Below are 57,378 nucleotides of genomic sequence, written 5' to 3' on the forward strand. Positions count from 1 at the left end.
GTATGGTTCGCTGATGTCGACCCCGATCCTGAACGCGCCGCAGGCTGGTATTCTCGGCATGCACAAGATCCAGGAGCGGCCGGTGGTCGTCGGCGGCAAGATCGAAATCCGCCCGATGATGTATCTCGCGCTGTCCTATGATCACCGTGTGATCGACGGCAAGGAAGCGGTCACTTTCCTCGTTCGCGTCAAGGAAAGCTTGGAAGATCCGGCGCGACTGGTGCTGGATCTCTGATCAGAATGGCGGCGCCTTCTGCGCCGCCATCGTTTTCATTTCTCTCAACGCCAATAAAAAACTTCAGCGGAGATTCGAATGGATAGCGTTGCCGTCGTGACAGGAGGCAGCCGCGGCATTGGTCGCGCCGCGGCCATTGGTGCCGCCAAGCTCGGCCACAAGGTGGTTGTTGGTTACGCCAGCAACGAGCAGGCAGCCCGCGAAGTTGTCTCTCTGATCGAAGCCAGCAACGGCAAAGCCATCGCTGTGAAGTGCGATGTCGGCATCGAGGCCGACATTGTCAACTTGTTCAAGAAAGCGGACGAGTACGGCAAGCTCGGCGCGCTCGTCAATAATGCGGGCGTCGTGGACAAAACCGCGCGCGTCGATGAGATGTCCGCGGAGCGTCTTGCGCGGATGATGAACATCAACATCGTCGGCAGCATTCTGTGCGCGCGTGAAGCGGTGAAGCGCATGTCGACCAAGCATGGCGGCGCGGGCGGCGTGATCGTCAACCTGTCATCAGTGGCTGCGACACTCGGCTCGCCGGGGCTGTATGTTGATTACGCGGCCTCCAAGGGCGCAATCGACACGTTCACTGTTGGCCTCGCCCGCGAGGTGAGCGATGAGGGCATTCGCGTCAATGCGATCCGCCCGGGTCTGATCGATACCGATATTCATGCCAGCGGCGGCGAGCCTGGCCGCGCACAGAAGCTTGCCCACACCGTGCCCATGAAGCGCGTCGGCACAGCGGATGAAGTCGCGAATGCTGTCGTCTGGCTGATGTCCGACGAAGCGTCATATGTCACCGGTACAATTTTCGATGTCTCCGGCGGACGGTAATTCCGTTACGCCTCTTTGAATGCAGGATAGTTACAATGGCCTCTTATGATCTCGTCATTATCGGCACTGGCCCCGGTGGTTATGTCTGCGCGATCCGCGCAGCACAGCTCGGCATGAAGGTCGCGGTTGTCGAGAAGTGGCCGACCTTCGGAGGCACATGCCTGAACGTCGGATGCATTCCGTCGAAGGCGCTGCTGCAGGCGTCGGAGCGCTATGAGGAAGTGTCTCATATGCTCCCGAAGATGGGCATCGAAGTCGGCAAGCCGAAGCTCGATCTCTCGACGATGATGAAGTTCAAGACGGATGGCGTCGATGGCAACGTCAAGGGTGTCGGCTTCCTGTTCAAGAAAAACAAGATCGAGCCATATCAAGGCACGGGCCGCATCGTGTCTGCCGGCAAGGTCGAAGTGAAGGGCGCTGACGGCAAGACCGAAATTCTCGAAACCAAGAACATTGTGATCGCCACCGGCTCCGACGTCGCCAAGCTCAAGGACGTCGACATCGACGAGAAGCGCATCGTGTCGTCCACCGGCGCGCTTGTGCTCGACAAGGTGCCGGAAAAGATGCTGGTCATCGGCGCAGGCGTCATCGGCCTTGAGCTTGGCTCGGTGTGGCGGCGCCTGGGATCGGAAGTGGTTGTTGTCGAATTCCTCGACCGCATCCTTCCCGGCATGGACGGCGAAGTCGCGAAGTCCTTCCAGCGCATCCTCGAGAAGCAGGGCATGACCTTCAAGCTCGGCACCAAGGTGACCGGCGTCGACAGCTCCGGCAAGCGGCTGAAGGCACAGATCGAAGCTGCCGCAGGTGGCAGCGCGGAAACCATTGAGGCGGACGTCGTGCTGGTTGCGATCGGGCGCGTGCCTTACACCGAGGGCCTTGGTCTGAAGGAAGCAGGCGTTGAGCTCGATCAGCGCGGCCGCGTGCAGACCAATGGGCATTTTGCGACCAATGTGAAGGGCATCTATGCCATCGGGGACGCTATTGCGGGACCGATGCTGGCGCACAAGGCTGAAGACGAAGGCATAGCGATTGCCGAAATCCTTGCAGGCCAGTCCGGTCACACCAATTACGATGTGATTCCGAGCGTGGTGTACACCTCGCCGGAAGTGGCCTCGGTCGGAAAGACCGAGGAAGAGTTGAAGCAGGCTGGCGTGGCCTACACGGTCGGCAAGTTTCCGTTCACGGCGAATGCCCGCACCAAGGTCAATCAGACCACCGATGGTTTTGTGAAGATCCTCGCGGATGCGAAAACCGATCGCGTCCTCGGCGCGCACATTTTGGGCGCGGAAGCCGGCGAAATGATCCACGAATGTGCGGTTCTCATGGAATTCGGCGGTTCGGCCGAAGATCTCGCACGCACCTGTCACGCTCATCCGACCCGGTCCGAGGCCGTCAAGGAAGCCGCGCTTGCAGTCGGAAAACGCGCCATCCATATGTAGCGTGATCCGCGCTAGTGTCCCGAATCCAAAGTCCGCCTCGTCGTGTAGCGCGCCCATAGCGGACTTTGGATTCGAGAGGACACTAGCAAAATTATGGTTGTAGTGTGGTTCAAGTTCAGAAGTTCGCTTGAAGGACTCGCGGAAAAACCGGGCGAACTTCTGAACCACCACACGAGGCCGGTCACGATTGGCAAGGGGGCGAAATGCGTCGGCTACTTCGTCCGCTCTGGATTCTCCTCGCGCTGATTTTCCTGCTCGAGGCATGGCTGTGGGATCGCGTCGAGCCAATCATCTCGCGCGTCGTCGCACTGATTCCGCTTCCCGCCTTTAAGAAATGGCTAGCCGCCCAGATCGATCATCTCTCGCCGGGTGCGACGTTGATCGTTTTTGCTGTGCCGCTGGTCGCGCTGTTTCCCTTAAGTCTGGTTGAAGCGTGGCTGCTGGCCCACAAGTACTTTGTGAGTGCCACGATTCTGATTGTCTTTCAGAAAGTCCTGGGCGTTGGTCTTATCGCGTTTGTCTTTGATCTGACGCGGGACAAGCTGTTGCGGATGGACTGGTTTCGCAGACTCTATGAAATCGTCCTGGACCTGCGCGCCCGCGCGACTGCTCTCGTTGCGCCATTCAAGGTGGCTATCAAGCAGTGGGTGGCTCGCGTTCGCGGGCGAGCATCACCAGGCTTCATTCAACGCCTGCGTCGTCGCATGCAGGCGTCACGGTCGTCGTCCTGAGTTCGGCTTACATAATATGAACGGCGTGGGGGGCGAACAGCCCGATCGCCGTGAATGCCAGCCCGGCCACCATCAGCAGACCCGAGATCCATGAAAGTGCGATCATCCCGGTGATGATGGTTGCGGACGCCAGCACGATGCCAATCTGGAAGGCGGCTGAGGCCAGTTCGTAATGGTGATAGCGGGCCATCGCGAGATCGCGGTCGTGCTCGGCATGTTTGGCGCGTTCCGCCAGCTGCTCGGAACCTTCCCCGGTTTCGGGTTCGGAGCGATAGCGCGCCGCGGTCTTCTGCCAGTCGTCAATTTGCTTCGCGAGTGCCGCTTTCTGCGCTTCGTCTCCGGAGAGGCCCAGGCTGAGTTTGGCGTGTTCGGAGGTTGCCTGAACGACCGTCCGGCGAATGCTTTTGGCCTGGAAGAAGGCCCAGAGATTGGAAGCCTCGACGTTCTTGCTGATGGACTCGGTCTGCGCGCCCTTACCGAGTGTTTCCGAGAACGCGAGGAACAGAGCCATGACGGCGATCAGCAACGCGATCTTTTTGTTGGAGCCGGATGCGTGTTCGGCGTGCTCCGCATGCTCCATGCTCTCGTGTGCGCTCATGGCAGACAATTCTCCCCATTCCAAAATTGGTGGTCACGATTGACCGAACTGCATGCCTCGCGCAAGGGGCAGCTATGTGACATTTCACGATAAAATTCTGTCACGCACGCGGGTGAGCCGTCTTGTAGACGTCAAGCAGTCGCTCGGCATCCACACCGGTGTAGATCTGTGTGGTCGACAGGGACGAGTGTCCGAGTAATTCTTGGATCGCGCGAAGGTCTCCGCCGCGTGACAGCAGATGTGTCGCGAAAGAATGCCGTAGGGCGTGTGGCGTTGCGCTATCAGGCAGTCCAAGCGCGCCGCGCAGCCGCTCCATCGTCAATTGAATGATACGCGGGCTGAGAGGTCCGCCGCGCGCGCCAACAAAAATAGGCTCGTTCGGCGCGATGGCATGCGGGCACATCGCCAGATAATCCTGCACCAGCTGCAGCACGTTCAGCAGAACTGGCACCATGCGCGTCTTGTTTCCCTTGCCGGTCACAATGATGACGTCGCCCTTGCCTGGAAGCGGCACATCACGACGCTTGAGACCGAGCGCTTCGGAGATCCGCAAACCTGAACCATAAAGCAGCGCCATGACAGCAGCGTCGCGTGCCCAGATCCATGGCTCGCGGTTTTCGCCGGCGCGGATATCCGCATCGGCCATCTGGCGCGCGGATTCCATCTGGATCGGTTTCGGTAGGCTCTTGCCGATTTTGGGTGCGCGGATCGCGGACAACGCGCCGACCTTGCCCTTGCCTTCACGTTCGAGAAATTTCCCGAACGATCGAAGCCCCGCAAGCGCCCGCATCAGCGAGCGGCCGTCGATGTCATCCGCGCGGCGGGAGGACATGAAGGCCCGCACGTCCGTTGCCTCGATGGTGGCAAATTGTTTCAGCGTCACGGCGCCGCCCCAATGCTCACTGAGAAAGACCAGGCATTGGCGCAGGTCGCGCGCATAGGCCTCGAGAGTTTTGGGCGACAAGCGGCGTTCTGCGCGCAGATGCGACAGCCAGTTGGTCATCTCGGTGAGAAGGTCGGGCGTCGCGCAGGCGAGCTGCGCTGAGGTGGCTTCCGGGCCGGTTGCGTTGGCGGCTTTGGCCATATCTTATGTCCGGTGCTAGATAGGAGCTAGTTTATCGCTCCCCTTTTCTTAACATCTCACCTCATTCGGACCTTTCGCTGGCATGGCAAGACGAGTTGTCGACGTTCTCGTGCCGGTCGCCCTCAACCAGGCCTATTCCTATCGCGTTCCGGACGGCGCTGATCTCAATCCGGGTGACGTGGTCAGCGTGCCGCTGGGGCCGCGCGATGTGACGGCCGTGGTCTGGGCCGAGAATGCCAATCCCGATCCCCGGCTGCATAACCGCCTCAAGGACACCGGCGATAAGCTGGATGTTCCGTCGCTGAAGCCGGAACTGCGCAGCTTCGTGGACTGGGTCGCCAATTACACGTTGTCGGCGCGGGGCATGGTGCTTCGCATGGCGTTGCGGATGGGCGAGCATCTCGGGCCCGAGCGGGTGCGGATGGGCGTGCGGCTTGTGGGCGCTCCGCCGCAGCGCCTGACGCCTGCGCGGCGCCGGCTGATCGACATTCTCTCAGACGGACTGCTGCACGCGAAGAGTGAGGTTGCGAAGGAGGCAGGCGTCAGTGCCGGTGTCGTCGATGGCCTTGTCGATGAGGGCACGCTGACGATCGAGCCGATGCCGCGGGAACTTGCAGCACCAGCGCCCGATCCATCGTTTGCAGAGCCGGATCTATCGCCTCAACAAAGCGCTGCGGCGGATGTGCTGCGCGAGTTTGCGTCCAAGGACGAATTCAACGTCGCGCTGCTGGACGGCGTCACCGGCTCGGGCAAGACCGAGGTTTATTTCGAAGCGGTGGCGGAAATCATTCGCCGCGGCAAGCAGGCAATGATCCTGATGCCGGAGATTGCGCTCACCGGCCAGTTTCTGGAACGCTTCGCGTCGCGCTTTGGCGTGCGGCCGATCGAGTGGCATTCGGAACTGACGCCGCGCACGCGGGCGCGCAATTGGGCGGCCGTTGCGTCTGGAGAAGCGCAGGTGGTGGTTGGCGCGCGCTCGGCGCTTTTTCTTCCTTATGCCAATCTCGGTCTCATCGTCGTCGATGAAGAGCACGATCAGGCCTACAAGCAGGACGAGGGCGCGCATTATCACGCGCGTGACATGGCGGTGGTGCGCGGGCACATCGCGAAAATTCCTGTGGTGTTGTGTTCCGCGACGCCGTCAGTGGAAAGTGAAGTCAATGCGCGCAAGGGCCGCTATCGCCGCGTTGCATTGCCGTCTCGCTTCGGTGGCCAGCACATGCCCCACATCGAGGCGATTGATCTCAAGCGTGAAGGCCCTCCGCGTGGAAAGTTCATCTCACCGCGGCTGGCGGAAGAAATCAAAATCGCTATCGAGCGTAAGGAACAGGCGCTGCTGTTCCTCAATCGCCGCGGCTATGCGCCGCTGACGTTGTGTCGCGCCTGCGGGCATCGCTTCGCCTGCACGATTTGCGATGCGTGGCTGGTCGATCATCGTTTTCGCCAACGCCTCGTCTGTCATCACTGCGGCTTCTCGATGCCGCGCCCGCATCAATGTCCGCAATGCAGCGCGGAGGAATCGCTTGCGGCTATTGGCCCGGGCGTGGAACGATTGCAGGAAGAAGCGGCGGCGCTGTTTCCCGATGCACGCACCATGGTGCTATCGAGTGATGTGATCACGTCGATCGAGACCATGCGTGCGGAGTTGAATGAGATCGCGGAAGGCCGTGTCGATATCATCATCGGCACACAACTCGTGGCCAAGGGGCATAATTTCCCGCGGCTCAATCTCGTCGGAGTTGTTGATGCCGATTTGGGGCTTGGTAACGGCGATCCGCGCGCCGCGGAGCGGACATTCCAGTTGCTCAATCAGGTGATCGGGCGTGCCGGCCGTGAGCAAGGACGCGGCGTCGGCTATCTGCAAACGCATCAGCCGGAACATCCGGTGATGAAGGCCCTCGTCGCCTCGGATCGCGAGGCGTTTTACGCCAGCGAAATCGAATCACGCGAGCGTGCGCTCTATCCTCCGTTTGGCAGGCTTGCGAGCTTTATTGTCTCGGCCGGCGATCGCCCGACCGCGGAAGGTTTTGCCCGAAAGCTTGTGTCTCTGGCGCCGCTTGATGAGCGGGTACAGGTGCTCGGTCCAGCGGAAGCACCGCTTGCGGTGATCAAGGGACGATATCGGTTCCGCCTGCTGGTGAAATCAGCGCGCAATGTGGATCTTTCCGACTATGTGCGCCACTGGATCGCGGGCGCGCCCAAGCCGATGGGCAATCTGAAACTCGAGATCGACATCGATCCGCAAAGCTTTCTGTAGAGCATCGGACCGAAAAGTGCGTAGCGGTTTTCGGATAAATCCGATGCTCAGATAGATAACTCCATTCATGCGTTCTCCACGCTAGAGCGAGTGCCAATGAAAAAGGCCGGCACAACCGGTGCCGGCCTTTTCAACGCAACTCAACTCATACGCTACAAACGCTTTACGCTACTGACACTTCAGATAAGCGCGAACATCGCGTTTTCCAGACACTGCCGGGGCAGCCTCTGGCAGGATGTTGTGTGTGCTTATTGAACTTCGGCGACGACGCGGCCGACGCCACGGCCGGTAATGCCGATCGCACGGGCGGCACCCTTCGAAAGATCGAGAACGCGGCCACGAATGAAGGGGCCGCGGTCGTTGACGGTCACAACGACGCTTTGCCCGTTGTGGGTCACGCGCAGACGGGTGCCGAACGGCAGGGTCCGATGTGCAGCAGTCATGGCGTTCTGATTGAATCGCTGGCCGGAAGCAGTCTTGCTGCCGGATTCATTGCCATAATAGGAAGCCATTCCAGAAAACGAGTGGCCGGAGCTGATTGAGGCGTTGGCATCACGCCAATCTCTACGGGTGCGGGCCTCACTTGCCGAGGAAGTAAGAGCCACGGTGCTGGCAGCCAGCACAACCATCGAGGCATTCCGAATTGTCGCGCCTCGAAATGGCACGCCCTTAAGAGCGTTAATCATATAGCTAATCCCCTAATTGGTATTGCAATCCATCGCCTGGCTATATCGAGCCAGTTGTTACGACGTGCGCTGGATCATTCAATAATGAGGCATAAGCACGGCAATCAAATTCGTTCCATCGAAGGGTACAATTATGTTTAAAATGCAGCGTTAACTTCTATGTTTTCTATAATCTGTATTTATCCACGGCGAATACATCAGTATTACTTACCTATACTGTATAGTTCGCGGGAATATTGCCTACCTCAAGTAAACGTAAAGGAACGGTTATCGTTCCAGATATGCGTCTATGGAATGCCTGAATGTAGGAAGAGGGACGGTCCGTTGAGTTTCTGCAACGCTGAGGCGTGGCGTTGGGGTCGGCTTGGTCGCCCGGCGGGAGGGGCGACCACCCATGATTCGATTCCTAGGCGAGAAGGGGTTGACCCAGGTCAAGGGAGCGTGGGCGCAGGCGGCTAGCGTGGTGCGGCGAATGCGTGTTCGCTGCGACAAACCAGCGCCGCGAAAAGCGCGTCTGTAAACGTCGTCATGTTGCACCTGCGCGCGCCCTATGTTAGCAAAACCGCGATTTTGGGCTGCTGGGTAGGTCGCTCCGGCCAAAAATCGAAGTCCCGCTTGAATTCCAAGGACTTGGATCGCTTGGTGCCGTCACGGCACCGTATGCTGGCGATGGTCGTTTCCTTGGGCATTCATCAGCTAGAGAGCTTTTTTGTGGCAGCTGAAGATCCATCCGTATCAGGCGTGTCCGGTCGCTATGCGACGGCGCTGTTTGAACTGGCCCGCGACGCGAAATCCGTCGACGCCGTCAAGGCAGATCTCGACAAGTTTGACGCCATGCTGGCGGACAGCCCGGATCTTTTGAGGCTCGTTCGCAGCCCTGTTTTTACTGCCGATGCGCAAATCAAGGCGCTCTCTGCCGTGCTCGAAAAGGCCGGCATCAGCGGCATTGCCGCGAATTTCCTGAAAGTTCTGACCGCGAATCGCCGGCTCTTCGCCGTGGCGGATGTCATCAGGGCTTTCCGTGCGCTGGTCGCCAAGTTCAAGGGCGAGGCCACTGCTGAAGTTACTGTTGCTGAGCCCCTCAGCGACAAGAATCTCGACGCCCTCAAGGCCGCACTGAAATCAGTGTCGGGCAAGGACGTCGATCTCAACGTGAAGATCGATCCGTCAATCATCGGCGGGCTTGTCGTCAAGCTCGGCAGCCGCATGGTGGACAGCTCGCTCCGCACCAAACTCAATGCGATCAAGCACGCGATGAAAGAGGCAGGCTGATGGACATCCGCGCCGCGGAAATTTCCGCAATCCTCAAGGACCAGATCAAGAATTTCGGCCAGGAAGCTGAAGTCTCCGAAGTCGGTCAGGTTCTCTCGGTTGGCGACGGCATTGCCCGCGTCTACGGTCTCGACAACGTCCAGGCGGGCGAAATGGTCGAGTTCGAAAACGGTACGCGCGGCATGGCGCTGAACCTTGAAAGCGACAACGTCGGTGTCGTTATTTTCGGTGCCGACCGTGAAATTAAGGAAGGTCAGACCGTCAAGCGCACCCGCGCCATCGTCGACACGCCTGTCGGCAAGGGCCTGCTGGGCCGCGTCGTTGACGCGCTCGGCAATCCGATCGACGGCAAGGGCCCGATCCAGTCGACCGAACGCAAGCGCGTTGACGTCAAGGCGCCAGGCATCATTCCACGCAAGTCGGTGCATGAGCCGATGGCGAGCGGCCTCAAGGCCATCGACGCCCTGATCCCCGTTGGCCGCGGCCAGCGCGAGCTGATCATCGGTGACCGCCAGACCGGTAAGACCGCGATCGCTCTCGACACCATTCTCAATCAGAAGCCGTTGAACGTCGCCGGCGCGCCAGAGAGCCAGAAGCTCTATTGCGTGTACGTCGCGATCGGCCAGAAGCGTTCGACCGTTGCCCAGTTCGTGAAGGTTCTCGAAGAGCAGGGCGCGCTGGAATACTCGATCGTCGTTGCGGCAACCGCATCCGATCCGGCGCCAATGCAGTACCTCGCGCCGTTTACCGGCTGCACCATGGGTGAGTACTTCCGCGACAACGGCATGCACGCCGTTATCATTTACGACGACTTGTCCAAGCAGGCCGTCGCTTACCGTCAGATGTCGCTCCTGCTGCGCCGTCCGCCGGGCCGCGAAGCTTATCCGGGCGACGTGTTCTACCTGCACTCCCGCCTTCTCGAGCGCGCTGCGAAGCTCAATGATGAGCATGGCAATGGTTCGCTGACCGCTCTGCCGGTCATTGAAACCCAGGCCAACGACGTGTCGGCCTACATTCCAACCAACGTGATTTCGATCACCGACGGCCAGATCTTCCTGGAAACCGATCTGTTCTTCCAGGGCATCCGTCCCGCTGTGAACGTTGGTCTGTCGGTGTCGCGCGTCGGATCGTCGGCGCAGACCAAGGCGATGAAGAAGGTCGCCGGCAAGATCAAGGGCGAGCTTGCGCAGTACCGCGAAATGGCGGCGTTCGCGCAGTTCGGTTCGGACCTCGACGCGTCGACCCAGCGCCTTCTGGCACGCGGCTCGCGCCTCACTGAACTCCTGAAGCAGCCGCAGTTCTCGCCGCTGAAGATGGAAGAGCAGGTTGTCGTGATCTGGGCCGGTACCAACGGCTATCTCGACGGCATTCCTGTCAGCAAGGTTCGCGCCTTCGAGGATGGGCTGCTGTCGCTGATGCGCGGCAAGCACGTCGACATCCTCAATGCGATCCGCGACTCGCGGGACCTGTCCGACGACGTTGCCGGCAAGCTCAAGAGCGCGGTCGAAGCTTACGCCAAGACGTTTGCTTGATTTTCAATGGCCGAAGTTCGCTTCGGCTATTCAATTTGAGACGGGATGCCCGGCGCACGGCCGGGCATGACGACAGAGGGATTTGCGATCTGGCCGAGGGTCGGATCGTCAGGGTGAGATAAAGAATGGCGTCTCTCAAGGACATGCGCGTCCGCATCGCCTCCACCAAGGCGACGCAGAAGATCACCAAGGCCATGCAGATGGTGGCGGCGTCGAAGTTGCGCCGCGCCCAGACGGCGGCTGAAGCTGCACGCCCTTACGCTGAGCGTATGGATGCGGTGATCTCAAATATTGCTGGCGCAGCTAACGGTTCCGGCTCCGCGTCCGCGCTGCTTGCTGGTAACGGCAGCGATAAGGTGCATTTGCTGCTGGTTTGCACGGGCGAGCGTGGTCTCTCCGGCGCATTCAATTCCTCCATCGTACGCCTGGCGCGCGAGCGCGCATTGGCGATGATGAACCAGGGCAAAGAGGTCAAGTTCTTCTGCGTTGGCCGCAAGGGCTACGAGCAGCTGCGCCGTCAGTTTGACAAACAGATCGTCGGACACATGGAGCTCCGCTCCGTGAAGGTGCTGGGCTACAAGAACGCAGACGAGATCGCGAAGAAGGTTATCGCGATGTTCGAGGCAGGCGACTTCGACGTCTGCACGCTGTTCTACTCCCGCTTCAAGTCGGTGATCGCACAGGTCCCGACCGCGCAGCAGATCATTCCGCTGGAGCTCGAAGCGAAGGAAGACGGCAAGAGCGCCTCGAATGCCGTGTATGATTATGAGCCGGCCGAGGAGGAAATCCTCGCAGACCTGCTGCCGCGTAACCTCGCCGTACAGGTTTTCCGCGCTCTGCTTGAAAACAACGCGTCGTTCTATGGTGCGCAGATGACTGCCATGGACAACGCGACCCGTAACGCGGGCGACATGATCCGCAAGCAGACGCTGATCTACAACCGCACTCGTCAGGCGATGATTACGAAGGAACTGATCGAAATCATCTCCGGTGCCGAGGCAATCTGAGGAGAGTCACGATGGCTTATGTCACGAAGGCTACCACGTCAGGCGGACGCAACGGACGTGCGGTTCTCGAGAATGGCGGTCTCGCACTTGCCATGGCTCTGCCGAAGGATCTCGGCGGCGCCGGCGATGGCCACAATCCAGAGCAATTGTTTGCGCTCGGTTGGTCGGCCTGCTTCGGCCAGGCCATCTTGGTTCTGGCCAAGAAGCATGGGTTGGATGGCCAGGCTGCCAAGGTGACCTGCGAAGTGACGCTCAACGTCAATGACGGCGCGTTCTCGCTCGCAGCAGAATTGAAGGTCGCGCTTCCAGGTGCAGACAAGGACAAGCTGCAGGCGCTGATCGAAGATGCTCACACCATTTGCCCGTATTCGAAGGCGACCAAGGGCAACGTGCCCGTCAAATTGACCGCCGTTTAAAGTTTCAGACTTCAGGAGAGACTATCCATGGCTTCCCCCGCCAATCAGATTGGACGCATCACCCAGGTCATCGGCGCCGTCGTCGACGTGAAGTTCGACGGCTATCTGCCTGCAATTCTCAACGCCATCGAGACCAAGAACCAGGGCAACCGCCTCGTGTTCGAAGTCGCGCAGCATCTCGGTGAATCCACCGTGCGCGCTATCGCGATGGACACCACCGAAGGTCTGGTGCGCGGCCAGGAAGTCACTGACACCGGCGCCCCGATCAAGGTGCCAGTTGGTGCTGGAACGCTGGGCCGCATCATGAACGTCATCGGCGAGCCGGTGGATGAACAGGGCCCGGTCAAGGCCGAAGACACCCGCGCCATCCACCAGGAAGCGCCGCTCTACACCGATCAGTCGACTGAAGCGGAAATTCTCGTCACCGGCATCAAGGTCGTCGACTTGCTCGCGCCTTACGCCAAGGGCGGCAAGATCGGCCTGTTCGGCGGCGCCGGCGTCGGCAAGACCGTGCTCATTCAGGAACTGATCAACAACGTTGCGAAGGCGCACGGCGGCTACTCAGTGTTCGCCGGCGTGGGTGAGCGTACCCGTGAAGGCAACGACCTCTATCACGAGTTCATCGAATCCGGCGTGAACAAGAAGGGCGGCGGCGAAGGCTCCAAGTGCGCCCTCGTTTACGGCCAGATGAACGAGCCGCCGGGCGCTCGCGCTCGCGTCGGTCTGACGGGTCTGACGGTCGCTGAGCACTTCCGCGATCAGGGTCAGGACGTGCTGTTCTTCGTCGACAACATCTTCCGCTTCACGCAGGCAGGTTCGGAAGTGTCGGCGCTGCTCGGCCGTATTCCTTCGGCGGTGGGTTATCAGCCGACGCTGGCGACCGACATGGGCGCCCTGCAGGAGCGCATCACCACCACCAACAAGGGCTCGATCACCTCGGTGCAGGCGATCTACGTGCCGGCCGACGACTTGACCGACCCGGCGCCTGCAACGTCGTTCGCCCACTTGGACGCGACGACCGTGTTGAACCGCGCAATTTCGGAAAAGGGCATCTATCCGGCGGTGGACCCGCTCGACTCGACCTCGCGCATGCTGTCGCCACTGATCGTCGGCGAAGAGCACTATCAGACCGCGCGCATGGTTCAGCAGGTGCTTCAGCGCTACAAGTCGCTGCAAGACATCATCGCCATTCTCGGCATGGACGAACTGTCCGAAGAGGACAAGCTGACCGTGGCCCGCGCCCGCAAGATCGAGCGCTTCCTGTCGCAGCCGTTCCACGTCGCCGAAATCTTCACCGGTTCGCCGGGCAAGTTCGTCGACCTCGCCGACACCATCAAGGGCTTCAAGGGCCTTTGCGAAGGCAAGTACGATCACCTGCCGGAAGCTGCCTTCTACATGGTCGGCACCATTGAAGAGGCTGTCGAGAAGGGCAAGAAGCTCGCAGCAGAAGCGGCGTAAGCACGATGGCTACATTTCACTTCGATCTTGTTTCGCCGGAAAAGATCGCCTTCTCGGGTGAAGTCGAGCAGGTCGATATTCCCGGCGTTGAAGGGGATTTCGGCGTGATGGCCGGTCATTCGCCGCTGGTGGCGAGCGTCCGCCCGGGCATCATGACCGTCACCGTTGGTGGCAAGCACGAGAAGATCATTGTGCTCGGCGGCCTTGCGGAAGTCTCGGAGAAGGGCCTCACGGTTCTCGCCGATACTGCAACGTCTCTGGCGGAGCTCGATAAGTCCGCGTTCGCCAATCAGATTGCAGAGATGGAAGAGAATCTGAAGGAAGAAGAACCGGGCAACGCGCTCGACCGCGCGATCACCCGGCTCGATCACTTCAAGGCGATCCAGGCCCACATCACCTCGACGGCGATGCACTGATCCGCACATTCAATTCGATAAAAAAGCCCCGCAATGCGGGGCTTTTTTCATTGCGGGAGATTATTTAGCGGCGAATTTCCCGAATTCCTGAACCACGCGCTCGTAGACCGGCCGCTTAAAGGGCACGATTAGCTCGGGAAGGTTCTTCATGGGCTCCCAGCGCCAGTCCACGAATTCCGGCTTGTGCCCTGCTGGGGAAGCGATGTTGATTTCGTTGTCCTTGCCGGTAAAGCGAATGGCGTACCACTTCTGCTTCTGGCCGCGGAAACGGCCCTTCCAGGCGCGTCCAGCCACCGTGCGTGGAATGTCATAGGTCAGCCAGTCGGCGACCTCAGCGAGCTTCTCAACCGACCGGGCATTGGTTTCCTCAAAAAGCTCGCGCTTGGCGGCTGCCCAAGTGTCTTCACCGGCGTCCACCCCGCCCTGCGGCATTTGCCACACATGGGTCTGATCAACATGCTCCGGGCCGCCAGCGCGGCGCCCGATAAATACCAGCCCCTCCGCATTGATCAGCATCATCCCGACACAGGTCCGGTAGGGCAGATCGTCGTAACGCGCCATCCTGTAAAATCCCTGGTCGTGAGCCGACTAGTGTTCCGGTTCTGAAGTTCGTATCTCGGACTCGCAGTTAATATTGATACGAACGTCAGATCTACCGCACTAAGCCAGCGCTCCTGCGCCCGTGTGCTCCATGATGCATAATCGAACCGGAGACCGGCCCTAGTGTGGTGGTTCAGAAGTTCGCTCTGTTTTCCCGCGAGTCCTTCCAGCGAACTTCTGAACCTAAACCACCCTAGCATCATGGATTTACTAGTGTCCTCTCGAATCCAAAGTTCGCTACGGAGCGCGCTGCTCGATAAGGCGAACTTTGGATTCGGGACACTAGGTTTAGCTTGATTTTGGTTTCAGCATCACCGTTGTCAACGGCACAAGCATGATACCGCGCCCCTCGAGCTGCTTGGCCCAGTTCCCGATCCGTTCGATCGATACCGGCAAAGATGACGCCACTCCGATGGCAGAGCCGCGCTCGCGGGCCAATGTCTCGAGTTTGGTGAGGGAGCGGTCGATATCGAGGGCCGTGGGGAGCGTATCGATGCTTACGTCAGCCTTGGCGTAGGGCATGCTGACGCTGTCGGCGAGAACAACGGCAACGCTTCGTGAGACGGAGCCATCGTCGAGATAGGCCAGACCACGCTTGGCCGCATCCTGAATGATTGGCTTCATCACCGCATCGCTTGCCAGCATGCGCGATCCCATGAAATTGGCGATGCCCACATATCCCTGGAACCGGCTCATATGCCACGCCAAGCGATCGAGGTTTTGTTCAGGGCCGAGGGAGGTCAAAAGGGTCTGAGGACCGGGATCGTTATCGGGATAATCGAACGGTTCCATCGGCACCTGCAGCAGCACCTCATGCTTCTGCGCGCGGGCCCGCGTCACGAGCTTGGCGGGATCAGCGCCGTACGGCGTGAAAGCCAGGGTAACCGCGCTAGGAAGTTTGAGAATTGCTTCGGTTGTCTTGGCTGCCCCGACGCCGAGCCCCGTAATGACAATGGCGATGCTTGGCGTCTTCGCGGCCATGGCTCGCTCGGCATCGCTTCCGGCGGCATAGGCCCGAAACGGCTTAAGGTTGTCGGCGGCGATCGGAATCATGCCATAGCGCGATGTCTCAAGCAGCTTTGGATTGACGTCGGCCAACGGCGCTGACGGCTCGTCATTCTTAGCCGAACTGTCGGAGCTCCCTCCGATCAGGACGTCCTGACGATTGCCGCTGGAGCCATCGATAATCGTGATTGTCTGTTGCCCTGGCGCCTTCAAAGCTTCGCCAGCCGGAGCTTGTGTGTGAGCGGGAGCGGCGGAGGGGGGCGCAGATTTTTCGCCCGACGGCGACGGTAAATTATAGGCAACCTTGGCGACGGGCTCACCGCCCAATGGGTCGTGGTTGAAAATCGCGAACCCCAAAAACGTCGCAAGAAAAAGACCGAACAGAGCGGTCAGAGCCTGCGGCGCTGTAAAGGGAAGCTGGAATCGCCGTCTGCGCGGCCGATCCTGCCCAAGTGGGGCGCTCAGATCGTCGGTGGTCACTGCCAATCAACCTCGCGAATCAATACCGAATCCTACCACGACCGGGCCCATCGGGCGGCACGCGGGGCGAGTGAAATCGAGATCTTTGCGGAAGAGCACAAACGAAAAGGGCGGCCCGAAGGCCGCCCGAGTCCGATCGAAGAATAGAATCGTCTGTTAGTTGGCGGCCTTGTTCGTGCTCGCCTTGTCAGTCGGCGCAGGTGCCGAGGTGGTCTGCTTGATGCCGTGCAGCAAATCAGCAGCCATCTTAAGGGCTTTGTCGTCCTTGGCATCCGGCGGCACGTATGACTGCGAACCGGTTTCTTCCGCACCCTCGGCCTTGAGATGGCCGCGCAGCGAAGCCTCGCCCTTGGTATCGGTCTTCGACTTCAACTCATCAGGCACGTCCTGCAGGACTTCGATGTCCGGCGTAATGCCCTTGGCCTGAATCGACTTGCCCGACGGCGTGAAGTACCGCGCGGTGGTCAGGCGGAGCGCACCATTGCCCGAGCCGAGCGGGATAATGGTCTGCACCGATCCCTTGCCGAATGAACGCGTGCCGATCAGCGTCGCGCGCTTGTGATCCTGCAGTGCGCCGGCGACGATTTCCGAAGCCGATGCCGAGCCGCCGTTGACCAGCACGATCACCGGCTTGCCCTTGGCGAGGTCGCCAGGCTTGGCGGTGCGGCGCTGAGTTTCCTCCGCATTGCGGCCGCGGGTGGAGACGATTTCACCACGATCGAGGAACGAGTCGGAGACCGATACGGCTTCCTCGAGCAGTCCGCCCGGATTGTTGCGCAGGTCGAGGATATAGCCCTTGATCTTGTCCGGACCGATCTGCTGGGTGAGGTTGGCCATCTCGCGCTTCAGGCCTTCAGTGGTCTGCTCGTTGAAGGTCGTGATGCGGATATAGGCGATATCGTCGCCCTCAACGCGTGCGCGCACGGAGCGGACACGAATGTTGTCGCGGGTCAGCGTCACTTCGACCGGCTTGTCCTGACCCTTGCGGAGGATCTTCAGCTTGATCTTGGTGTTGACCGGGCCGCGCATTTTCTCGACGGCCTGGTTCAGTGTCAGACCCTGCACAGCCTCGTCGTCGAGGTTGGTGATGATGTCGTTGGCCATAATGCCGGCCTTCGACGCCGGCGTATCGTCGATCGGCGAAACGACCTTGATCAGGCCGTCTTCCATGGTGACTTCGATGCCGAGACCGCCGAACTCGCCGCGCGTCTGCACCTGCATGTCGCGGAAGCTCTTGGCGTCCATGTAGCTGGAGTGCGGATCCAAACCGCTCAGCATGCCGCTGATGGCGGTTTCGACCAGCTTGCTGTCATCCGGCTTCTCGACGTAGTCGCTGCGGACGCGCTCGAACACATCGCCGAACAGATTGAGCTGGCGATACGTATCGGACGATGCTGCGCGCGCTGTCGATCCGACCAAGGCCGCGCGCGGCTGCGTCAGAAAGAGCGTTGCTGCCGCGCCTGCAGCGGCGCTGAGGAGGATAAGGGAAGTCTTACGCATCATCCGCGAACCTTTTCGCCTTGTTTTACGGCCCACCATGGGCCCGAATCGATAGGAGTGCCGTCTTTCCGGAACTCAACATAGAGGACTGGCTGGCTGGGCGCCGCCGCTAGAATTGAAGCGACCTGAGACGTGCTTCCCATGGTCGCTACCGGCTCTCCTGTCAGAACAAACTGGCCGATATTGACCGAAATACGTTCCATCCCGGCGATTAATATATGATACCCGCCGCCCGCATTCAGGATCAAGAGTTGTCCATAGCTTCGGAAGGGTCCTGCATACACAACCCAGCCATCACACGGGGTTGTGACCTGGGCCCCCGGCCGCGTGGCGATGGAGATACCCTTCTCTTGACCGCCAACCCCATCGGAACCGCCGAAACTGCGGATCCTGGTGCCGTTGACCGGTGTCGGCAGTAGGCCTTTGGCCGAGGCAAATGCGATGGCCGGGCTGAGGCGGCCGGGGTCCTTGAGGGCGCCGAGATCCGGCTTGCCGTTCAAAGCGGCCGGGGTTCCCTTCAGCTCCGCGGCCGCGGCAGCCTTCGCCGCGGCTTTCACGTCCTGCTCCATCTTCGCGATCAGGTCCTGAAGGTTATCGGCCTGACGCGACAGATTGGCGGCGCGTTGTCGCTCGGCCTCCATATCCCTCTCAGCGTCGGTCTGATTTTTCTGACGTTCCTGGACCAGAGCCGCCAGCCGGGTCCGGTCGGAATTGAGTCTGTCGCGATCGGTCGCCAGCCTGTCTCGCTCCTCGGAAATGTTTTTGCGCAGGGTGACGAGCTCACCCAGGTCGCTTGCGAGCTTTGTCGCGCGGGCACGCATCTCGGGGACCACCGCGCCGAGCAGCATGGCGGTCCTCAGCGACTGGAGGGCATCCTCGGGCCTCACGATAAGCGCAGGAGGCGCCCGGCGCCCGGCGCGCTGTAGGGCCGCGAGCACCTCCGCAATTTCGTCCCGGCGCGATTCGAGCGAGGCACGAATCTGAAGTTCGCGGGCATCCAACGGCCGGAGCCGGCCTTCGGTGTCAGCGATCTGGCCTTCGATATCGCGGACGCGGCCGGCGATATCAATCAGTTGCTGGTTGAGCTTGGTGCGGTCCTGGCCAATAGCGGCGATGTCGGCCTTGAGTTTCTCTTGTTGCTCGGCCGCCCGTCTTTGCTGTTCGCGTGCAGCTTCGAGCTCTTGCGTTCGTTGCTTGATGGCGTCGGGATCAGGTGCTGCGATCTGGGTCTTGGTGGTTTGAGCGGCAGCTGTCGAAATCAGCAGACCCGTCAGGTTGACGTTGGCCGCCTGCAGGCATGACAAAACCACGGGCAACGCTGCGCCATGCATGAACCGGCGCATCGTCAGCGTGTTTGCGGTGCTTATCGCGTGGGTCACGTGCGGTTCGATGTCTGCCGACTTATGCGCGGTGATATGGGTGGCCGGACAAAATGGTCGCGGCCCGATAAATCTGTTCCAGTAACATGACACGCACCATCTGATGCGGCCACGTCGCTTTGCCGAATGCGACGCTGAGCTTGGCTTTGCGCCTCAATTCAGGCGAAAGTCCGTCCGCGCCACCTATCAAAAAAGCAACGTTTGGAACTGATTCGTCGCGCCAGCGGCCAAGATGCCGCGCGAATGTAGCGCTGTCGATACTGTCGCCGCGTTCGTCGAGGGCAATGATGGACGATTTGTCAGGAATGAGCGCTGTGATCGCCATCGCCTCTTCGGCGATTCGTGCGGCTGCATCGCGTGCGCGGCTTTCCGGAATTTCATGAATCTGGAGGCCGCGGAATCCCAGCTTCCGGCTGATGTCGTCAAAACGTTCGCGATAGCGTTCGGCGAGCTCCCGTTCGGGACCTTGCTTCAGACGGCCGATGCCAATGACGAGAAGGTGCATGCGGTTTTTTAGCATGCGTCACGGTCGGTCGGACACGTGTTTGTCGTTTACGGTAAACCCGTTTCGAACGAAGGAGAACTGAGCGCATTCGCGCGAATATCGGAAGGCTTTGCACCGTAGCGGCGGCGGAAGGTGCGATTGAAGTAGGACAAGTCGCTGAAGCCGGACTCGAAAGCAATCAAACTGATCGCACGGTCGGCATAGCGAGGGTCGGTCAGCATGCGGTGTGCGTGAGCGAGCCGGTAGTAAGTCACCAGCTCGGTGAAGGTGGTGCCGTCGGCTGCCAGCAGTTGTCGGATATACACCGGGGAAATCTGGTGCTGCCGGGCAATGGTTTCGATGGAGAAGTGGTGCTGACGGCAGTGCTCGATGATGTCAGCCTTGATCGCCCGTAGGCGTGCGGCTTTGACGCCTCGCTCGTTGGCCAGAGCAGCAGCGTCACCCGTCGCGCCAAGGACCAGCGCGACGAGGTCATGAACATGGTTGCTGACCGCATGTCGGAGCTCCGGGGTCGCCAGTGCCTGATCGTCACCCAATGCCGATGAGTAGCCTGCGAGCAGCCGCAATGCCGGATGGTTTGCAGGTATTTGACGGATCAGAGCGTCATCAAGGTCAGGGATGCGTGCGGCGAGCAGATTGCGCGTCAGCCGAAACGTGAGAAGGAAAGAGGGTATGTGGCCAATGAACGATCCGACAACGCCGTTGCTCGTCAGGGTTGCCTGGCCGTTTTCGAGCGTTATCTCGCGGCCCACCTGCCTCAGGGTGCCGGCGCCGTGGCGTGAGACGACCAGCACGGGATCGTCATTGTCGATCAGGCTCGCAGGATGATGATTGATCGTAGGAGAAATCCAACCCGTTCCAATGCCTAATCCAGGCAGGGCACGCAGGGTCATATCGACGTTGAGGGGATGCCCGGGGAGCGGATCAATATCGAGCCGCATGATCGCGCGGCCGAACGTTTCATGAAATGCCTCGCGATCGGAAAAATCCGAACTTGCGAGACGTACCGTTGTGATCTCGTCGTTTGCCACGACCTGCCCCTGCCTCGATCCATATGTGGCAGTTTGTCGCAGGTTTGCAACGGCTGGTTCAAATCGGCTGGAGCAGTGTCCTGTCCAACTTGTTCCGTCGGCCGGCCCAAGAAATTAGCAGGGACTTCTCATAGGTTGCCGCCCATGAGGGTGAGCTTTCGGGGTGAGAAATGGTCTGGCATCAATTGAGGACTGCGAGATGTTCGGCAGGATTGTTGCTCGCGGTTTCGACGGTGGGGGTGGCCCACGCTGCCGATATGCCGGTCAAGGCAAATCCGGTCTCTCGGGTTTATGACTGGTCAGGTTTTTATGTGGGCGCGAATGCCGGTTACGGCTTTGGCGCGAACCCTGTGGTGCAATCATTTGCGTCGGCCTCCGACGGCACCAACCAGCCATCCCTGAGCCCGGCTGGCTGGTTCGGCGGTGTGCAGGCAGGGTACAATTTTCAGATGTCGAATTTGGTCGTCGGCATTGAGGGGGATTTTCAGGCCGGCGCCCAGCGCGATTCAATTTGCTTTGATTTTTGTGGCGTTCTGACGTTTCAGGACAGCCAACGATTGCCATGGTTCGCCACGGTGCGAGGCCGCCTCGGTTATGCGGCTGGTCCCGTGCTCTTCTACGCGACGGGCGGTGCAGCCTTTACGAAAGTGGAGACGTCGCTTTCCGGCTTCGATGGGATGACCCCAAAAACGACATCAGGCAATTTCTCGGACAGCAAGTCCGGGTGGACCATCGGAGGTGGCGTCGAGGCTGCGCTTTGGGGCAATTGGACGGCGAAGGCCGAGTATCTCTATCTTGATTTCGGTCACGTGACTCACGCAATTCCCGACACGGGCAACGGTCAGCCGGTGACGTTTGGAAACCCAGTTCGCGACCACATCGTGCGCGCGGGTTTGAACTACAGGTTTGGCGGTGGTGGTTTCAATGGCGAGTCCCAGCTCGCTCCCGCGTGGTCAACGGCCTCGATCTATAGCTGGAGAGGCTTTTATATCGGCGGTCATGCTGGTTATGGCGTCGAGCGCTCGCCGGGCGCGTTTATTGGCGACGGCGCCACAAGTGATGAATTCTCGTCCGCGCCGAGATCTGTTCTTGGCGGTGTGCAGGGCGGGTTTAATTGGCAGAGTGAAAGATGGGTTCTTGGCGTGGAAGCCGATTATCAATTCGCCAAACAGAACGACAAGCTTTGTGTGGCTTTCTGTCTGCCGGATCAGACCGTCAATGCTGAGCATAATTTGCAGTGGTTTTCGACATTGCGCGGCAGGGTTGGTTATACGACCGGTCCAGCGTTGTTTTATGCAACCGGCGGCTTGGCAGTCACGCAGGTCAAATCCAGTCTCTCGGCCGTCGATTTCTCTCCGGTATTCGCGAACGACTACAAGGACAACCTGACAGGCTATGCGGTTGGCGGAGGGATTGAAACTGCGTTAGGCGGAAATTGGTCGGCCAAGGTCGAATATCTTTACATGGATTTCGGCTCAATCTCCCACGGCGTTGTGGTGCCAGGTCCGGATGGAGGAGAGTTCGCTTTTGCTCTCCGCGTCCGCGACAACATTGCACGTGCCGGCATCAATTACCGGTTCGACTGAGACCGCGAGACTTATCCAAGAATGGAGCCCTGGCGGACGTCGCTTGGCGTTAAACCATAGCGGCGTCGGAACGTGCGGTTGAAGTAGGATAGGTCGCTGAAGCCGACATCATAGGCGATGGCGCTGATGGCGCGCTTTGCCAGGCGCGGATCGGACAGCATCCGATGAGCCTGCATCAGACGCTGCGTCAGGATGAAGCCTGATACGGACAAGTCTTCCGCTTCAAACAGCATGTTGACGTAGCGTGGCGAAATGCCGTGGCGATTTGCCAGTACCTCGGCAGAAAGATTTTTCTGGAAGAGATTAGCCGCGATGTCGTCCTTGATAGCGCGGAGTCGCGCCATGCGCACGCCACGCTGTCGCGCGATCTGTGTGCCGTCAGCCGTTGCGCCGAGTGCCAGGCCGACGAGATCATGCATATGCAGGACGACCGCACGACGCAGTTCTGGCGTTGCCAATGCGTCAGAGTCATCCACAATCCCGGCATATCTAGCCAGCATCTGTAGCGCAGGATTGTCACGTGTAATGGGACGAAGGAGAGCTGCATCGACGTCCGGGGTCAGTGATGACAGCAATGCTCGGTTGAGCCGGAAGTTCATCAGACGAGATGGCACATTGCCGGAGAAGACTCCCACCGAGCCGTTCGATATCAGTGCCGCTTCGCCACCCCTGATGGTGACTTCGCGTCCGATCTGCTTCAGCGTGCCGCAGCCCTGTGAGGGGAAGATAAGAACGACATCATCGTTGTCGATCATTTCAGCGGTATGGGTGTTGCGTGTCGGCGAAATCGTGCCTGCGGCAAGGCCAAAGCCTGAGAAACCGCGCACCATGAAATCCAGTTCGAAAGGATGATCGGGATGTGGATCCATCTCAAGCTGCATCACTTGGCGTCCGTAAGTTTCACGGAACGCCTCCACGCGATCGCGGCCTGAGAACGCTGCACTTGTCATGTGCATCGTTATGAAGTCGTCGTTGACCATCCTCCGCTCCCGCCAGATGGCATCTTGTTACCATGCGATTGGTAGCTGTTCTATTGAGGCAGGTTCAACAACTGCCGAAATTTATGGCATATTGCTTGCCGGTCTCTCAGCGGCTTTGTTTCGATTTTCCGCTAATGCATTGTGCCGATGATCTGCAGCCCGCTCGGGACGCGGACATAAAGGGGGCCGCATCCTCTCTTTGGCGTTGGCGGCCAGCATTCCTTCTTCCGCGATGACAGCGGGTCTTCCATACAAGGTAAGGCGCAGATTGCGCAACCCGCCTTGCGTGCTGCAGCGTCCAGCACGCACACTCTCGCGGTCACCGCCGCGATCTTGTCAGCGCTCTTAGCGCGCCCGTTTTGCCGTCGGCTTGTCCGAGTCCCACATCTTTTCAAGATTGTAGAACTCACGGACTTCCGGTCTGAATACGTGAACGATCACATCGCCGGAATCGATCAGCACCCAGTCGCAGGCCGACAAGCCTTCGACGTGAGGAGCAGCGATTCCGTTTTCCTTGAGACTTTTCGCGACGTTCTCCGCGATCGCGCCGACGTGACGGTTGGCCCGCCCGGAGGTGACGATCATGTAGTCGGTGATGGAGGATTTGCCGCGGAGGTCGATGGTGACCGTCTCTTCCGCCTTCATATCTTCAAGACGGGAGAGGATCAGGTTCAGCGTCTCGTCGGCGTCAGGGCGCGCCTTCAAGGCCGCTACAGGCATCGTTTCAGTACGAGCCTTAGACAATACAGATGTGGTCAGGGACCATTCCTTTCACTGTATCGCGAGCATCGAATCTTGATGCCCGACATCATCATAAACACTTGGGGTTAACGTTTTCAATCTTCCAGGGCGGAACCTGAGTGCTTCACAAAGTTCCCTACTGAAAAACATCATGCGCTCTTCCAGCTTCCATCCGGGTTCCGGAGACGCGTGGACGAAAGATCTGATTTGAGGCCGGTCAGAAATGTCCATGCCGGCGCACGGCGAACAGCCAAGGTTCCCGCATCTCTTTCATCGACGCGGTAAGCCGCAAGCGTTTGTGCTGCCACAGAGGAGAGAGCGCGAAAGCTGTCAGGTGGGCGGTCGATCACGGCGATCGGCACCAAGTCTGCGATGCGTCGCCAGCTTTCCCAGCGATTGAACTGCGCAAGATTGTCAGCGCCCATGATCCAGACAAAACGCACGCCGGAACATCGGCGACGCAGGTATGAAATCGTGTCCATCGTATACCGCGTGCCGATGACAGCTTCGAGACAGCTCACGTCGATGCGCGGATCGTTCGCCATTTTCTCCGCGGCTGCGACGCGATCATCGAGCGTGTGAAGCGCCTGCCCTCGTTTCAGTGGATTTCCCGGTGACACCAGCCACCAGATGCGGTCGAGCTTCAGGCGCTTCAAAGCAAACAGGCTGATCGCACGATGAGCATGGTGTGGAGGATTGAAGGATCCTCCAAGCAGGCCGATGCGCATGCCGTCCGTATGAAACGGAATGTCGTGAGGCTGATGAAACTCGGTCGGCAATGTCAGGTCGTTCACGGACGCGTTTGGCCCGTGCCATGAACGCGGTATTTGAAGCTGGTCAATTGCTCAACGCCGACTGGCCCTCTCGCATGGAATTTCCCGGTCGCGATTCCGATCTCTGCGCCGAAGCCGAATTCCCCGCCGTCGGCAAATTGCGTCGAGGCGTTATGCAGAACGATGGCAGAGTCGACTTCGTTGAGGAATGTCTTCGCGGCGTTCGCGTCTTCAGTGACGATGGCGTCGGTATGATGCGAGCCATAGCGCTCGATGTGTGTAATCGCCTCGTCAAGTCCGCTGACGATCTTCGCCGAAATAATGGGGGCCTCGTACTCGGTCGCCCAGTCTTCTTCCGTCACCGGGTTCACGCGGGCATCCACCTCGCGCACATCGTCGCCGCCGCGCACTTCACAGCCGGCATCGAGCAGCATCGTCACGAGCGGCTTGAGCTGGGTTGATGCAACGGCTTTGTCGACGAGGAGAGTCTCGGCTGCTCCACAGACGCCGGGCCGGCGCATCTTGGCGTTGAGCACGATGGTCTTGGCCATATCAAGCGACGCGGCCTTGTCGATGAAGACGTGATTGACGCCTTCGAGATGTGCGAACACCGGCACGCGTGCCTCATCCTGCACGCGGGCGACAAGGTTCTTGCCGCCGCGCGGGACAATCACATCGATCGCGCCCTGAAGGCCAGCGAGCATCAATCCGACTGCTGCACGATCGCGGGTCGGTACCAGCACGATTGATTCTTCGGGAAGCCCTGCTTTGCGCAGCCCCGCCACGAGGCTCTGATGAATCGCGCTGCACGAACGGAAGCTGTCGGAGCCGCCGCGCAGGATCACCGCATTGCCAGACTTGAGACAGAGCGCGCCTGCATCGGCCGCAACATTGGGACGGCTTTCGAAGATCACGCCGATGACGCCAAGCGGGACGCGCACGCGTTCGATGGTCATGCCGTTGGGCCGTGTCCAACTCTCGGTGACCTTGCCAACGGGGTCGGCGATGTTGCGCACCACATCGATGCCGTCAGCCATAGCGTCGATGCGGGCCTCGTTGAGTGCGAGACGATCGACAAAGGCCGCACTTGAACCGGCGGCTTTTGCTTCTGCGACATCCTCGGCATTGGCGGCGAGAATGGTGGATGCATTGGCGCGGATGGCGTCAGCCATCGCAGCCAGAGCCGCATTTTTCTGCTCAGTTGGCGCAATCGCCAGCACGCGCGCGGCGCGGCAAGCACCGGCAGCGAGCTCCATCATAAGCGCATTCAGATCGGTTGTGCCCTCGAGGGCTTTGAGCGGAGCGGTCATCTGGGTCTATCTGGTGTGGAACTCACGTAAAGCTATGCCGTAGCATAGAAAATTCAGCCTCGCGAGATTTAGAGGGCATGGCAGCCCGGCGGCAAGTCGGCCAATGGCCGAGATCCGCCTATTTGGCGCTGTCCGTACTGCGAGGCCCGCCCACGACCAGGTCGTCCCGGTGGATCATCTCAGCCCGGCCGCTGACGCCCAGGATCTGGGCGGCATCCGACGACGAGCGTCCTTTGATCTTCTCGGCATCCTCGGCGTCGTAGGCAATGAGCCCGCGCCCGATTTCATGGGTATCCGGCCCCCGGACCACCACGGCATCGCCACGGGCGAACTGTCCGTCGACCCGGATGACCCCCGCCGGCAGCAGGCTTTTGCCGGCGCGCAGCGCCGTCACCGCACCTGCGTCGATGGTCAGTGTGCCCTTAGGCTCAAGCGATCCCGCGATCCAGCGCTTGCGCGCGGTCACGGGGTTGGCCGGTGTCAGGAACCACGTGCAAGGACCGCCATCGGCGATGGCTTGCAGCGGATGCTCGATCTTGCCGGATGCGATCAACATATGCGTGCCGGCGCTGGTCGCGATCTTCGCGGCTTCGATCTTGGTGCGCATGCCGCCGCGCGAGAGCTCGGATTCCGCTGCGCCCGCCATGGCTTCAATATCGGCGGTCACGGACTCAACGATAGGAATAAGTTTCGCGTTCGGGTTGGCCGCTGGCGGCGCTGTGTAGAGACCATCGATGTCGGAGAGCAGCACAAGCAGGTCCGCGCTGGACATGGTGGCGACGCGCGCGGCGAGACGATCATTGTCGCCATAGCGGATTTCGTTGGTTGCAACGGTGTCGTTCTCGTTGATCACGGGCACCGCGCGCCATTCGAGCAGTTTCGAAATGGTGGAGCGCGCGTTGAGATAACGACGCCGTTCTTCAGTGTCCTGCAGCGTGACGAGAATCTGTCCCGCGCCGATGCCGTGCGCACCGAGCACTTCCGACCAGGTGCGCGCCAGCGCAATTTGACCGACGGCGGCTGCGGCCTGACTTTCCTCGAGCTTCAACGTGCCGCTCGGCAGCTTGAGGCGGCTGCGGCCAAGAGCGATCGAGCCGGACGAGACAACAAGCACGTCCTTGCCGTCGTGATGCAGCTTCGCGATGTCAGCTGCAAGTGCTGCAAGCCAGGCTGCGCGCACTTCGCCCGCCTTCGCGTCGATCAACAGTGATGAGCCGACCTTGACGACGATGCGGCGAAATTTCTTGAGGGAGGGCTTCGACATGAGAACGCAGTGTTTGACGGGAATGAATCAGCTGGAGACGAAGAACAGATCAGGTGCCGAGTGGCGACCACGCCTTGGCTTCCGGCTCTTCTTCGCTTGCAGAGGGGGACTCGATCGCTTTTCGTGCGTTGGCGGAGACCGGCGCTTCGTCGATCACTGTGACAAGTGCGCGCAATGCCTCGGAGATGCCTTCCCGCGATACGCCAGAAATCAACAGCGGTGTCTTTTTCGCAGCTCGCTTTAGTCGAGCCTTCTGGTCCTTGAGTTGTTCAGGCGTGACCGCATCAATTTTGTTGAGCGCGACGATTTCAATCTTGTCGGCAAGATGCTCGTCATAGGCTTCAAGTTCGGCACGTACGGTCTTGTAGGCCTTGCCTGCATGCTCGGTGGTGGCATCGACAAGATGCAGCAGCACACGGCAGCGTTCGACATGGCCCAAAAATCTGTCGCCGAGTCCGACACCCTCATGGGCACCTTCGATCAATCCCGGAATATCCGCGAGTACGAATTCCCGCCCGTCGACAGCGACAACGCCAAGCTGCGGGTGCAATGTCGTGAACGGGTAATCGGCGATCTTCGGCTTTGCCGCGCTCACGACTGACAAGAAGGTGGATTTCCCGGCATTGGGCAAACCGACAAGACCGGCATCAGCGATCAGTTTGAGCCGCAGCCAGATCCAGCGCTCTTCGCCGGGTTGACCGGGATTGGCGTTGCGCGGCGCGCGATTGGTCGAGCTCTTGAAGTGAGCATTGCCAAATCCGCCGTTGCCGCCCTCAGCCAACACAAATTTCTCGCCGACTTTCGTAAAATCGTGAATGAGCGTTTCGCGATCCTCGTCGAAGATCTGCGTGCCGAGCGGCACCTTGAGCACGATGTCTTTGCCGCCAGCGCCATGGCGATCCGATCCCATGCCGTTCACGCCCTTCTGGGCCTTGAAGTGCTGTTGGTAGCGATAGTCGATCAGGGTGTTGAGACCATCCGCAACTTCGACGATCACGTCGCCGCCGCGGCCGCCATTGCCGCCACTCGGTCCACCGAACTCAATGAACTTCTCGCGGCGAAATGCCACGCAGCCGTTTCCTCCGTCGCCGGAGCGAATATAGACCTTGGCTTCATCGAGGAATTTCATGGTTCATCCGTAGCGGAGCGCGATCAGCAAAAATGCGCTTCGGGCGCCGAAAATGCGGAAACCGGCTGTGCCGTCGTTTCCATCCAGATGCATATATGCGCCATGGGCGCCGCAGCGGCAACCAATTGATGCATGCTGATAGGTTAATGGCTGCATTTGTAGCGGTTGCAGTAAACGGCTCAGCCCCGTAAACGGGATTTTCAGCCGCATTTTGGTCTGATTCATCCCCGGCATAGCCATGTTTGCGAAAATCTCCGCCGACGCCAACAACCCCACGGCCCGGCTCGCCGGCATTGGCTTGATGCTGCTTGGCATCTTTTTGTTCTCGTTCGGAGACGCGCTCGGGAAATTTATCGTCGGGACCTATTCGGTCGGCCAGCTGCTGTTCTTTCGCAGTGTCGGGTCGCTGATCTTGGTGTCACCGCTAATCTGGCGGTACCGGGGGCAACTCGCCAACTGGCAGCGGCCCGGCCTGCAGGTTCTCCGGGTGGTTCTGTCCACGGCGGAAGTGGCGGCGTTTTTTGTCGCTGCGATCTATCTGCCGCTCGCCGATATCATCACGTACTACCTCGCGGCTCCAATCTTTGTGACAGCGGGGGCCGCGTTCTTCCTTGGTGAGCATGTCGGCTGGCGGCGGTGGATCGCGATCGCGGTGGGGTTCTGTGGCGTCCTGATCGCGCTGCAACCTTCAGCGCAGACCATCAGCTGGCCAGCGCTCATCGCTCTTGGCGGCAGCACATCGTTTGCCGCCCTGATGCTAGTGACGCGTTTTCTGCGGGATACGCCGGACATTGTGCTCGCATCGAGCCAATTCGTCGGCACGCTGGTGTTGGGTGGTTTGATTGCACCATTTGGCTGGGTGACGCCATCATTCTCGCATCTTGGTTTCTTCTTGCTGGCCTCGTGCTTCTCCGTCGGCGCAGGTCTCAGTGTGAACCGTTCGCTGATGCTGGCACCGGCCAGCGTTGTGGTGCCGTATCAGTATTCCATGATTATCTGGGCGGTAATCTTCGGCTATGTTGCTTTCGCCGATGTCCCGGCGCCGCATACGCTTGCCGGAGCTGCGATCATCATCGGCGCGGGCCTCTACATCTTCTTCCGCGAGCGCAATCTTGCGCGGGAGGAGCCCGTGGTGGTGCCGCCGCCTGGCTGAAACGCTGTGGCATAGCAACGGCGAAAGGCGTGCATTTCTAGCGGTTGTTCTACATGCGAATGCTTTCTAAGCATTCCGGAGCGCAATAATTCCGGCGCTCCGTGCCCGCCTTTATTTCAAGTTCCAGCCGTTGCAGATGCCTCTTTCTTTCAAACCTTTCACCGACACGAAGGTGAAATCGTCCGCGCTCAAGGGCATTCTTTTTATGGTCGCGGCCGTATCGATTTTTTCGTGCGTCAACGCGTTCAGCAAAATGATGGTGGCGACGTATCCTCCGGCGCAGGTGTTCTTCATCCGGGGCTTCGGGGCGCTGGCTGTCCTGCTGCCGTTTCTCGCGCGCGACAATTTTGCAGGGGCTCGAAACCTGCCACGACCGGGGCTACAGACGCTGAGAATGGCTTTCTCTGTGGCAGATGGGATGCTGTTCTTCACCGCGATCAAATTCATTCCGCTTGCGGATGCCACCACCTGCTACCTCGCTGCGCCGATTTTCGTGACCGCGTTCTCTGCAATTTTCCTACGCGAACATGTCGGCTGGCGACGGTGGAGCGCTGTGGTTGTCGGATTTATCGGCGTGCTGATTGCTCTGCGTCCGACGGGCGCAACTTTTTCCTGGCCAGCGCTGATCGCGCTCGCTGGCTGCCTGTGTCAGTCGATGTTCATGATCACCACACGCTTTGTGCGCGGAACGTCCAATGTGTTCCTGGGCACCGCACAAGTCGTCGGATCATTCCTGTTCGGCGGCTTTTTGTCGGCATTTATGTTTGTACCGCCGACGTGGGCGATCGTGGGTCTGCTGATGCTCAGCGGCATCATCAATGTCGCGGGCATCCTGTGCATCAACCGATCGCTGGCACTTGCGCCGGCGAGCGTTGTGGCGCCGTTCCAGTACACCATGATCATCTGGGCAATCACGCTTGGCTTTCTGGTGTTCGGCGACATCCCATCGTCGAACACCATGATTGGAGCCTTCATTGTTGCGTGCGCCGGCATCTACATTTTCCTGCGCGAACGCGTGGTTATGCATCGCGAGCCGGAGCCCAATCCGCCAACAGTGGTGTAGCGAGGCGCCTTTCAAAGCGTTTTCGAGCGAAGTGGCTACCGGTTCGCGTGAAGAAAACGCGTCAAAATAAAAATCTAGAGCTTCGGTTCTGATCAATCAGAACCGAATGGGCTCTAGGCGCCGCGCCGCATCGAGTTGCGCCAGCTTTTGATCGAAGCCCATACGGCGCGATCCAGCTTGAAGCAGTCGACTGGCGTCGATGACCCGAGTGCGAGGAACCGATGCAGTTCGACGCCGGTCCACTGGAAGCCGCATTTCTCCAGCACGTGGCGAGATGCCGGGTTCAGGACGCGGGCACCCGAGATCAGGTGCTCGATGGCGTATTCCTCGAAGGCGTAGTCGATCACCGCCCGCGCCGCTTCCGTCGCGTAGCCTTTGCCCCAGTGGTCGACGCCGAGACAATAGCCAAGCTCCGGCGCGTTTTCATCTTTCCAACTGATGCCAACGAGGCCAACGACGGTGCGCTCGTGCTCGATCAGGAAGACAGTGTCGAGAGTACTCGCAACCGAGGTTACGAACGTTGTGGCGTCATCCAGCGTGTAAGGATGCGGCACACGACGGAGGTTGATGGACACGCGTTTGTCGGCAACGACAGCGGCAATGGCTTTTACGTCCACGAGTGTCGGCTGACGCAACATCAACCGTTCGGTCTCGAGGACGACAGCTCTTGATTCCCGCAACGTGGGTGTTGGAATTTCCTGCAACATGGTTGGCTCCTTGGTTGCGCCCGCCCCCCATGAACGAGCGCGCAAACGAAAGGGGAGGCCGGTTTCCCGTCTCCCCTTCGAGCCTTCCAGTGCTCTGCCGGTTCAACAGGACCCGGCAGACGCGATGTGTCTACCGTTTATTCAGCCGCCGCCACCATCGGAATAACCGAGATGAACGTGCGGCCGTTGGCTTTGGCGCGGAATTCCACGCGGCCTTCGACCTTGGCGAATAGGGTATGATCAGTGCCCATGCCGACGTTCTGACCGGGATGCCAGGTGGTGCCGCGCTGACGTGCAATGATGTTGCCCGGAATCACGCGCTCGCCGCCAAACGCCTTGATGCCAAGGCGCTTACCTGCCGAGTCGCGTCCGTTGCGCGATGAACCGCCTGCTTTTTTGTGAGCCATGGCTCGTCTCCAAAATTCGTCTTTAGGATATAGACCGATTCCTCGACGGAATCATTTCAATTTTTGTCGCTCTTGGCCTTCGGCGCAGTTTTTAAGCTGCTGCCTTCTTGGCCGGAGCCTTCTTCTTTGCAGGAGCGTCGCCGTCAGCCGGCGCAGCCTCAACCTTCTTTTCCTTCTTCGGGCGCGGTCCGATGGTCGGAGCCTTGCCATCGGTCAGGATCTCGGTGACGCGGATCACCGTGATTTCGTCACGATAGCCGCGCTTGCGCTTCGAATTCTTGCGGCGGCGCTTCTTGAAGGCGATGACCTTCGGCCCGCGCTTGTGGTCCAGCACTTCGGCCGCAACCGACGCGCCAGCAATAAAAGGAGCTCCCAGCGTCGGCGTATCGCCGCCGACAACCATCACTTCGCCCAGCTGCACGATCGTGCCGACATCGCCGGCGATCTTGCCAATCTCAAGTACATCATTCGGAACGACACGGAATTGCCGGCCGCCGGTTTTGATGACTGCGAACATCGTTCTCTTCCTTCGTGTTCGATCCCAGCACTCGGACGACGTCCGGGCCGGCTTCTTATTCAGTCGTTATGGGTTCACCGCGATCATTTGGACCGCGAAATTCTTGTCCAGCTTGCCGTCAGGCAGCCACACAAAAACAAACGGCGCGAGAAATCCCACGCCGGATGGCAGGACTTATATCGGCCCGAGCCTCCGAGTCAAGGCAAACGGGCCCAAAAACCGCATAAACGGCCGTGGTTTCGGGCGTTTCTGAGCTGTTTTGGCCCCTGCTGCGACCTTCGCGCCTGTGAAACAAACTGGTTCCCAAGCCGTTGTCACTCGCTTCAAGGGCAAGGGACGAGGAATTATGGCTGAAGACACGCTGACGACCGCCGGAATCGGCAACCATGGGGCGGCTCGCCTGCCATCCGTAGACATCGACAGCTATAATATTGAGCTCAAGGATGACGAGGGATTTCTGGGCGACCGCGCAAGCAAGGGTGCTTTCCAGGCCATCCTCGACAACTGGCGCAAGCCCCTCAAGAAAAACGGCGACGATCCGTTCGGCGCGAAGTCCTCCGAGGAGATCAGCAAGAAAAAGCTCGACGAAATTCTTGTCGGCGACGACGTCGAGGCGTCGGCGCTGGTTCACAGCGCTATTGAGGACTTCGCTCAGGAGCTAGCCTATGTCACATCGCGCTTCCTGAAAACCAAGGCGTGGGACAAGACCGAAGCGATCATTGTGGGTGGCGGCTTCCGGCAGAGCCGGATTGGCGAACTGGCGATCGCGCGCGCCGACATCATTCTGAAGGCGGATGGGCACAAGATTCGGATGATTCCGATTCGTTTTCATCCCGATGAAGCGGGGTTGATCGGCTGTGCACACCTCGCGCCGTCATGGATTTTCGAGGCCCATGACAGCATCGTGGCCGTCGATATTGGCGGCACGAATATCCGTTGCGGCGTGGTGGAAACACGCCAGAAAAAGGCGGCGGATCTATCAAAAGCTCATGTCTGGAAGTCGGAGCTGTGGCGGCATGCCGACGATGAGCCGACCCGGGAAGGGGCGGTGAAGAAGCTCGCCAGCATGCTGAAAGACCTGATCAAGCAGGCCGAAGGCGAGGGATTGAAGCTGGCGCCGTTCATTGGCATCTCGTGCCCCGGTGCCATCAAGGAAGACGGCTCCATCGAAAAGGGCGCGCAAAATCTCCCGGGCAATTGGGAGAGCAGCAAATTCAATCTTCCGAACAGCTTGGTCGAAGCGATCCCGACCATCGGCACCCACGACACGGCGGTGTTGATGCACAATGACGGTGTGGTGCAGGGGTTAAGCGAAATCCCCTTCATGCAGGACTACAAACGCTGGGGAATCCTGACCATCGGCACCGGTCTTGGCAACGCGCGCTTCACCATGCGCAATCCGCGCGAGAAGAAGAAAGGGTGAGGCGGCGGCCTTCTCGTGCGCGGCTAAACGAATGGCACCCGGCAGATCCTGTCCTAATTTGCCGATGCGAGCCATCTCATCGCGAGTGACCGGCTTTCTCCTTGGATAAAAGCCTCGAGTTTCCAATATGTTGCTGGGGCCGCCCAGATGGTACGACTACTTCACAAATTCTGAACGGTCTCAAGTCAAACAGAGTGGGTTAATCGCTTCCGCGCCTTGTCTATCCGGTCAACCTCGCATAGAACTCGCCGCGACCCGGTCCGCGATGGCCGATTTGGTACCCGGAGAGGTGGCAGAGTGGTCGAATGCACCGCACTCGAAATGCGGCATAGGTGCAAGCCTATCGGGGGTTCGAATCCCTCCCTCTCCGCCAATTACTGACGCGTCAGACGCGAGTACTCAGAGCTTCGCGACCGTTGATGGAGCGTCTCGGCCGTCGTCGGTTGCGAGACGCCGACCTAGCTCGTCTTCATCGGCGGCAAACCAAACAACCTGTCCATTGTTTGCTTCATAGACGAAGTCTCGTAACGACTTGCTCTGCGAAATCCATTCGGAGATATCGCCTACGACCGCCAGGCGGAGACGGTAGTTTGCAAACTTCTGCACGACTTCCCCAGCCAAGCGGGTGCTGAGGCGGAAAAAGTCATCGCTTAATCGTTCGACTGGAATCGCGACCATCGTCGCTTCGTGGTGCCACGCTGCGCTTATGAACGTGTTCGCATCGCTCTCCTTCAAGAGCTGCGAGGCGTCGGCGGCGCAGATGAGGATTCGCATCCCTGCTATCTCTCGAACAATATCGTTCATAGTCTTGCTTCCTGGCGCGCTGACGCTGTGTCTCGCTGAGAGGCCCGAGAATATTACAGGTGTAGTCCCTTTTTACGACGCTGTAGGCGAACTGAAACAGCCTCTGTCCAAATTCGCGCGGCTCGCACTGGAGGACACCTTGACCGGCATTTCACCAGCCGCCTTCGAATCCGTTCAACAACTTGCCGATACGTGGAAGGCGATTGTAACTGACCGTGGCACGGGCGACGTGCGCGACCTTCCTGGCACGGCACTGCGGTGGGCCGACAGCAAATTCCCATTCTGGAATTGCATCACGTTCAACGATCAAATCGCTGACGGCAAGTTATTGGACGAACGGCTGACGCAGGCAGCCACCTACATGCGCCAACGAAGCCAGCCTGGGTTCCTTTGGTTGTTCGAGGAGCTTCTCGGCCCGTCTTGTCGTGCGGAATTGCCGGCTGCTGCAGATCGCGCGGGATTGAGCCTGTCGCTCTCTGGATTTGGCATGTCGGGTGATTTCCTGCCGATCCCCGAGCCGACCCATCCGAACCTAAACTTCGTCCGTGTTACGACGGACGACGAGTTGTTAGCTTACGCGGATCTCAATTCGCGCGCTTACGGCATGCCGCTCGAGGCTGGTCGCGACGGGCTTCGCGGGTCAGCGCTTTGGAAATCAGGCATGTACACGTATCTCGGGCTCGAAAACGGTGTCCCGGTTTCAGCTGCCGCAACGGTGCAAACCAACGAGTGCTTGTTTCTGGCGCTTGTCGCAACCGCGCCCGAGGCGCAACGGAAAGGGTATGGGGAAGCAACCGTCCGCAAGGCTCTCTTTGAAGGAGCGAAAGCGACGGGGCTGACCCGCACTGTTCTTCACGCCACCATGGCAGGTGCCCCAGTTTACGAACGTATCGGATATCGCAAGGTGGCGACGATCGGATTCTATGGCCTGCGTGTGTAAGAGATCGACCATTTTTCTTCGGTCTCCGTCAGCGACACTCTTTTCTCTGAAACCGGATGAAGGTACAGAGCTCAAGCGATCGAGCCCTGTATTTGTATTTGGTGATCGTCCGTCCGCCATGCGCGCCTTAAAAGGCATTGACATAATGTTGTATATACATCATTATATCCACCTCTACTGTCCCTGGGCAAAACAATGGCTGACGACATTACTAACGAGATCACTCGAAATTGCCTGCTGACGCGGACGCGTCGCATCGCGCGGGTTATCACCGGCATCTACGACGAAGAGTATCGGTCGTTTGGAATCAATGCACCTCAGGTCTCTTTGCTGGTGATGATTTCGAGGCTGGAGTCAGCGAGTCGTGCCGAGATCGGGCGGCAGAACCATCAGGACCGTTCGACCCTGACGCGAAATCTTCAACTCATGTTGTCGAACGGATGGATCGAGGAGGTTGCGCATGAAGAGGGCGGGCGAAAAAGGGCGATCGTGCTGACCAAGGCGGGCAAGAAATTGCTGAATGACGTCGCGCCGGCCTGGCGAGCGGCGCAACGGCGGGGGAAAGCTTTACTCGGTGAGAGCGGCGCCGCAGCCATCAAGAGCATCGCAGACGGGCTTTGAAAGCATCCGTTCAATGAGTTTGTCATCGAGTAGTGTGTTCGTTATGTTGTATATGCAATATATAGATGGAGGTACAAAATGACGAAAGTCAAGGCAGCAGCAGTCCAGATTAGTCCCGTGCTCTATAGCCGTGAAGGGACCGTCGACAAGGTGGTTCGCAAAATCCTCGAACTTGGTCGCCAAGGCGTCCAGTTTGCTACGTTTCCAGAAACGGTAGTTCCTTACTATCCGTATTTTTCCTTCGTGCAGTCTGCCTTCGAACTCAATCTCGGCAAGGAGCATCTGCGATTGATTGATCAGGCGGTGATTGTGCCATCGGCAGCGACGGATGCCATTAGCGATGCTTGCAGACAGGTAGGAATGGTGGTCTCCATCGGCGTCAACGAACGGGATGGTGGGACGCTTTATAACACACAGTTGTTGTTCGATGCCGATGGCGCGCTGATCCAGCATCGCCGCAAGATTTCCCCGACCTATCATGAGCGGATGATTTGGGGACAGGGTGACGGATCCGGATTGCGCGCGGTGGACAGCGCTGTGGGGCGCATCGGGCAGCTCGCATGTTGGGAGCACTACAATCCTCTGGCACGTTACGCGCTGATGGCCGATGGCGAGCAGATCCATTCGGCGATGTATCCAGGATCATTCGCCGGGGACATCTTTGCAGAGCAGATGCAGGTGAATATTCGCCAACACGCGCTGGAGTCTGCCTGCTTCGTCGTCAATGCGACCGCTTGGCTCGATCCCGATCAGCAAGCCCAGATCATGAAGGATACCGGCTGCAGCATCGGCCCCATCTCCAGCGGCTGCTTTACCGCAATCGTTGCGCCCGACGGTACATTGATGGGCGAGCCGCTGCGCTCAGGAGAGGGTGAGGTTATCGCCGATCTCGACTTCTCTCTGATAGATCGCCGTAAGCGCTTGATGGACTCGCGCGGCCACTATAGCCGGCCGGAATTGTTGAGCTTGCTGATCGATCGGACGCCGGCCTCACACCTTTACGAACGTAGTGCGCATCCAAAGGTGCCTGCTGCTACGCGGGGCGAAGTCGTCGAGGCGTGAAAACACCTTGAAGGTTCACGGTCGCTCCTGTGCCACAAGCGCAGGAGTGATCTGGGTGTGGACTCATTATTAGAGTGTCGATGTCGGTCGGAATTTTTGCAAACACAGCCAGATTGCATGAGCTTTCGGTCGTCGCCGCAGCACAAGCCACCAGAGATGGATCCTTAACGTCCGTTGCGCATGCAACTGTGTTGCTGCACGGTTACAGCGATCTCGCTCATTTCAACGCATTCATCATGGTCGAATAGGCTGTTCTTGAGACGAGCGTCGCGGCGGATGCTGCTCACAGGAAAGGCAAGTCCTTGGGATCACTTCACACGGCGCCTTGGCGATGGCTCCTCATCGCAAGCACCCACAGCCAAATACAGATCACGCCAAACGTCATGCTCTGTAAAATAGCCAGTCCTCCTACGCCCCACTGTGGATAAACCACGAAAGCGGCAAGGGATTGCATGCTGATCATGATGATCCAAGCAAGCATCTGTTCTAATGGAACTCCAGATGCAGACAGAAGCTGAGAGGCCGATGTCATTGCCGATAAAAATATAACGCCGGGAAGAAGCGCAAGAAGGATGGGGGTGGAGTGCTCATACTTCGCGCCGAAGACCGTCGTTACGAGAGGATGTGCGATCAGGGCAAGACATATGCACCCGAAAAGCATCAGGCTCGTTAATCCAACCGCGGTCTTGATTGTCTGACGCCAGCGATCCTCGGCGTTTGCCCGGATGAGGACTGGAAATAGGACCGTTCCGACAATGCTCGGGACCACCTGCATCGCGTCTGCCATCTGTGAGGCAATTGACCAATAGCCAATGTCCGTAATACCTCCGTGAATTCGTATCACGAAAACACTGATGCGAATCCCGACAAATCCCGCAAAAGAAAGAATGTGAGCGCGTACGCCATACGCAATCGTTTCTGCGAACAACGGCCAGTGGAATCGGCGCGATATACGCTGTCCGTTCCTGACAAGAAGTATTGCAACAATCGCAGTCAGACCCAGTGCCGCAGTATAGCCAATCAAGAATCCGGAAGCAGTCGGAGCCAATAGAGAGGCTATCAGCGTTGCAAATAGAGTCGACGCGCCTTGAAGAATTGCTAGGGCGTTGAAAGTTCGCTGACTGACCGCCACTGACAAAGAGTTGAGGCTGACAACCAACAGGAGAAGCGGACAAAGTACAATCGCTAGGATGATCGGTGCTTCTATCGATTCCTGGGCAAGGGCGAATTCAATCGCGTAGACGCCCAGCCCCGTCGCGACGCCGATCGTTGCGGTAAGGTAAAGTAAGTTGCCCAGCAGTTGTGACAGAAGCTCTGGCCGCTTCGAATAAAAATAGGTGTTGCTGACGTGGAGGCCAAGCTGAGTAAGCTGCATGCCCACCATGGCGGCCGTGAACACATAATAATATTTTCCCAGCTCCGTTGGACCTAGGTTGCGGGCGATGATAACGCCGTTAGCAAATTGGAATGCGATTGCTGAGCCGCGCGCGGCAATCGTCCAAAAAAGTGCAAAAAGATTCATTCAAGAAGGCTCTGATCGTTTCCATTGAGCTAGGAAGCTTATGATCCAAGCCGCGACGATTGTAAGCACAAGCCACAACAAGCCATAGCTGTCTATCAGTGAGGCGGTTAGCGAAACCTGGGACGCATAATAGGCAAATATGCACGTGGCGACGGTAAAGGCCACACTAAAGGGGGTTTTGTATCCGCAGAACGTCGAGATTATCCCAATGGTGAATCCCACGAGCAGAGTTGCTGCTACGGAGTAGGCGTATCCAGCTTCTGCCAACGCCGAAGTATTGACCGGGGCGGGCAGGTATCCTGTCGTTGCATTTGGCTTAAAGGGATAGGCTATCTCGTATGCCTTGATTGGTGGAAAGCAACTGCCAGGAAATATGTAAGGCGCCCAGATGCCGCATCTTTCGCTGGGATCGCTAAATGTGTCGACGTAATAGGGGAAGCCCGCAGCCATTCTAAAGATCGGAGCCCGCGCGATTTGCACTGCGTGATAGAAGATCTTCTGATCGGTTCGCGCATTCTCGCTAAGCGGCTCCGCTTTTATTGCTATCGCGTCGGCTGGCTTTTTGCTGCCCATAGGCAGGTGATATATTGTCGGCGTGATATTCGGTGCTTCGCAGACCTGCGTTACAGTAAGAGCACTGAAGATAATAGCACCCGCAGTGATCGTCGCAGGCAGAACGAGCGTGCTGGATAGACCGGCGGCAATGCCGGCGGCGGCCGCTCCTATCAGGATAATCAAAATGGGTGCTTTCATGTGGAGAGCAAGGCAGAGCCAAACGCCCAGCAAGATCGTTAGTCCACATAGAACGAACGAACTCCGTTTCCTGTACTGGATCGCATGGGCTAGCGTTAATGCAACCAAGATAGGAACGGCAGCATAGAGAACTTTGTATACGCTATTTCCGAGAAGAGTTATCAGGGCCGCGCGCCGTTGAATTTTATCCTCAATACAGATTTTGGGATCTACAGCCGATAACGGGGCTAAAGCATCGGCAAGCCATAGCTTATAGATGCAATAGGCGGTCAACATGATAAGCAGCAATGCGGCCGAAGGCAGCCAGAGGCGAAGCCTGACGAACGAATCGGCGGTACCGGATATGATCGGCTGCGATAATTTGTACCCGACAATTGAGCCGATGGGAGCGAGCACCAGCGGCATCAAGAGCAAAGACCAATAGGACGCGCCCCCGAGCGTAGGCATGTGCTGCACCGCGTCGGTGCCCATAAAGTATTCGAATTGTCTCTGTCCAAACGGGTCAAGCAGCAACGACGCGCCAACGACCGTGGTGGCTCCGTAAGCAAGAATAAATGTGAGCGTCGGCAAAAGGGCTTTGCGAGGAAGGAATTTTAGACAAGCCGCGGTCGATATCACCACCGCAATTAGCCCGCAAAGCAAATTCATTCAGCTTCCTTCATTGGCTCTGCTCGAAGCGGTGGTCGTATTATAGGTGTATTTGCGAGACCTATTGAAGAGCTAATGCAATCGCGGAAAGGTAAGGCTTGCTGCTCTAATTCCTGACTCACAAATTAGGCGGCTCGCCATCCAGCTCTTGGCTGTGGTTGAGGAGCGTGAGGAGATTTTGAGGGCGGCTGCGGGACGAGTGTTTGTCGCATTCAGTGGCTTGTTTACAGCGGGGGCGTTGCGCTTCCGGCATCCTCCTGTCTGTGGCGGAGACATAGAGAATTTGAGTCTCTCACCTATTTGGCTTGATGACAAATCGACAGCACATCCTTCGCCATTGCTTTCATGATTCGTCGTCGATCGTATTTCTCAAGAAAATGACCGCGCGGCGTGACTTGGAAAGTAAGCTTATCCAGCGCTGCGGAGGCCTCTTCAACGTTACAAGGTTCGAATATCGCGATGTTGTCCAGCTCGGCCGTCGCGAAGTCGGCTGCATGACCACGCAAGCCCGCCCATATTGGCTTACCGGTCGCGCCATACTCAAATAGTTTGGAAGGAAGAACCTTTTTAAAGGCTTCGATGTCGTTCAAATGGAGAAAGAGGACATCGGCGTTGACGTATTCCTCTAACAGCCGCGGGCGCGGGACAGGCTGGAACAGCTCAACATTCTTAATGCCGCCTTCCTGAAGTTTTTCTTGTAGCAGCTTAAAACGGCCCCCGTCGCCGATGAGCCTGAATGTGATTCTGCTTTCCAGTTTTTTGGCAAGTGGGGGCAGGATGTGGTGCAAGCCCTGCCCATCTCCTATGTTGCCGGCATAGAGAACTGTCAGTCGGCTCGAATCGCTTTTGACCGGTTGCGGGAGCGCGCGAAGAAACTCCTCGTCGATGCCGTTGGTATGGCATGTGAACCGCTGGTTCGGATAACGAGTTTTAAAATAATCGAGGAAGCCGCTCGATACGAGATTGACGATGGTGGCCGATCTAATCGTCATTCGCTCGACAACAGCGAACGGACGGACGATCAGCGCGGCAAGCCATGGCGGGAATACCCCATTAATCGTGTCGACAAAGATGTCGCGGATGTCGAGATAAAGCGGAGCTCGTTTGGATCTGGCGACGAGGGCGCCCAGCGCTGCCGTCATCAGCCGGGATGATGTTGCAATCACCACGTTATATTGTTGTCGCCGAGTGACTTTGCGCACCCCGCGTGCATATGAGACAAACGCGCGCAGCTGCTCGCTCAGTCCACCTCGTCGTGGTGGGAGCGGAATGCGGTGGACCACAAGCCGATCCCCGCGCTCCATTGTTGGCGCCTCGCTGGTATAGCTGGCATATCGGTTCGGTTGTGTCGTAACAACTTCGATCTCAACGTCGTCACGACCTTGAAGCAGCGCTTTGACAAGCGCAGAGGCGCGGAATGAACCCGCCGAGAGATCGGGGGGGTAATAGAAGCTCAGGAGCAGGATCTTCACGAGCCACTCACCATCGAATAGATGTGGTTATAGGCTCGCCGCTCGATGCAACGCTCAGACTTTGGTTTGGCAACGACCGACCGAATTCCGGATGCCATGTCGTGTTTTCCATGGTGGGAGCGATTGGTGCCGAAAACATGACCTGCAGTGGTTGCTCACCGACCTTCCCTATGAATTCACTATCTTGAACGCGCTGAAAATACATATCCGGATGAGCGTGCAAATTAGATATTGCTTTGCAGACCCGCCCGCTGAACTCGTCCTTGATTATCAAGCAGCTGGTAGCGAAATGCCACTGACGGGTGTGAACAACGCGCCCAGGTAAGCGGCGATAACCGTCGTGCGAACAGGTGATTCTGACATCGCGATCTGACTGCTCAATGGAAAGTTCCTTTGGCTCAGCGCGCCGCGCGACCCGGAAGCCGCCCCATACTTCGGAGGAATCACATCCATCGACCGTGACCGTATTATGCGCAGCCGTTCCGCGTTGTCGCGATCGTTCCGGCCCAATGCCATATTCCGAGGTGCCAGAGTTTACGAAAACGCGGACATGATCGATAGAGAGTTCGAAGCTCAGGGTGTCTGCGTGGGCATGGCCCGGCTGGTGGCGCGGCCCAACTTGTCCCACGTCCAGGAGGGCGACGATCCGATCTTGTTGAATTCTAATGTAGCCACTTTCGGCGAGATGAATGACGCCGTTGGTGGGCTCGGCAGGCTTCTGCAGACCCAGTCTTTCTGCATAGGCGATCAATTCCGACAGCCGCGGAGCAATCCCGAAAGCAGCGTCGTTAAAAAAAGCAACCTCGCCATCCGGATGGGTCATGACGGACAGCCAGCGCAACATGCGCTGCGCCAGTTCCTGTTGAATAGCGCTTCGACCATGGAGGCGATGGCTGTAGGCACGGCAAACATTACAAAGGTCCAGAACATCTTCGAGTATTAGTGCGTGATACATGGGGGAAAGTTCAAAATGCCCACCATCGGCCAATATTTGCGCGTCAATTTCCTGGTGCAGCAAATTCAATCCAAGAGATAGCCAGCGATCAGCGTCTGCTCCTTCGAAAAACAGGCCGGCAAAAATCAATGCCTTTGCGTTGACGAAGAGATGGTTTCCCAGCAGGTGATATTCGAGACGCTGGGTTAGCCAGTCCGCCTGAATTGCCAAGCCGTTCAACATATTTGGCGAAGGAATGTTGCCGGCAAGAAGCCACTTAATCCAATTCACGATCCGTAGAGAGGTCGGATAGGGCTCCCAGCCGGATCCACCGGCTGGTGGATTTTCTGTGATCCAGCGCTCAATAAGAGTTCGATGCGCTGTTGACCGCGAGGCTGCATCTTTCGCGGCCAGATCATCAAAGTAGTGGAGATTGTAGCGCCACAGCTTATCGACGGCAGGGTTGTCCCAACCAATTTCATCGAGATCGTATGTTCTGTTGAGAAAGGTGAAGCGGTTCAAACCAACCAGACTGATTGGATGATCAGCAGATCTTGTCCACTCCCCCGATCGGCGAGAGCTATTCGAACTTACATGGCGTGGGCGAGGTCTGGCTAAGCGAAAATGAATACGGGCGATAATCTGGGACGCTTTGAGATGGCGAATCGTGTGCCAGTAAATGCCAATCTTCTTAGCCTGTCCTGATATCGAACCACTCAAGACTTCACCTTGATCCGTTCGATATGGCTTCGTAGCCATCAAGGATCGCCTGCACATGACGCTGCCAAGTGTATTCAACCAACGCCTTTTTTCGTGCATTCGCAGCTAGACATTTTGCCCATTCCGGACGTTCCACCAGGAATCGGATACCGGAGATCAAGTCGTCGACATTTCCCGGTTCACCGAGCACAGCAACCTCCAGATTTGTCTCCTGAGGAGAGATGGCTGGTCCGGGGAGATTGTTAACATCAAGGCTGGGCGACAGCACAACGCCAATTTGGTCAAGGCGCGAGCCATAGATACCTCTGTCCATTGCCATGTATTCAAACAGTTTGGTCGGCGAACCAAAGAATTTACTGCCGTCAGTGTTAGAAACGTGAGGCGAAAGAAACAAATCGGCGGCGGCAAGATGCAAGGGCGCTTCATTTTGCGGCACCAGTCCGGTGATGATGCAAATATCTTCCGCTCCGGCGTCATGGATCACGCGACGGACTTCGTTCATCTTCAACCCGTCGCCGACCAGCATGAAACGACAATTGTTGCGTTTCAGCCATTCAAAGTCCTCGGTGCGCAATCGGGCGATAGCTCGGGCAAGTACATCCACGCCATGCCATTGTCCGAAGGTCCCGATGAACGTGACGAGCCGTTCATGAGGCGCTATCCCATAACGTGCGCGGAGACGGGCTCGCTCTTCCAAACTGAAGTGGGAAGGGTCAAAGATTTTGGGATCGATACAATTGGGGTAGGTCACGATTCTTTTGGACTCCACGCCACGAGAAATAAGTTCGTCGCGCAAAACCTCGGAAACGGTTACGATCAAATGAGCGTGGCGCAGCATGGCATCTTCAGCCATAGCTGCGAGACCGGAGAAACCATGTCCGCGCCCCCAATTGCGAGCAACCCACGTCTCCGAGCCATTATATTCTACGATGAGCGGCAGGGCGTATTTACGCGACAACACCACGCCGAGATAATTCGCGACTGACAGCCTTTGATAAATGACGCCGTAGGGCTGATCAGAAAGTGTCGTGCCGGCCAGTTTCGCAAAGCTCGCCTGGAACCGATAGTTATTTAATTCGTAGGGGGCGCCGAAGGTCCGAGGCGGAGCCGCATGCAACAGCTCCACGCCTTGATCGACCATGACGGGCGGCTCTGCGGACGCAAACGTAACAGGATAGCCGGCGTGCTGAAGGCCATTGACGACACCGGCAACGTGGCCAACCGATCCTCCTGCCTTTATTCCCATCCAAAGATTTGTTTTCAGGTAAAGAATGCGGCGGCTTCCGTTCAATGCCGGTTGATTGAGCCGCGGTGCTCGCAACAAGGCCTTTAGTTCAATGGCAGACTTCGTTGCCTGCAGCACCAAATTCAAGCTTGCGCCAACAAAGCGAATAAAATCGACAATTGTTGACAGCCGCGAGATCGTCACGACTGACAGGTCGGGACGTACGATTTCGATGCGCTTTGCGCGAGTAAATCCAGCAACGAGTTTTACAATCGGGAGCAGCGCGAGACTGCCTTCATCTTCCAACGGAAGAACGAGTCGATCCGGCGAAATCTTCCAAAGTGCGGCAAGCAGGGAGGGTAGTTTCAGCGTGCGTAAGTCACCCAGTGTCGCCCGATCGTATGGACCTCCAATGAGTGAGCTCAACGCGTTCTGAAAGCGTTGAGATAGGGGATATGCCGAGAGTAGCAGGATATTGGATGACATGTCTTTCGCCGTCTCGGCTGTCATTGTGGTTGATCGCCGCGCCGCGAAGCCAGTAGGCTAAGAGCCAAGCCGACAAGAAGATAGCTGCGTGAGCAGGAGATAGGGCGATCATTGCGCCAACACCAGTAAGTTTTGGCACGAGCGTCGGCGAGGCAATGATCGCGCTCCAAGTGCGTCATGTGGTATCAGAAAAAGGTCTTCTGCGCGCGTGGCTTTGTTCTGCAGTTTATTGGACTAAACGGTACTCCGGCTTGGGTTTAACGGAACTCCGATCCGCGAGGGCAAGAGAGCCGTTGAGATTCGTTTGCGCCAGTGGTCTAATGTTCCTATCGGCTACTTATAAGTGCATGAATTCAATAATTTTTTTCTTGCTGCGCACACGGGTGCAAGCTAATTGCTGCCTCTGTTGGGCAGGTCGGTGAACGGTATTCCTTTGAAAAAGGTATTGATTGTATTCGGCACGAGACCGGAGGCCATCAAGATGGCCCCAGTCGTGTCGGCACTGCGTCAGAGCAACCGCCTAGATGTGAAGGTATGCGTCACGGCCCAGCATCGAGAGATCCTGGATCAGGTCATAGAACTATTTGGAATTACTTGCGATTTCGATCTTGACGTCATGCTGCCCAACCAGACTCTGGATCAGCTCACGGCGCGAATCCTGACGGGCATAGGTGGCGTCCTGGATCGAGAGAAACCGGATGTCGTCTTGGTTCACGGCGATACCACCACCACGCTCGCCACGTCTCTGGCCGCGTTCTATCGCCAAATTCCAGTTGGTCATGTGGAGGCTGGTTTGCGATCGGGATCGCTCTATGCCCCTTGGCCGGAAGAGATGAATCGACGCGTGACAACGCTTGCAACGAGATATCATTTCGCCCCAACGCCTCAGGCGCGATTGAACCTCATTGCTGAGGGAATCGATGAGGCGTCGATTCATGTGACCGGCAATACCGTGATCGATGCTCTGTTGGACATGCGAGGGCGGATCGATGGGTCTGCGGATCGCCGTACAGCTTTGGCGAGCCGGTTTCCGTTCGTTGGCCAGGACGGACGTCGTATGATTCTTGTTACGGGTCACAGGCGAGAAAATTTTGGAATTGGCTTCGAAAACATCTGTGCCGCGCTGCTTCGCATCGTTCAGGCGCACGATGTCAGAATCGTCTATTCGGTTCATCCAAATCCAAATGTGCGCCAGCCTGTCGAGCGCCTGCTTGGGGCAAACGATCAGATAACGCTTATCGATCCGCAGGATTACGAGCCTTTCGTTTTCCTGATGCAGCAGTCTTATCTGATCATTACGGATTCCGGTGGGGTGCAGGAGGAGGCGCCGTCGCTCGGCAAGCCGGTTCTTGTGATGCGGGAGAAAACCGAACGACCGGAGGCCGTCAATGCGGGTACGGTCATTTTGGTTGGGACCGACGCAGATCGGATTTTCGGCGAGGCTTCGAGGTTGTTGACCGATTCCGCCCACTATCAAGCGATGGCGCAAGCAATAAATCCCTACGGTGATGGCCTTGCTGCCTCGCGCATTCGATCGGTCCTGGAGAGTTAAGTGCACCGCGCGTTTCAATCTATCTGCGTTCTTGGGCTGGGATATATCGGTCTACCAACCGCGTCGGTCCTTGCGGCAAACGGCGTCAAAGTTATTGGTATCGATGTCCAGCAGTCGGTCGTGGACAAGATAAATCGTGGAGAGATCCACATCATCGAGCCGGATCTTGATGCCGTGACCGCCCGTGTTGTGCAGCGCGGAGCGTTACGTGCAGCTACCGAGCCGCAGGAGGCGGATGCATTTATCATCGCCGTTCCGACACCATTCCATGACAACACGGCGGATCTTTCTTTCGTATTCGCCGCAGCGGAATCCATTGCGCCGAAACTCCGTCAGGGCAATCTTGTCATTCTCGAATCAACGTCCCCTCCCGGCACGACGGAGATGTTGATAGAGAAGATGGCAGCGCGGCGTCCGGATCTGCGTTTCCCTGGAAACGGGGGAGGAGAGGCCGACATCTCCGTCGCGTATTGTCCCGAGCGGGTTTTGCCAGGGCGCGTGCTGGCCGAATTGGTCGAAAATGATCGCATCATTGGCGGGATAACCGGCGAATGTTCTGAACGCGCCGCCGCCCTTTACCGCATCTTCTGCAAGGGAGAGCTTCTCGTCACAGATTCTCGAACAGCTGAGATGTGCAAGCTGACGGAGAATTCGTTCCGTGATGTCAACATCGCCTTTGCCAACGAGCTTTCACTTGTCTGCGACAAGCTTGGAATAAACGTGTGGGAGCTCATCCGGCTCGCGAACCATCATCCGCGCGTGAAGATTCTTCAGCCGGGACCGGGCGTCGGGGGGCATTGCATCGCTGTCGATCCTTGGTTCATCGTCGAAGCTGCGCCGGAGCAGGCGCTACTTATTCGAACCGCTCGCGAGATCAATGACAACAAGCCGAATTGGGTTCTCGACAAAATTAAGTTGGCTATCGGCAGCCATCGCGGTGGGCGGCCGCGCATCGCGGTGCTGGGTTTGAGCTTCAAGCCCGACGTTGATGACTTGCGCGAGAGTCCGGCGCTCCACGTTGCGGTCATGCTGTCAGAATTGGAAAATTCGCAATTGCTGATTTCCGAGCCATATATCAAGGAGCTTCCCAATGGGCTCGCAGGGCGATCTAACGTGACGCTTATGGAGGATGAACTCTCCGCTGTCACCGAAGCCGATATTGTGTTGATGCTGGTCAACCATCGTCGGTACTACGAGCTGCCGGCCGCGTTGTTGGACGGCAAAGTGGTTATCGACACACGGGGCGTCTGGACGTGAAACAGCTTCTTGTTCGTTCCGGAAAGGTGTTCGTTCAGAACGTTCCGGCCCCAACCGTCGGCTCGAAGAACGTTCTGGTGCGCGTCGAACGATCATGCATCTCAGTTGGAACTGAGATTGCAGGTGTTCGCATGTCCGCGTTGCCGCTTTATCGGCGAGCCCTTAAACAGCCTCATCACGTGAAGAAGGCGCTGCAGTTGATGCGCGATCAGGGCGTGATGCGCGTCTACAAGCAGATTCGTGGCAGGCTCGATGCGGGGCTTCCCACGGGGTACTCCGCGGCTGGCGTTGTTGTTGAGGTCGGCTCCGAAGTGGTTGGCATTGCAGTCGGCGATCGCGTTGCATGCGCGGGAGCGGGGATTGCCAATCACGCTGAGCTCATCGATGTGCCGGTCAACCTCACCGTGCCCGTTCCTGAAAAACTTGGTATGGATGAGGCCTCGACGGTGACGCTCGGTGCGATCGCCATGCAGGGGGTGCGCCGTGCTCAGCCGACTTTAGGTGAAACGGTCGTAGTTATCGGGCTTGGCATCCTCGGCCAGATCAGCGCCCAGTTGCTGAAGGCCCACGGTTGCCGTGTCATTGGCAGCGATATCGATGACGGCAGAATCGAAGTTGCGCGTCAGAACGGGCTTGATGTCGGTATTGGCGCGAAGGACGGCGATTTCGTCCAGCGTATCCTCAAGTTGACGGATGGCTTCGGAGCGGACGCAATCATCATTACGGCAGCTTCGCAATCAAGCGAGCTTCTCGCGCAGGCTTTCCAGGCATGCCGCCGCAAAGGCCGCGTTGTTGTGGTTGGCGATGTGGGTCTCAACATTGCCCGCAGCGATATTTATGCCAAGGAAATCGATTTCTTTATCTCAACCTCTTACGGGCCTGGGCGCTATGACCCGGTGTATGAGGAGGAGGGAAACGACTATCCGTTGGCTTACGTCCGTTGGACCGAAAATCGCAATATGGCGGAATATTTACGCCAGATCGCGGCCGGCGGAGTATCCCTCAAGAATATGATGCGTGAGCCGTTTGACATCGATGTCGCGGAGACGGCCTACGAAACACTGAAAGCGCCAGGAGAGAAACCTCTGCTGGTTTTGCTCAAATACCCCGAACGGGCAGAAGCGCGAGGGGTAACTTTGAAGCTTCACGCCCCCAAATCTATCAGCGGGCGTATTCGCATTGCTTTGGTGGGTGCAGGTGGTTTTGCCCAAGGCATGCATCTGCCGAACCTCAAGAAGCTCAGTGACCTGTATGAACTTCGTACGGTGGTTAGCCGCACGGGCTTATCGGCGCGAACGGTGGCAGAACGGTTTGGTGCGGCCACCGCCACGACTGACTATGCTTCCGTGCTTGCAGATCCGGACATCGATCTGGTGTTGATCGCCACGCGGCATGATCTTCACGCCGGCATGGTGATGCAGGCGCTGCGTGCCGGAAAGAATGTTTTCGTCGAGAAGCCTCTCTCGCTCAATGAAGAGGAGCTTGCGGAGATCGAAACGTTTTTTGCCGCGACGGAAAAAGCGCCGTTGTTGATGACCGGCTTCAACCGGCGTTTTGCACCAGCTATCATTTCGGCAAAGCGGGTTCTCGCAAATCGTGCTTCGCCCATGATCGTCAATTACCGGATGAATGCGGGCTACATCCCCAGCGATCATTGGGTTCATGGACCTCAGGGAGGTGGCCGCAACATTGGAGAGGCGTGCCACATCTATGATCTGTTCAACGCCTTGACGGGCAGCTTGCCGACGGAAGTGAGCGCGGCATCCATTTCGCCGAGCTCCGATTACTGGCGCAGAGATGATAATTTCGTAGCCACCATCCGGTACAAGGATGGGTCGGTTTGTACTCTTACCTATACGGCCATGGGAGCTAGGGATTACCCCAAGGAGCGGGCGGAGATCTTTGTCGACGGCAAGGTGTTGACGTTGGACGATTATAAATCTCTGACCATTGTCGGCGGTTCAGGCGACTGGAAGGCAAGTGTCATCGAAAAAGGGCAACTTGAAGAATTGCGTGCGTTGGCAGAGGCTTTCAAAGCTGGAGGCCAATGGCCAATCTCGATGGAGGAGCAACTTGCCGCAACCCGTGTGAGCTTTGAAGTTCAGCGGCAACTCTCCTCTTAATTCGAATGCGCTGGCCCTTACTCAAGATCTGGAAGACGCCATTCAATGTGCGGAATTGTAGGAGTATTCGCTTTTGGACGGCAGCGTCGCGTTTCGCCTGATCTCATCAAGGCGATGCGTGACTGCATGGTCCATCGCGGGCCGGATGGCGGCGATTTGTGGATCTCCGAGCGAGAGCATATCGGCCTTGGTCATAGGCGGTTGTCCATCGTCGACCTGAGCAATTCAGCTAATCAACCCATGCCGAACGAAGACGGCCGGGTCTGGATTACGTTCAACGGCGAGATTTATAATCATGCGAGCTTCCGTAAGCCGCTAGAGCAGGCCGGGCACGTTTTCCGCACCGACCACTCCGACACGGAAATCCTGGTGCATGGTTACGAGGAGTGGGGAATAGACGGGTTGTTGTCCCGTATTTCCGGCGACTTCGCGTTTGGTCTTTATGATTCTCGCGACGACTCTCTTGTGGTTGTCCGCGACAATATCGGTGTGAAGCCGCTTTACTTTGCAGTCTTCAATGGCCAGTTCGCCTTTGCATCGGAAATCAAGGCCCTGCTCGCTCATCCGGAGGCGCCGCGCGATATCGATCCGTTTGCGATGGTGCACTACCTGAGCTTTCTGACGACACCGGCGCCCATGACCATGTTCAAGGGCATCTATAAGATCCCGCCCGGCTGTTACATCACGGTCGCGTCCGATGGGCGGATCAAGATGCACCGCTACTATGATGCGGTTCCTGGAAAGGGGATCGCTCCATCTGAGGTGGCTGGCCTCAGCGAGGCCGCGCTGGAAGATTTTTATGTTCAGGGCATTCGCAAGCGTCTGCACGGCTCCGTCGAGCGGCGTATGATGTCGGACGTGCCGTTTGGTGTCTTCCTGTCCGGCGGCATCGACTCGTCGACGAACGTCGCCTTGATGAGCGAGTTCACGGATCAGCCGCTCAATACTTTCACCGTCGGCTTTAAGGACTTTGAGCACCTCAACGAGCTGGATTACGCGAAGGTCGCATCACGCCGCTTCAACACCAAGCACCACGAAGTGCTGATCAACGAAGCGGATATGATCGGGTATCTCGAAAATCTGATCCATCATCAGGATGAGCCGCTCGCGGATTGGGTATGTATTCCACTGTATTTCATTTCCAAGCTCGCACGCGAGAGTGGCGTCACAGTCGTGCAGGTTGGCGAAGGTTCTGACGAACAGTTTTCCGGCTACGCCAGCTATATGGGCTACCAGCGTCTCTACCGGAAATATTGGCAGCCTTTCCGAAGGCTTCCCAAGCCTGTTCAACAATTGGCTGCTAACGCGGCAGTCGGCGCTTCTGCGTTACGGCCTGAATGGACAGTTTACGCCGATATCATTGATCGCGCCGCGAAGGATCGGGAGCATTTTTGGTCTGGCGCAATGGTGTTCTGGAACACGGCCAAGGATCGGCTTGTCCGTTATGACGCACTTGGGTCCAGCGATCATCACAGGACGATGGTTGATGCGGGCATCCTTGATCCGCTGTACCTCGTCCCGGATAGCTTCAACGTTATTAATTCGTTCTATGCGCCGTTCGATCAGGCGCATCCGGGTCAAGATCCGCTGACGCGTATGATCCATTCCGAGTTCCGGCTCAGGTTACCGGAATTGCTCTTGATGCGCGTCGACAAGATCTCGATGTCTGTTTCGCTAGAGGCACGCGTGCCTTTCCTCGACAAGGAGCTTGTCGATTTTTCGTTCGATATCCCCGAAGAGTGGAAGACCAAGAACGGTGAAGCCAAGTATATTTTGAAGAAGGCTGTTGAAGGGCTCATTCCGCACGAGCTGATCTATCGCAAAAAGATGGGGTTCGGCGCGCCAATGGCTGATTGGCTACGAGGTTCGTTTGGTGCTCAGGTTGAGCGTTCCGTCATGAATTCAGAGCTTCTCGCGCGCGGCTATTTCAATCTGGATTTCATCAGGCGTCTGTTTGCCGACCATCGATCGAAGCGAGCAGACACGAGCCTGCAGATCTGGACACTCTACAATCTGACGGCTTGGTATGATTACTGGATCGGACAACAAGGTTGCCGTCAGGGCCTGATGCCATGACTGCGAATATCGTGAATCGTCTTAAGCGACTTGGAAGTAAGCCGCCGAGCTATGTCGTGCGTCGGCTTGCCCAGGAAGTGCGCATGCAGTCAGAGCGCATTGTGGCGCCGGCTTTTGTTCGAATGATTTCCGGCCGTCGGTTGGCGCGCTGGGCGGGTGTTTCTTCTGTTGACGATCTCTGGGAAACGCTCGCTTCCAGACCTCATCCTGCACGGTCCGAACTGGTCGATCGCCTCGACTACGATCGCGCTTTTCCTGGCAGCGCGGAGATCATTCTTGTAGCGGCTGAACGCGCACTCAAGCACGAGATTGATCTTCTCGGCACCGGTGCAGTCCAGATGGGGCCGAATATCGATTGGCTTCAGGACTACAAGACCGGCGATCGCTGGCCTGTTCAATTCTGCAAGTCCATCAACTACCTCAACAAAGGGCGGCCAAGCGACGTCAAAATTCCCTGGGAGATTTCACGCCTGCAATGGCTCCTTCCGGTCGGCCAAGCGTATCTGTTGAGTGACGGAGATGAGCGCTATGCCAATGGTGCGCGTGCTGTGCTCGAAAGCTGGATTGCAAGCAACCCGTACGCCTATTCAGTCAACTGGTCCTGCACGATGGAGCCGGCGCTTCGGCTTCAGACATGGACCTGGCTCTTTCATGTCTTCGCGCGATCCAAAGCCTTGCGCGATCGCACGTTTCGCGACAAGTTTTTGACCTCGCTTTATTTACATGGTGCTTTCACCGAAGTTCACATCGAGCGCTCGACCATCAATGGAAATCATTTGACGTCGGATGCCGTTGGCCTCGTGTTCGCGGGACTGTTCTTTCGCGGAATAGGAGCGGCGGATCGATGGGCGCGCGAGGGCTGGCGAACGCTCAATGAAGAAATCGTCAAGCAGGTCCATTCTGACGGCGTGGATTTCGAAGCGTCAGTGCCTTATCACCGCTTGGTCGCTGAGCTATTTACGATGGCTGCTCGGTATCGTGTAGCTGCAGGGCTCTCAGTAGAGAAAGCCTATGCTGATCGGCTTGCGGCCATGGCCCACTTTACTGAAAGCTATAGCCGGCCTGACGGGACCAGTCCCCACTGGGGAGATGCAGACGATGGCCGGAGCCTGCCGTTGGGAACGCAGGCGCTGAGCGATCACCGCTATCTGCCTGGGTTGATTGCGAACACGATCGGTCGTTCGAACTGGTCAGGGACGTATGGTGACGAGCTGTTCTGGCATTCGGTGCCGGACGATGGGAGCGCGAAGGATTTGCCCATGACGTCCGCGCGCTTCGATGCCGGCGGTGTCTTTGTCCTAGCCGATTCCAAAAATCAGGTTTTCATCGATTGCGGCCCGGTTGGACTGGCCGGTCTTGGAGGTCACGGCCACAACGACGCGCTGTCCTTTGAAGCGTGGCTCCAGGGAGTTCCCGTCGTGGTCGACCCTGGCTCCTACGTCTACACGGCTGACTTCGCTGCACGTAATCATTTTAGATCAACGAGCATGCATAACACGGTGCAGGTGGACGATGAGGAAATCAATCGCCTCTATGCCCCCGATAATCTTTGGAATTTGCACGATGATGCACGGGCTCATCTGCTTGAGTTCGCAGCGGATCGTACGTCCAGTCGTTTCGCCGGAGAGCATTCCGGTTATCGCCGGCTAACTGATCCGGTCGGAATACAGCGAAACATCACGCTTGATCATTCGACCGGGACGCTGACGATCGAAGACATGATCGATGCAAAGGGCGTTCATGCGTTAAGCGCGCCGCTCCATTTGCCTTCAGACGCTCGTGTTGGTCTGGAAGATAATCGATACGTTATCACTGTGCGCGATAAACGTTTTGATCTCTCCTGGGAAGGACCGGGATGGCAAATTCATACGGAGGAAAGCAGCGTTTCGCCCTCGTATGGAATTCAAGTGCCGGCTCAAAAGATCGTTTGGAAAACCCGTTCGTCGGGTTCGGAACGGCTGAAAGTGATCATAAAGCCGATCCCGAACGGATGATAAGCGTCACCGCCAGCGCGGTCCATCGTGGCGCGCTGGAAACGATCTTAACCCAACGGGTTACTGACGCTTCGGATAGGGCGACTGCTGCTGGATTTCGACTGGGCTTGGTTCCCAGACGCGAGGCCGTGGCTTTGCTGTTGCTGGCGCGGCCTGCTGAGGTGTGTTTGCGGCGGTCGTTTGAACCGGTGGCGTTGGATTCGCGGCTTGAGGTGGTGTCGGCGCGTTTGCCTGGTCGAGACGCCCAGCGCGCACGTTAACGTACGCCACTGTTTGCGATTCGACATTGAAACCGCACTCATAGCTCACCCGAACCCAGGTCTTCGAAGCGTCCATGAAGCGCACGGAATCGCCTCGGAAACGGACGACTGCGTCGCTTGGTGATGACGGATCGGCCTGTTGGAAGATGCCGGAATTTGGACGCGAGAGCCAATCGAAGTCGCTGGGTGCTTTGGCTTCGATCTTCGGAGCGCAGAGTTCGCTCGCCCGATTAAGATTGTTCTTTACACAATTCTCGTCGCATCTCGGTGGTGCGGCTTGCCCCACCTGAGCTGCAGATTGCACGCCACTGGATGTTGCCACTGGGGGAGAGGTCTGTTGTGCAGAAGCTGCGGTGGTGCCGAGCAGCAGAAAGAACAGAAGAGAGCGTATCATTCTCAGGAACTCACATAGCGCCACAATGATGCGGAAGTGCTTCTTGTGCCGTGTTCGCAGCCGTTCGTATATTTCAGGACAAGCTGAAGTCAACGATTGAGTGGCGCCTGCGCGCGGCATTCGATGCCATCGTTCGATGTCGCGATCAATTCAACAACGGCGTGAGCATCCGTTTCGAGATTGATTGTCACACGGCCGACATGTGTTTGTGATCCAGCCGCAAGATCGAACTTGTTTCCCTGATTGATATTCGAAGATCCGGAAGGACCTGACTTCGTGACGATGAAGCGAAAATTGCCTGCGACGGCCGTGGAGCTGGTAATCGCGCCTGTCAATTCCACGGAATTCCCCGCACCGGATTTGCGGATCTCGCATTGGAGCGGGCCAGAAGCAGCGTGCGCTAGAACGGTCACAGTTGAATCCTCGGCGTAAGAGTTCGTGCAGGTCAACAAGGCTCCGGCGGTTAGCGCGAGCAAGATTGCGGCGAGGCCGCGCCAGACGCCTTGATGTCGTTGTTGGTCGGTCGGTTCGCGGAGCATTTTTCGGGTCTCCTTCCTGGCATCCACGTGATGGATCTAATGAGATGCTGAAGCGATCGCTATCAACCCCCGAAAGGCCGAGTCGATGAAAAGAAGGGGGCACGAACGTGCCCCCTTCGATTGTCGTTGTTGGATCAGTGCTTGATGCCCTGAGTGATGTTGACGGTGTTGCCCGAACCGTTCTGGAAGTAGGTGGCAGAGTTGTTGTTGCCATACTGTCCAACGGTTGCGGTGCTGTTGCCGCCCGTCTGCGTGCCGTTCACAGTGTTGCCGTTGCCGGCCTGTGAAATCGTTGCAGACGCCAGCATGAAGCCGTTCTGCGTGCTGTTGATGGTGTTGTTGTCACCGGTCTGATCTGCCAGCAGAGAAGCGTTGGCAACCGCCTGAGAGCTGTTCAGGATGTTGCCATTGCCGGTCTGAGTTGCCACCAGAGACCCGTTGCTGTTGCTCTGGAAGATCGTCATCTGGTTGCTGTTACCGATCTGCGCGGTGCTGACGAAACCATTCGTGCCAGCCTGAGTGTTGGTAAGCGTGTTGCTGTTGCCGCTCTGGATGCCGCCCATAAGGGTGTTGGACGAACCCGACTGGGTGTTGCTTACAACGTTGCTTGCGCCGTTTTGGGCGGTGTTGAAGTTGTTGCCCGCGCCGCTCTGGTTCGAAATGACGTTGTTGCTGTCGCCGAACTGGCTGGCATTCGCCGCCTGTCCCGAGCCGGTCTGGTTGAGGATCAGGAGATTGCCGGTGCCGCCGCCCTGGCTAAAAATTGCCAGATGGCCATCGAATGGCGAGCTGCCGCCGTTGCTCTGGTTCACGAAGAGGGTGCCGAAGGAGCCCGACTGCGATCCCAAAGCCGAGTTTGATGCGCCGGTCTGGGTCACGGACAGCGTGCTGCTGGTCGATGATTGATCGGTGCTCGAGGAGTTGCCCGATCCAGTCTGCACGACGGTGGTTGTCGAGCTGGCGCCGGCACTCTGCGATGCGAGGGCGAAGTTGCCAATTGGGCCGGTGCCGCTTTGCGTCAGGTTGATCGTATCGTTGGACGACGTGGCATCCTGGCTGGCATGCGCTTCGTTGCCGTCGTTGGCCTGCGTCACGGTGATGGTGTTGGTCGCGCCGCCCTGGTCAATGCCGAACGTATTGTTGTTGCCGTTTTGGGTCAGAGTGACCGTGCTACCGGCGGTGGCGCTCTGGTTGATGGCGTCGACATCGCCGGTCGCCGAGAAGTTCAGAGCCTTCGTGGCGTCAAACACGCCGTTGCCGTTGCCGGTCTGCGACAGCGTGACGGTGCTGCTGTTGCCGGACTGGGTGACGTTGGCGGTGTTGTTCGCGCCTGACTGCACCAGCGAGCCTGGTGCCGGATTGTTCGGCGTCGCGCCCTTGAAGATGTTGTCGTCGCCCGACTGCGTGACGGTCAGCGAATTGAGGTTGCCGCTTTGAACGAGCGAATTGCTGATCGAGGTCCCAGTTCCAGCGATATTGCCGTTGCCGGTCTGATTGATAGTGACCACACCGTTGGTGCCTGTCTGGTTGATGTTGGTCTGATTGTTGAGGTCGTCCGCGAATGCGGCCGATGCCGCCAAGGCTGCGATGACGCTGACCGAGGCGAGTAAAAGATGCTTTTTCATTGAATGACTCCGTTACCGGGAGGTGGAATTTCCTCCCGCCTTCAAGCGTCAAAACAGCCAAGCCAGCCCCGGCACGTCCTTAACGCCCGGTAAATGCTAAACCACGCGTAAGTATAAACTGCAATGTAAAGAGGTCATATCGTCGCAATTAAAGTAAAATTTAATCTTACTGAAGTGATTATGAAGTAAAACTGAAATATAACTGTCTTATTCGCGACGAATAACCGTTGCAAAACTTTCAAATTGAATTTCGACGAACAAATAGACGAGGGAGGGGCGTGAGACCCCTCCCTCGATTTCTGCACTCAGTGTTTGCCCTGAGTGATGTTCACGGTGTTGCCAGTGCCCGACTGCGTGTAAGCGGCGCTGTTCATGTTGCCGTACTGAGTCACGGTCGCGCTGTTGTTGCTGCCGGACTGCATGCCGTTGACGACGTTGTTGCTGCCGTTCTGCGTAATGTTGGCAACCAGCATCACGCCACCGTTCTGGGTGGAGTTGATGATGTTGTTGTTGCCGTTCTGCGCAGTGATCAGCATCGCGTCAGGTGAGCTCTGGTTGTTGGTGAGCTGATTGCCATTACCGATCTGGGTCGCGATCGCGGTCTGCGATCCGGTGCCAAACTGGTTGTTGTTGATGTTGTTGCCGTTGCCGGTTTGCATGGCGGTGAACGAAGAGCCAACAGTCGACTGGCCATTCGTGATCACGTTGCCATTGCCATTCTGGCTGAGAATGAAGCTCTCGTTATTGCCAGCCTGGGTGCTGTTCACGATGTTGCCGCTGCCGGTCTGTGCAGCCTGAGTCGGAATGCCCGGGCCGAACAATTGGCCACCCGTGTAGTCGTTCGCGCCAAACTGAGTGTTGCTGA

At 57.9% G+C, this 57,378-nt stretch carries 51 protein-coding genes, 1 tRNA gene and 1 pseudogene (2 of these 53 only partly in view); 24 read left to right on the top strand and 29 right to left on the bottom strand.

From position 1 onward, the window contains the following. From odhB to ACZ5C3_RS01650, 4 genes are all read left to right on the top strand, one after another. On the top strand, positions 1–235 hold the 3' portion of the coding sequence (gene odhB, locus ACZ5C3_RS01635) for a 2-oxoglutarate dehydrogenase complex dihydrolipoyllysine-residue succinyltransferase (protein ID WP_464034754.1). Its footprint begins 1,010 nt before the window's first position; the window shows 235 of its 1,245 coding nt (coding positions 1,011–1,245); its start codon lies off the left edge, out of view; its stop codon occupies positions 233–235. 78 nt (positions 236–313) lie between these two features. Then, complete coding sequence (locus ACZ5C3_RS01640; RefSeq protein WP_464034755.1) at positions 314–1,057, top strand: SDR family oxidoreductase; 744 nt, start codon at positions 314–316, stop codon at positions 1,055–1,057. Between the two features lie 35 nt (positions 1,058–1,092). Next, positions 1,093–2,496, top strand: a complete 1,404-nt coding sequence (gene lpdA, locus ACZ5C3_RS01645) for a dihydrolipoyl dehydrogenase (RefSeq protein ID WP_464044464.1) — start codon at positions 1,093–1,095, stop codon at positions 2,494–2,496. Between the two features lie 203 nt (positions 2,497–2,699). Continuing rightward, entirely contained in the window at positions 2,700–3,227 is a 528-nt protein-coding gene (locus ACZ5C3_RS01650) for a hypothetical protein (RefSeq protein ID WP_464044465.1), read from the top strand. Between the two features lie 7 nt (positions 3,228–3,234). Here ACZ5C3_RS01650 and ACZ5C3_RS01655 read toward each other — a convergent pair whose 3' ends face one another. Then, positions 3,235–3,825: a DUF4337 domain-containing protein gene (locus ACZ5C3_RS01655; RefSeq protein WP_464038471.1), complete on the bottom strand. Its 591-nt coding sequence runs from the start codon at positions 3,823–3,825 to the stop codon at positions 3,235–3,237. A gap of 100 nt (positions 3,826–3,925) precedes the next feature. Then, a complete protein-coding gene (locus ACZ5C3_RS01660) occupies positions 3,926–4,909 on the bottom strand; it encodes a tyrosine recombinase XerC (RefSeq protein WP_464034759.1) in 984 nt (327 codons plus the stop codon). Between the two features lie 82 nt (positions 4,910–4,991). On the opposite strand from ACZ5C3_RS01660, the gene ACZ5C3_RS01665 reads away from it, so the two are divergent. Continuing rightward, positions 4,992–7,166 (top strand): primosomal protein N', encoded by a 2,175-nt coding sequence (locus tag ACZ5C3_RS01665; protein ID WP_464034761.1) that lies wholly within the window; start codon positions 4,992–4,994, stop codon positions 7,164–7,166. Between the two features lie 248 nt (positions 7,167–7,414). On the opposite strand, the gene ACZ5C3_RS01670 is transcribed toward ACZ5C3_RS01665, so the two are convergent. After that, complete coding sequence (locus ACZ5C3_RS01670; RefSeq protein ID WP_464034763.1) at positions 7,415–7,852, bottom strand: septal ring lytic transglycosylase RlpA family protein; 438 nt, start codon at positions 7,850–7,852, stop codon at positions 7,415–7,417. Between the two features lie 711 nt (positions 7,853–8,563). On the opposite strand from ACZ5C3_RS01670, the gene ACZ5C3_RS01675 reads away from it, so the two are divergent. From ACZ5C3_RS01675 to ACZ5C3_RS01700, 6 genes are all read left to right on the top strand, one after another. Continuing rightward, positions 8,564–9,124 (top strand): F0F1 ATP synthase subunit delta, encoded by a 561-nt coding sequence (locus ACZ5C3_RS01675; protein WP_464034765.1) that lies wholly within the window; start codon positions 8,564–8,566, stop codon positions 9,122–9,124. Beyond that, positions 9,124–10,656, top strand: coding sequence for a F0F1 ATP synthase subunit alpha (gene atpA / locus ACZ5C3_RS01680; RefSeq protein ID WP_464034767.1), 1,533 nt, complete (start codon positions 9,124–9,126; stop codon positions 10,654–10,656). The genes ACZ5C3_RS01675 and atpA overlap by 1 nt, the downstream gene beginning before the upstream one ends. 125 nt (positions 10,657–10,781) lie before the next feature. Then, positions 10,782–11,663: a F0F1 ATP synthase subunit gamma gene (locus ACZ5C3_RS01685; protein WP_464034769.1), complete on the top strand. Its 882-nt coding sequence runs from the start codon at positions 10,782–10,784 to the stop codon at positions 11,661–11,663. 11 nt (positions 11,664–11,674) lie between these two features. Further along, entirely contained in the window at positions 11,675–12,079 is a 405-nt protein-coding gene (locus tag ACZ5C3_RS01690) for an organic hydroperoxide resistance protein (protein WP_464044466.1), read from the top strand. Positions 12,080–12,106: 27 nt separating this feature from the next. Further along, entirely contained in the window at positions 12,107–13,537 is a 1,431-nt protein-coding gene (gene atpD / locus ACZ5C3_RS01695; RefSeq protein ID WP_464034770.1) for a F0F1 ATP synthase subunit beta, read from the top strand. 5 nt (positions 13,538–13,542) lie between these two features. Next, entirely contained in the window at positions 13,543–13,953 is a 411-nt protein-coding gene (locus ACZ5C3_RS01700) for a F0F1 ATP synthase subunit epsilon (RefSeq protein WP_464034772.1), read from the top strand. A gap of 60 nt (positions 13,954–14,013) precedes the next feature. Here ACZ5C3_RS01700 and ACZ5C3_RS01705 read toward each other — a convergent pair whose 3' ends face one another. The 6 genes from ACZ5C3_RS01705 to ACZ5C3_RS01730 form a co-directional block, all read right to left on the bottom strand. Beyond that, on the bottom strand, positions 14,014–14,514 hold the full coding sequence (locus tag ACZ5C3_RS01705) for an RNA pyrophosphohydrolase (protein WP_464044467.1): 501 nt from the start codon (positions 14,512–14,514) through the stop codon (positions 14,014–14,016). Between the two features lie 327 nt (positions 14,515–14,841). After that, on the bottom strand, positions 14,842–16,038 hold the full coding sequence (locus tag ACZ5C3_RS01710) for a divergent polysaccharide deacetylase family protein (protein ID WP_464038472.1): 1,197 nt from the start codon (positions 16,036–16,038) through the stop codon (positions 14,842–14,844). A 156-nt stretch (positions 16,039–16,194) separates the two neighbouring features. Continuing rightward, positions 16,195–17,541, bottom strand: coding sequence for a S41 family peptidase (locus ACZ5C3_RS01715; RefSeq protein WP_464044468.1), 1,347 nt, complete (start codon positions 17,539–17,541; stop codon positions 16,195–16,197). Continuing rightward, a complete protein-coding gene (locus ACZ5C3_RS01720) occupies positions 17,538–18,881 on the bottom strand; it encodes a murein hydrolase activator EnvC family protein (RefSeq protein ID WP_464044809.1) in 1,344 nt (447 codons plus the stop codon). The genes ACZ5C3_RS01715 and ACZ5C3_RS01720 overlap by 4 nt, the downstream gene beginning before the upstream one ends. A gap of 58 nt (positions 18,882–18,939) precedes the next feature. Beyond that, on the bottom strand, positions 18,940–19,422 hold the full coding sequence (gene rlmH, locus ACZ5C3_RS01725; protein ID WP_464044469.1) for a 23S rRNA (pseudouridine(1915)-N(3))-methyltransferase RlmH: 483 nt from the start codon (positions 19,420–19,422) through the stop codon (positions 18,940–18,942). Between the two features lie 47 nt (positions 19,423–19,469). Then, positions 19,470–20,453, bottom strand: coding sequence for an AraC family transcriptional regulator (locus ACZ5C3_RS01730; protein WP_464034775.1), 984 nt, complete (start codon positions 20,451–20,453; stop codon positions 19,470–19,472). Between the two features lie 170 nt (positions 20,454–20,623). Between ACZ5C3_RS01730 and ACZ5C3_RS01735 the strand changes: the two genes are divergently transcribed. After that, the gene (locus ACZ5C3_RS01735; protein WP_464034776.1) at positions 20,624–22,039 is read left to right on the top strand and encodes an outer membrane protein; all 1,416 of its coding nucleotides are present in this window, start codon (positions 20,624–20,626) and stop codon (positions 22,037–22,039) included. An 11-nt stretch (positions 22,040–22,050) separates the two neighbouring features. On the opposite strand, the gene ACZ5C3_RS01740 is transcribed toward ACZ5C3_RS01735, so the two are convergent. The 7 genes from ACZ5C3_RS01740 to ACZ5C3_RS01770 form a co-directional block, all read right to left on the bottom strand. Further along, positions 22,051–23,019 (bottom strand): helix-turn-helix domain-containing protein, encoded by a 969-nt coding sequence (locus tag ACZ5C3_RS01740; RefSeq protein ID WP_464034778.1) that lies wholly within the window; start codon positions 23,017–23,019, stop codon positions 22,051–22,053. A gap of 345 nt (positions 23,020–23,364) precedes the next feature. After that, positions 23,365–23,739: a ribosome silencing factor gene (gene rsfS / locus ACZ5C3_RS01745; RefSeq protein WP_464044470.1), complete on the bottom strand. Its 375-nt coding sequence runs from the start codon at positions 23,737–23,739 to the stop codon at positions 23,365–23,367. Positions 23,740–23,909: 170 nt separating this feature from the next. Beyond that, positions 23,910–24,554 (bottom strand): nicotinate-nucleotide adenylyltransferase, encoded by a 645-nt coding sequence (locus ACZ5C3_RS01750; protein WP_464034781.1) that lies wholly within the window; start codon positions 24,552–24,554, stop codon positions 23,910–23,912. Next, positions 24,551–25,843, bottom strand: coding sequence for a glutamate-5-semialdehyde dehydrogenase (locus ACZ5C3_RS01755; protein WP_464034783.1), 1,293 nt, complete (start codon positions 25,841–25,843; stop codon positions 24,551–24,553). The genes ACZ5C3_RS01750 and ACZ5C3_RS01755 overlap by 4 nt, the downstream gene beginning before the upstream one ends. Before the next feature lie 118 nt (positions 25,844–25,961). Beyond that, on the bottom strand, positions 25,962–27,107 hold the full coding sequence (gene proB, locus ACZ5C3_RS01760; RefSeq protein ID WP_464034785.1) for a glutamate 5-kinase: 1,146 nt from the start codon (positions 27,105–27,107) through the stop codon (positions 25,962–25,964). Between the two features lie 49 nt (positions 27,108–27,156). Beyond that, the gene (gene obgE, locus ACZ5C3_RS01765; protein ID WP_464034786.1) at positions 27,157–28,236 is read right to left on the bottom strand and encodes a GTPase ObgE; all 1,080 of its coding nucleotides are present in this window, start codon (positions 28,234–28,236) and stop codon (positions 27,157–27,159) included. 3 nt (positions 28,237–28,239) lie between these two features. Next, positions 28,240–28,476 (bottom strand): hypothetical protein, encoded by a 237-nt coding sequence (locus ACZ5C3_RS01770; RefSeq protein ID WP_464034788.1) that lies wholly within the window; start codon positions 28,474–28,476, stop codon positions 28,240–28,242. Between ACZ5C3_RS01770 and ACZ5C3_RS01775 the strand changes: the two genes are divergently transcribed. Both ACZ5C3_RS01775 and ACZ5C3_RS01780 read left to right on the top strand, forming a co-directional pair. Beyond that, positions 28,469–29,389, top strand: coding sequence for a DMT family transporter (locus tag ACZ5C3_RS01775; RefSeq protein ID WP_464038473.1), 921 nt, complete (start codon positions 28,469–28,471; stop codon positions 29,387–29,389). The genes ACZ5C3_RS01770 and ACZ5C3_RS01775 overlap by 8 nt on opposite strands. A 136-nt stretch (positions 29,390–29,525) precedes the next feature. After that, positions 29,526–30,452, top strand: a complete 927-nt coding sequence (locus ACZ5C3_RS01780; RefSeq protein ID WP_464034789.1) for a DMT family transporter — start codon at positions 29,526–29,528, stop codon at positions 30,450–30,452. Between the two features lie 113 nt (positions 30,453–30,565). Here the strand turns inward: ACZ5C3_RS01780 and ACZ5C3_RS01785 are convergent, their stop codons facing one another. From ACZ5C3_RS01785 to rplU, 3 genes and pseudogenes are all read right to left on the bottom strand, one after another. Next, positions 30,566–31,159 carry a GNAT family N-acetyltransferase gene (locus ACZ5C3_RS01785; protein ID WP_464034791.1) on the bottom strand — a complete coding sequence of 198 codons (594 nt, stop codon included), beginning with the start codon at positions 31,157–31,159 and terminating at the stop codon, positions 30,566–30,568. A 137-nt stretch (positions 31,160–31,296) separates the two neighbouring features. Then, on the bottom strand, positions 31,297–31,566 hold the full coding sequence (gene rpmA, locus ACZ5C3_RS01790) for a 50S ribosomal protein L27 (protein ID WP_464034793.1): 270 nt from the start codon (positions 31,564–31,566) through the stop codon (positions 31,297–31,299). A gap of 56 nt (positions 31,567–31,622) precedes the next feature. After that, positions 31,623–32,083, bottom strand: a pseudogene (gene rplU / locus ACZ5C3_RS01795) (50S ribosomal protein L21). A gap of 346 nt (positions 32,084–32,429) precedes the next feature. On the opposite strand from rplU, the gene ACZ5C3_RS01800 reads away from it, so the two are divergent. Together ACZ5C3_RS01800 and ACZ5C3_RS01805 are read left to right on the top strand one after the other, a co-directional pair. Next, positions 32,430–33,506, top strand: coding sequence for an ROK family protein (locus tag ACZ5C3_RS01800; protein WP_464034794.1), 1,077 nt, complete (start codon positions 32,430–32,432; stop codon positions 33,504–33,506). 283 nt (positions 33,507–33,789) lie between these two features. After that, positions 33,790–33,879 (top strand) — tRNA-Ser (locus ACZ5C3_RS01805). Positions 33,880–33,905: 26 nt separating this feature from the next. Here ACZ5C3_RS01805 and ACZ5C3_RS01810 read toward each other — a convergent pair. After that, a complete protein-coding gene (locus ACZ5C3_RS01810; RefSeq protein ID WP_464044471.1) occupies positions 33,906–34,310 on the bottom strand; it encodes a DUF4180 domain-containing protein in 405 nt (134 codons plus the stop codon). A 139-nt stretch (positions 34,311–34,449) separates the two neighbouring features. Here ACZ5C3_RS01810 and ACZ5C3_RS01815 point away from each other — a divergent pair, with 139 nt between their 5' ends. From ACZ5C3_RS01815 to ACZ5C3_RS01825, 3 genes are all read left to right on the top strand, one after another. Then, positions 34,450–35,250 carry a GNAT family N-acetyltransferase gene (locus ACZ5C3_RS01815; RefSeq protein ID WP_464034800.1) on the top strand — a complete coding sequence of 267 codons (801 nt, stop codon included), beginning with the start codon at positions 34,450–34,452 and terminating at the stop codon, positions 35,248–35,250. Positions 35,251–35,445: 195 nt separating this feature from the next. Continuing rightward, on the top strand, positions 35,446–35,871 hold the full coding sequence (locus tag ACZ5C3_RS01820) for a MarR family winged helix-turn-helix transcriptional regulator (protein ID WP_464034802.1): 426 nt from the start codon (positions 35,446–35,448) through the stop codon (positions 35,869–35,871). Positions 35,872–35,949: 78 nt separating this feature from the next. Next, complete coding sequence (locus ACZ5C3_RS01825; protein WP_464034804.1) at positions 35,950–36,933, top strand: nitrilase-related carbon-nitrogen hydrolase; 984 nt, start codon at positions 35,950–35,952, stop codon at positions 36,931–36,933. 313 nt (positions 36,934–37,246) lie between these two features. Here ACZ5C3_RS01825 and ACZ5C3_RS01830 read toward each other — a convergent pair whose 3' ends face one another. From ACZ5C3_RS01830 to ACZ5C3_RS01850, 5 genes are all read right to left on the bottom strand, one after another. After that, positions 37,247–38,455 (bottom strand): lipopolysaccharide biosynthesis protein, encoded by a 1,209-nt coding sequence (locus tag ACZ5C3_RS01830; RefSeq protein WP_464034806.1) that lies wholly within the window; start codon positions 38,453–38,455, stop codon positions 37,247–37,249. After that, positions 38,456–39,856, bottom strand: coding sequence for a hypothetical protein (locus ACZ5C3_RS01835; RefSeq protein ID WP_464034808.1), 1,401 nt, complete (start codon positions 39,854–39,856; stop codon positions 38,456–38,458). Between the two features lie 296 nt (positions 39,857–40,152). Further along, the gene (locus ACZ5C3_RS01840; protein WP_464044473.1) at positions 40,153–41,328 is read right to left on the bottom strand and encodes a glycosyltransferase family 4 protein; all 1,176 of its coding nucleotides are present in this window, start codon (positions 41,326–41,328) and stop codon (positions 40,153–40,155) included. A gap of 7 nt (positions 41,329–41,335) precedes the next feature. After that, positions 41,336–43,021, bottom strand: coding sequence for a heparinase II/III family protein (locus tag ACZ5C3_RS01845; protein WP_464034811.1), 1,686 nt, complete (start codon positions 43,019–43,021; stop codon positions 41,336–41,338). Then, positions 42,987–44,717 carry a glycosyltransferase gene (locus tag ACZ5C3_RS01850; protein WP_464034812.1) on the bottom strand — a complete coding sequence of 577 codons (1,731 nt, stop codon included), beginning with the start codon at positions 44,715–44,717 and terminating at the stop codon, positions 42,987–42,989. The genes ACZ5C3_RS01845 and ACZ5C3_RS01850 overlap by 35 nt, the downstream gene beginning before the upstream one ends. Positions 44,718–45,111: 394 nt before the next feature. Here ACZ5C3_RS01850 and wecB point away from each other — a divergent pair, with 394 nt between their 5' ends. Genes wecB through ACZ5C3_RS01875 form a run of 5 tightly spaced genes read left to right on the top strand, consistent with a single transcriptional unit; the run spans position 45,112 to position 53,695 of the window. Beyond that, on the top strand, positions 45,112–46,245 hold the full coding sequence (gene wecB / locus ACZ5C3_RS01855; protein WP_464044474.1) for a non-hydrolyzing UDP-N-acetylglucosamine 2-epimerase: 1,134 nt from the start codon (positions 45,112–45,114) through the stop codon (positions 46,243–46,245). Next, positions 46,246–47,502: a UDP-N-acetyl-D-mannosamine dehydrogenase gene (gene wecC / locus ACZ5C3_RS01860; protein WP_464034816.1), complete on the top strand. Its 1,257-nt coding sequence runs from the start codon at positions 46,246–46,248 to the stop codon at positions 47,500–47,502. Continuing rightward, the gene (locus ACZ5C3_RS01865) at positions 47,499–49,625 is read left to right on the top strand and encodes a bi-domain-containing oxidoreductase (protein ID WP_464034818.1); all 2,127 of its coding nucleotides are present in this window, start codon (positions 47,499–47,501) and stop codon (positions 49,623–49,625) included. The genes wecC and ACZ5C3_RS01865 overlap by 4 nt, the downstream gene beginning before the upstream one ends. A gap of 45 nt (positions 49,626–49,670) precedes the next feature. Next, complete coding sequence (gene asnB, locus ACZ5C3_RS01870) at positions 49,671–51,701, top strand: asparagine synthase (glutamine-hydrolyzing) (protein WP_464034820.1); 2,031 nt, start codon at positions 49,671–49,673, stop codon at positions 51,699–51,701. Next, positions 51,698–53,695: a heparinase II/III domain-containing protein gene (locus tag ACZ5C3_RS01875; protein ID WP_464034822.1), complete on the top strand. Its 1,998-nt coding sequence runs from the start codon at positions 51,698–51,700 to the stop codon at positions 53,693–53,695. The genes asnB and ACZ5C3_RS01875 overlap by 4 nt, the downstream gene beginning before the upstream one ends. 60 nt (positions 53,696–53,755) lie before the next feature. On the opposite strand, the gene ACZ5C3_RS01880 is transcribed toward ACZ5C3_RS01875, so the two are convergent. The 4 genes from ACZ5C3_RS01880 to ACZ5C3_RS01895 form a co-directional block, all read right to left on the bottom strand. Next, positions 53,756–54,349, bottom strand: a complete 594-nt coding sequence (locus ACZ5C3_RS01880; RefSeq protein WP_464034824.1) for a hypothetical protein — start codon at positions 54,347–54,349, stop codon at positions 53,756–53,758. 89 nt (positions 54,350–54,438) lie between these two features. Beyond that, positions 54,439–54,888, bottom strand: a complete 450-nt coding sequence (csgH, locus tag ACZ5C3_RS01885; protein WP_464044475.1) for a curli-like amyloid fiber formation chaperone CsgH — start codon at positions 54,886–54,888, stop codon at positions 54,439–54,441. Between the two features lie 134 nt (positions 54,889–55,022). Beyond that, positions 55,023–56,513 (bottom strand): beta strand repeat-containing protein, encoded by a 1,491-nt coding sequence (locus tag ACZ5C3_RS01890; protein ID WP_464034827.1) that lies wholly within the window; start codon positions 56,511–56,513, stop codon positions 55,023–55,025. Positions 56,514–56,818: 305 nt separating this feature from the next. Next, positions 56,819–57,378, bottom strand: the final stretch of a protein-coding gene (locus ACZ5C3_RS01895; protein ID WP_464034829.1) for a beta strand repeat-containing protein. The gene runs 2,083 nt beyond the window's last position; only the last 560 of its 2,643 coding nucleotides appear in the window; its start codon lies beyond the right edge, outside the window; it ends in the stop codon at positions 56,819–56,821.

The organism is Afipia dichlorophenoxyacetatis, from assembly GCF_055386385.1.

Excerpts from the sequence above, each read along its gene's own strand:
- ACZ5C3_RS01830 (WP_464034806.1), bottom strand. The coding sequence starts at position 38,455 with ATGAATCTTTTTGCACTTTTTTGGACGATTGCCGCGCGCGGCTCAGCA.
- ACZ5C3_RS01740 (WP_464034778.1), bottom strand. The coding sequence starts at position 23,019 with ATGGTCAACGACGACTTCATAACGATGCACATGACAAGTGCAGCGTTC.
- ACZ5C3_RS01640 (WP_464034755.1), top strand. The coding sequence starts at position 314 with ATGGATAGCGTTGCCGTCGTGACAGGAGGCAGCCGCGGCATTGGTCGC.
- rpmA (WP_464034793.1), bottom strand. The coding sequence starts at position 31,566 with ATGGCTCACAAAAAAGCAGGCGGTTCATCGCGCAACGGACGCGACTCG.
- ACZ5C3_RS01670 (WP_464034763.1), bottom strand. The coding sequence starts at position 7,852 with ATGATTAACGCTCTTAAGGGCGTGCCATTTCGAGGCGCGACAATTCGG.
- ACZ5C3_RS01655 (WP_464038471.1), bottom strand. The coding sequence starts at position 3,825 with ATGAGCGCACACGAGAGCATGGAGCATGCGGAGCACGCCGAACACGCA.
- ACZ5C3_RS01720 (WP_464044809.1), bottom strand. The coding sequence starts at position 18,881 with ATGCGCCGGTTCATGCATGGCGCAGCGTTGCCCGTGGTTTTGTCATGC.
- ACZ5C3_RS01735 (WP_464034776.1), top strand. The coding sequence starts at position 20,624 with ATGGTCTGGCATCAATTGAGGACTGCGAGATGTTCGGCAGGATTGTTG.
- ACZ5C3_RS01755 (WP_464034783.1), bottom strand. The coding sequence starts at position 25,843 with ATGACCGCTCCGCTCAAAGCCCTCGAGGGCACAACCGATCTGAATGCG.
- ACZ5C3_RS01650 (WP_464044465.1), top strand. The coding sequence starts at position 2,700 with ATGCGTCGGCTACTTCGTCCGCTCTGGATTCTCCTCGCGCTGATTTTC.
- ACZ5C3_RS01715 (WP_464044468.1), bottom strand. The coding sequence starts at position 17,541 with ATGATGCGTAAGACTTCCCTTATCCTCCTCAGCGCCGCTGCAGGCGCG.
- proB (WP_464034785.1), bottom strand. The coding sequence starts at position 27,107 with ATGTCGAAGCCCTCCCTCAAGAAATTTCGCCGCATCGTCGTCAAGGTC.
- csgH (WP_464044475.1), bottom strand. The coding sequence starts at position 54,888 with ATGCTCCGCGAACCGACCGACCAACAACGACATCAAGGCGTCTGGCGC.
- atpD (WP_464034770.1), top strand. The coding sequence starts at position 12,107 with ATGGCTTCCCCCGCCAATCAGATTGGACGCATCACCCAGGTCATCGGC.
- ACZ5C3_RS01820 (WP_464034802.1), top strand. The coding sequence starts at position 35,446 with ATGGCTGACGACATTACTAACGAGATCACTCGAAATTGCCTGCTGACG.
- ACZ5C3_RS01665 (WP_464034761.1), top strand. The coding sequence starts at position 4,992 with ATGGCAAGACGAGTTGTCGACGTTCTCGTGCCGGTCGCCCTCAACCAG.
- ACZ5C3_RS01875 (WP_464034822.1), top strand. The coding sequence starts at position 51,698 with ATGACTGCGAATATCGTGAATCGTCTTAAGCGACTTGGAAGTAAGCCG.
- ACZ5C3_RS01660 (WP_464034759.1), bottom strand. The coding sequence starts at position 4,909 with ATGGCCAAAGCCGCCAACGCAACCGGCCCGGAAGCCACCTCAGCGCAG.
- asnB (WP_464034820.1), top strand. The coding sequence starts at position 49,671 with ATGTGCGGAATTGTAGGAGTATTCGCTTTTGGACGGCAGCGTCGCGTT.
- ACZ5C3_RS01825 (WP_464034804.1), top strand. The coding sequence starts at position 35,950 with ATGACGAAAGTCAAGGCAGCAGCAGTCCAGATTAGTCCCGTGCTCTAT.
- ACZ5C3_RS01705 (WP_464044467.1), bottom strand. The coding sequence starts at position 14,514 with ATGGCGCGTTACGACGATCTGCCCTACCGGACCTGTGTCGGGATGATG.
- rlmH (WP_464044469.1), bottom strand. The coding sequence starts at position 19,422 with ATGCACCTTCTCGTCATTGGCATCGGCCGTCTGAAGCAAGGTCCCGAA.
- ACZ5C3_RS01845 (WP_464034811.1), bottom strand. The coding sequence starts at position 43,021 with ATGGCTACGAAGCCATATCGAACGGATCAAGGTGAAGTCTTGAGTGGT.
- ACZ5C3_RS01785 (WP_464034791.1), bottom strand. The coding sequence starts at position 31,159 with ATGTTGCAGGAAATTCCAACACCCACGTTGCGGGAATCAAGAGCTGTC.
- ACZ5C3_RS01880 (WP_464034824.1), bottom strand. The coding sequence starts at position 54,349 with ATGATACGCTCTCTTCTGTTCTTTCTGCTGCTCGGCACCACCGCAGCT.
- atpA (WP_464034767.1), top strand. The coding sequence starts at position 9,124 with ATGGACATCCGCGCCGCGGAAATTTCCGCAATCCTCAAGGACCAGATC.
- ACZ5C3_RS01690 (WP_464044466.1), top strand. The coding sequence starts at position 11,675 with ATGGCTTATGTCACGAAGGCTACCACGTCAGGCGGACGCAACGGACGT.
- ACZ5C3_RS01850 (WP_464034812.1), bottom strand. The coding sequence starts at position 44,717 with ATGACAGCCGAGACGGCGAAAGACATGTCATCCAATATCCTGCTACTC.
- ACZ5C3_RS01700 (WP_464034772.1), top strand. The coding sequence starts at position 13,543 with ATGGCTACATTTCACTTCGATCTTGTTTCGCCGGAAAAGATCGCCTTC.
- ACZ5C3_RS01685 (WP_464034769.1), top strand. The coding sequence starts at position 10,782 with ATGGCGTCTCTCAAGGACATGCGCGTCCGCATCGCCTCCACCAAGGCG.
- ACZ5C3_RS01890 (WP_464034827.1), bottom strand. The coding sequence starts at position 56,513 with ATGAAAAAGCATCTTTTACTCGCCTCGGTCAGCGTCATCGCAGCCTTG.
- obgE (WP_464034786.1), bottom strand. The coding sequence starts at position 28,236 with ATGAAATTCCTCGATGAAGCCAAGGTCTATATTCGCTCCGGCGACGGA.
- ACZ5C3_RS01835 (WP_464034808.1), bottom strand. The coding sequence starts at position 39,856 with ATGAATTTGCTTTGCGGGCTAATTGCGGTGGTGATATCGACCGCGGCT.
- lpdA (WP_464044464.1), top strand. The coding sequence starts at position 1,093 with ATGGCCTCTTATGATCTCGTCATTATCGGCACTGGCCCCGGTGGTTAT.
- ACZ5C3_RS01780 (WP_464034789.1), top strand. The coding sequence starts at position 29,526 with ATGCCTCTTTCTTTCAAACCTTTCACCGACACGAAGGTGAAATCGTCC.
- ACZ5C3_RS01770 (WP_464034788.1), bottom strand. The coding sequence starts at position 28,476 with ATGGCTATGCCGGGGATGAATCAGACCAAAATGCGGCTGAAAATCCCG.
- rsfS (WP_464044470.1), bottom strand. The coding sequence starts at position 23,739 with ATGCCTGTAGCGGCCTTGAAGGCGCGCCCTGACGCCGACGAGACGCTG.
- ACZ5C3_RS01800 (WP_464034794.1), top strand. The coding sequence starts at position 32,430 with ATGGCTGAAGACACGCTGACGACCGCCGGAATCGGCAACCATGGGGCG.
- ACZ5C3_RS01810 (WP_464044471.1), bottom strand. The coding sequence starts at position 34,310 with ATGAACGATATTGTTCGAGAGATAGCAGGGATGCGAATCCTCATCTGC.